Consider the following 57671-nt stretch of genomic DNA (forward strand, 5'->3'; position numbering starts at 1 on the left):
GGCCCAGCGGAAGACGTCGGCGACGAAGCCGTCGCCGAGCTTCTGCCGGAAGACCGTGTCACGCCGGGTGCCGTCCTCGTTGAAGATCTCGTTGACGACGTCCCAGGCGCGGATCTTTCCCTTGTACCGCTTGACTTCCGTGGTGATGTGGTCGCGCAGGACCCGGCGCAGCTCGTCGGCGGGCAGCGCCCCGACCCAGTCCGGGAGCTGGGAGTGCCAGACCAGCGTGTGGCCGCGGACGGTCTTGTGGTGGGTCCGCGCGTACTCGACGATCGCGTCCGCGCCGGACCAGTCGTACTGGCCGCGCACGGCTTCGACCGTGCCCCACTTCATCTCGTTCTCGGGCGTCACGTTGTCGAATTCGCGGGTGAGCACGGCCCGGTAATCGGTTTCCGAAGCGAGGTACGCCGCGGCCACCGCACTACCGACGTAACGGTTCGTGGTGTATTGCAGCGGCGTGTGCGCGGATGCCGCAGGGGCCTGCCACACCGCAATACCCAGAGTGGCCGCCACCGTCAGCAGGACCCGTTTCTTAGGAATTCTTCCCGGCATCTTCATCCTCCACGAGACAATGGTGTTCCGAAACTTTCCAACCGTTTCAATTCAGGTTTCGATGACCTAGAATCTCCGTCATGACAACGAAGTCTGACGAGCTCGAGCCGACCGAGACCCGGGTGACCATCGCCCGGATCGCCGCCGAGACCGGTGTCTCCGTCCCGACAGTTTCGAAAGTGCTGAACGGCCGTCCCGACGTCGCCGAAAGCACCCGCGCCCGCGTCGAAGCCGTCATCGGGAAATACGGGTACCGGCGGCGAGCCGACGAACGTTCCCGCCGTTCCCGGCTCCTGGAGCTGATGTTCCACGAACTCGAAAGCACCTGGGCTCTCGAAATCATCCGCGGTGTCGAGTGCGTCGCCCGCGAAAACGGAATGGCGGTGGTGCTCGCGGACTCTTCCGGCCGCCACACGCCCGGGCAGAGCTGGCTGGAGAGCGTCCTCGCCCGGCGGCCCGTCGGCATCGTTTCGGTGTGCTCGGACTTCACCGGCGGGCAGCTGGCGAAGCTGAGGGCCCGGGACATCCCGCTGGTGGTGGTCGACCCGGCCGGTGCGCCGGGACCGGAGACGCCCTCGATCGGAGCGACCAACTGGCAGGGCGGGCTGACGGCCACCCGGCACCTGATCGAGCTGGGCCACCGCCGGATCGCGATGATCGGCGGGCCGGAAGGGGTGCTGTGCAGCCGGGCCCGGATCGACGGGTACCGCACGGCACTGGAGACGGCCGGCCTGGCGTTCGACCCGGCGCTGGTGCGCCGCGGCGACTTCCACGTCCGGGCCGGTTACCGTGAACTGGCTTCACTGCTCACCCTCCCGGACCGGCCGACGGCGGTGTTCGCCGGCAGCGACCTGCAGGCACTCGGCGTGTACGAGGCGGCTCGTGACGCGGGTCTGCGCATCCCGGACGACCTCTCGGTGGTGGGCTTCGACGACCTGCCGATCGCCCGCTGGCTGACCCCGGAGCTGACCACGGTCCGCCAGCCCCTGCAGGAGATGGCGGCGGCCGGCGCCCGGCTGGCGATTTCGCTGGCCCGCGGCGTGGACCCGGAGAGCCACCGCCTGGAGCTGGCGACCAGCCTGGTGGTCCGGCACAGCACGGCGGCACCGGCCCACCGGGGCTACCGGGTGCTGACCGGCGGAGCGAGCTAGGACACGGAGCTGATCCACGGCCGGCGGGCGCGGCGCCGGCTGTCGTTCAGCCACCTCCGGGCGCCGGAATCGTCGGTGCCCGCCGGTAGAGTGGAAAACGGGGGGCGCCCCCGGCGGGCGGTGTCCCGTCGCCGCTCTCACCACGGCCACCGGGTGCTCTCCGGCGGTCCCAGGTAGCTCGCCTGCAGTCCCCCGGTGTCGACCACCAGCTTCTGCACGATCACCGCCGGGTCGACCATCCAGAACTTCAGCACGTGCGGGCCCGGTGCCCCGATCACGTGCCGCGTCGCCGTCAGGTTCACGTTGTCCGACGTCGTCCGCTCCCACTGGCGGTTCATGGCCGTGTCGTCCGCGCCTGTCGCCGTGGTGATGTTCACGACCTGCGGCTCGGCGTCGTCGAACGCCACGGCGTACCGCAGCCCGTCGCCCTGGAGCACGTTGCTGCGCGGGGACAGGAACGCCCACACCGTCACCGGCCCGGTGGTGAACAACGTCATCCGGTACTCCAGGCGCGGCCCCGTCCCCGGTGCGCGGCTCGCCGCCGTCACCGGGAACGGGGTCATCCCCGCGCCGGTCCGTCCGAGGTCCGGGATGCGCCGCCAGCCGACGTCCGCCGTGCCGACGTTGGCGCTGCAGTGCTCGGCCTCCATCGACACGTACCCGCCGGCCTCGATGAATCCCCGCCGCCACCGGGGCGGCAGCTGCGGGTTGCGCACGACGGCGTCCACCGCGACCGAACTCCCCGCGCCCGACACCGTGATCGGCACGGTCGTGGTGCCGGCAGGCACCCGCGCCCAGTCGATCCGCACGGTCATCCGCAGCTCCTCCTCCACGCGGCCGCCCCGCGGCTCGACGAGCACCCACGGCGCGCCCGTCGTCACGGTGCAGCGGAACGGCGTCCGGCCCCGGTTGAAGACGTCGACGTACTGCGGTGGTGCGCTCTGGTACGGGCTGAACTCCGGCAGCACCGGCCGTCCCGCGGTGCCCGGCCACGCGTCCGCCGAGCCGTCGACCGCGACCCCCAGCGACGCGGCGGCGGGCAGCTCGAGGCGTTTCACCGCCGGGAAGATGACGTCCGGCAGGGCGACGTTGTCCTTCTCCGGCTGCTGCCACGGCGCGTTCGGGCCGTAGCGCTCGACGTCGCCGTAGTCGATGTGCGGCTGGGTCTGGAAGCCCTTCCACTTCCCGCCGGCGATGCCGGTGTTGTACTTCTCCGCCAGCGCCAGGTCGTCGGCGAAGCGGGCCTCCGTCACGGCGGCCAATGCGTTCGCCGAAGCCCGGCCCTGCGCCGCGTACAGCAGGTTGGTGAACTCCGCGCGGCGCAGCGCGTACAGGTTCGCCGTCGCCTGGGTCGCGTACTGCACCAGCTCGTAGTAGGCGTCCTGAAAGGCTTTCGGCAGCCGCGCGCCGATCTTCAAGGCCCGCTGCGCGAGGTCGTGCCACTCGTCGGTGACCCGGTCGAGCTCCCGGTAGCCGACCAGGCTGAACGGCGTCATCCGGTCGTCGTAGGTGATGGTGCCGGCGGCGTCCACGGTGATCCGCCGGTTGAGCAGCTCAGGCTTGCGGCGGGACTGCAGCCGCCCGTAGTCGTGCAGCACCCCGGCGATCTCCGCGGCCAGGGCCGCGCCGAAGTTCTCCGCGGCGAACTGCTGCTCCCATGTGGACAGCCGCTCGGCCGGCAGCGCGGCGGGATCCCAGGCGTAGTCGAGGAAGAACTGCAGCGGCAGCTCGTTGCCCTTCATGTCCCCGACGTTGGCCACCCACAGCCGGTCGTTGCCGTAGGCGTACGCCTGGTGCAGCTGCTCCCACGTGTTCGCGAGCAGCGCGGTGTCGACCCACTTGTAGTTGCGGCCGCCGCCGACGTAGTCGAAGTGGTAGTAGAGCCCGTACCCACCCGGGTGCGGTGGCAGCGAGAGGTCGGGCATCTTGCGGATGTTGCCCCAGTTGTCGTCGGTGAACACGACGATGACGTCGTCCGGCGGGCGCAGGCCCTTGGCCCAGTACCGCTGGACTTCCTTGTAGAGCGTCCAGACCTGCGGGACGTCCGTCGAGAGCTCGCGCGCCAGGATCTCCCGCTCGGCGGCGATGATCTCCTGCATCAGCTCGATGCCGTCGCCGTCGGGCAGGCCGACGTCACCGTTGCCGCGCATGCCCAGCGTGACGACGCCTTCGAAGTCCTCGCGGGCCATCCGGCGGATCCCGTCGGTCCAGTAGGCCTTGATGGCCTCGCCGTTGCGGCGGAAGCTCCACTCCCCCGTGCCGCCGTACGGGTCGTGGCCCGGGGTGGTGATGGTCCCGGCCGCGTCGCGGACCGCGGGCACCGCGTGCCGGTTCCACTCCTCGATCCCGCGCATCATCGGCGCCTCGTGCGAGGTGCCCATGACGATGCCGTACTCCTTGGCCGTGGCGTGGTTGAGCGGGTCGTCCTCGGCGAACGCCCGCCCCCACACCGCCGGCCAGAGGTAGTTGGCCCGCAGCCGGAGCATGGTCTCGAAGACCTTGGCGAAGAAGAGGTGGTTGAAGCCGTTCGGGAACCCGGGCGCCTGACCGGGCCCGAAGAAGGCCGGGGCCCAGGTGCCGAGGGCGGGATTCTCGTCGTTGATGAAGAACCCGCGGTACTTGACGTGCGGGGTGCCAAGGCTGAACCGCCCGCCCGGCAGGTGCAGTTCCGCCTGCCGCCGCGGCGGCACGTCCGCCCACCAGTACCAGGGCGAGACGCCGATGCGCCGTGACACCTCGTAGACGCCGTAGATCGCCCCGCGCTGGTCGCTGCCGGTGAGCACCAGGCGGCCGTCGACGACCTGACTCAGCGACGTCTCCCACTTCCCGGCGATCCCGGTGACGTCGAGCTTCCCGGCCGCGACCAAGCCGTCGACCAGCGGGCTGTGGCCCAGGGTGCCGACCACGACGACCGGGCCCCGCGCCGGCACGACGTCGAACGACACCGCGGGCCGCACACCCGTGACGCGCTCGACGTCGGCCGCCAGGTCGGCTGCGACCCGCCGCACGCCGGGGAAATCACCCGAGCCGACCACGATCGTCGCGGCCTTTCCCCGCGACACCAACGGGAAACCGGTTCCCGCCTCGGCGAGGCCCGGCGCGGCTACGGAACCGGCCGCACCGGCCACGGCGAGTAGTTGCAGGAAGGTACGACGATGTACCTCGGACGGCACGGGAGACCTCCTGAGTCAGCCCTTCACGGATCCGGTCAGCCCGCCGACGATGCGCCGTTCGGCGAGCACGAAGAACGCGAGCGCCGGGATCGCCGACAAGGCCGTGAACGCGAGCACCCTGGCGGTGTCCTGGGAGAACTGGGACTGGAACATCGCGACGCCGAGCGGGAGCGTGAAGTGCCCGGAGTCGTTGAACACCAGCAGCGGCAGCAGGTAGGCGTTCCAGCTGGTCACGAAGGCCAGCACGGCGACCGTGGTCAGCGCGGGCGTCGACAGCGGCAGCAGGATGCGCCAGAAGAACCCGAGCCTGGTGGTGCCGTCGAGCACGGCCGCGTCCTCGATCTCGCCCGGGATCGCGTGCATGAACGGCCGCAGGATCACGATCGTCACCGGCAGCGAGAACGCCGCCTCGGGGATCGCCACGCCCCAGAAGCTCTCCAGCATGCCCAGCTGGCGCAGCCACAGGTACAGCGGCAGCGTCGCCACCGTCAGCGGGAACAGCAGGCCGATGGTGAACAGCGTGTACAACGCCTCGCGGCCCTTGAACTGGTATCGCGAGAGGGCGTACCCGGCCATCGACCCGAGCGCGACCGCGAGCGCGGTCGCGATGACCGCGATCAGCGCGCTGTTGCCCAGGAACGTCCAGAACGCGCTCGAGCCCAGGACCGAGGCGTAGTTGTCGGTCACCCACGGGCCCGGCAGCCCGGCCGGGTCGGAGTTGATCTGGGCGTTGGTGCGGAACCCGCCGAGCACGACGAACAGCAGCGGCACGACCGTCACGCCGACGACGACGATCGCCGCGAGGTAGCCCATCGACAGGCCGAACTTGCCGGAGCGCATCAGCCCACCATCCTGGTCAGGGCGCCCTGGGTGTCGCGGCGGAGCGCGAACCGCTGGTACAGCAGGGCGAACAGGAAGCAGATGACGAACAGGATCACCGCGACCGCGGAGCCGAACCCGAACTCGTAGCGCTTGAAGCCGTGGTCGATCAGGTAGGTCGCCATCGTCGTCGAGGCGTTCGCCGGACCGCCGGTGGTCATGATCCAGACGATGTCGAACAGCTGGAGCGAGCCGATCACCGACAGGAAGATCCAGATCCGGATGGTCGGGCCGAGCAGCGGCAGCACCACGTGCCGGGTCGTCTGCCACGCCGACGCGCCGTCGAGCGCCGCGGCTTCGCGCAGTTCGGCGGGCACGCCCTGCAGGCCGGCGAGCAGCAGGATGATGCCGAAGCCGATGTACTTCCAGGTGATCACCGCGAACAGCGTGTAGAGCACGATGCCGGGGTCGGCCAGCCACTGGTGGACGGCACCGCCCAGCCCCACGGCCTTGAGCACCTGGTCGGCGAACGCGCCCGGCTGCAGCATCAGCGACCAGATGACCGCGGTGATCGCCTCGGACAGCACGTAGGGGGCGAAGACCAGGGCGCGCAGGACGGCACGGCCCTTCAGCTTCCGGTTGAGCAGCATCGCCAGCCCGATCGACAGCGGCAGCTGCACCACGATGGACAACCCGGCGATGATCAGGTTGTGCACGATGGCGCTCTGGAACACCGTGCCGTTGAACGCGTCGGCGTAGTTGTCGAAGCCCACGAAGTCGTCGAGGGCGCCGAAGCCGTTCCACTTGAACAGGCTGTAGAACGCGGCGATCCCGATCGGCACCAGGACGAACCCGGCGAACACCAGCAGGGCCGGGCCGAGCAGCACGACCAGCTCCAGGCGTTTGCCGAGGCCGGAGCGTTTCGCCCGGGCGGGGACCGCCGGCGCGGGCGGCCGCGCCGCCGCCCGCGCCGGAGTCGTCGCCGTGGTCACTTGTTGCCCGCCGCGGCCTGGTTGACGGCGGTCACGATGCCTTCGGGGGTGCCCTGGCCGGCGAACAAGTTGGCCACCGCGTCGTTCAGCGCGGCGCCGACCGCCGTCGGGAACGCCCGGTCGAAGTACATCTGCACGTACGGCGCCTTCGTGCCGTAGTCGTTGACCTGCCGGAGCACGTCGGTCTTCAGCGACTTCGCGGCCACGGCGTTCACCGGCAGGCCGGTCCCCTTCGCGGCGAGCTCGGTCTGCACCGGCTCGCTGACCAGGTACTGCAGGAAGGCCGTGCAGGCCTTGGAAGCACGGGTGGTGCAGGCGAAACCGTCACCGCCGCCGAGCGCGGCCGCCGGGTCGCCCTGGCCGCCAGCCACGGTCGGGAACGGGAACCAGCCGATCTTCGAGTCCAGGTCCTTGTCCTCGGTCAGCGACGACATCGTGCCGGGCTCCCAGTCGCCCTGCAGTTCCATCGCGGCCTTACCGTTGGCGACGAGACCGGCGGAGCTGCCCGCCCCCTGCTGGGCGGGCGTGCCGGCGAACCCGGTCTGGAACGGCTGGGTGTCCAGGAAGTTCTTCAGGTCCTGGCCGGCCTTCGTCCAGCACGGGTCCTCGAGCTTGACCGCCTTCACCGACTGCTGGAGCACCGTGGTCGAGCATTCGCGGATGGCGAAGTAGTTGAAGTAGAAGGCATCCGGCCAGCGGTCCTTGCCGCCGACGGAGATCGGCGCGATGTTCTTGGCCTTCAGCGCGGTGACGGCGGCGTTCAGCTCGTCCATGGTCTTCGGCGGGGTGGTGATGCCCGCTTGCTGGAACAGGTCCTTGCGGTACCAGAAGCCGACGAAGTGCTGCGTGAACGGCACCCCGTACTGCTTGCCGTCGACCTGCCACTTCTCGCCGAACTTGCCGGTGGCCTGCTCGATCCACGACTTGGTGTCGCCGGTGATGTCGGCGACCTTGCCCGAGGTGATCTGCCCGGCCAGGTCGCCGGCGCCCCAGGACTGGTAGATGTCCGGCGGCTCGGCCGACTGCAGGGCGAGCGGCACCTTCGTGTTGAAGTCCTCGTTCTGCAGCGGCTGGGCCTTGATCGTGACCTCGGGGTGCGCCTTCTGGTAGTCGAGGACGACCTGCGCCCAGACCGACTTGATCGGATCGGTGGTGCCGTTGTGCCACCAGGTCAAGGTGACCGGGCCGCTCGGCTGCGCGGGGGTTTCGCCTCCACCACCGCTGCACGCGGCGAGCGCGAGCGGGACGACGGCCGCCAGCGCGGCGAGAACGGTCTTGCGGCGTTTCACAAACATCGTGGGTCCACTCCTGACGACTTCGGCCGAGTTGGACGGGGCGGCTTCCGCGCCCGGGTTGGCGAAGAGTCTGCTCCCGGGACAAATGCCGTGTCAATCGTTGTCGATAACGTTTTCTATGGCTAGTCTGAGCCGATGCAGCCCAGTTCCAGGGTGACCATCCGTGACGTCGCCGCCCGGGCCGGCGTCTCGGTGGCCACGGTTTCGAAGGTGATCAACGAGCGCTACGGCGTCTCCGCCGCGACGCTCGCCCGAGTCCGCGCCGTGATCGAAGAGCTCGGTTACGAAGCGAGCTTGGTGGCGCAGAGCCTGAGAAACCACCGGACGAACGTCATCGGCATCCTGGTCGCCGACCTGGAGCCGTTCTCGACGGAGCTGCTCAAGGGTGCGGCGGACGCCATCCGCGGCAGCGGTTTCGAACTCGTCGTCTACTCCGCGGGCGGGCGCACGGGAGACCCGTTGGGCTGGGAGAAGCGTTACCTGTCCCGGTTGAGCGGGACTCTGGTCGACGGCGCCGTGCTGGTCACCCCCACCGTTTCGCTGGACGTCGTCCCGGGCACGCCGGTCGTCGCCGTCGACCCGCACACCGGGCCGTCGCACCTGCCGACGATCGACTCCGACAACCTGCGCGGGGCGCAGCTGGCCACCGAGCACCTGCTCGACCTGGGGCACCGGCGGATCGCCTTCCTCGCCGGACGGCCGGACCTGCAGTCGGCCGAACTGCGGAAAACGGGGTACCTGCGCGCGTTGACGGCCGCCGGCATCACGCCCGACGAAGACCTGATCCGGATCGGCGCGTACGACCCGGAGATCTCCGCCGCCTCGGCGCACGCCCTGCTCACCGGCCCCGACCGGCCGACCGCGGTGTTCGCCGCGAACGACATCTCGGCCATCGCGACCGTGGACGCGGCCCGCGAGCTCGGGCTGGCCGTGCCCGACGACCTTTCCGTGGTGGGCTTCGACAACGTGCCCGAGTCGGCGCTCTGCAGCCCGCCACTGACCACAGTGGACCAGCCGATCCGCGAGATGGGGCACCGGGCCATCCGCATGCTCATCGCGCTGATCAACGGCGACGAGGTCGAGCGGACCCACGTCACGCTCGACACCGGCCTGGTGGTGCGGCGCTCGACGCGCGCCCTCCTCTGACCGTTCCCTCCTGCTCACTCCTTCACAGACGAAGGGCGGACCTGCCTTGACCACGCAGCCCACCACGGCCGGAGAGCCGTGGCGCGACCCCGCGGCCGACCCGGGCGAACGCGTCCGGGCCCTGATGGCCCGGATGACCCTGCGCGAAAAGCTCGCCCAGCTCTACGGGGTCTGGGTCGGCATCGACTCCGGCGGCGAAATGGCCCCGCACCAGCACGATTTCGTCGACGCGGCGGTCGACTTCGACGAACTGGTCCGGCACGGGATCGGGCAGCTGACCCGCGCGTTCGGCACCCGGCCGGTCGACCCGGTGATCGGGGCGCACAGCCTCGCCCGCACCCAGCGGCAGATCGTCGCCAGCGGCCGGTTCGGGATTCCCGCGGTGGTGCACGAAGAATGCCTGACCGGGCTGGCCGCGTGGCAAGCGACGATCTACCCGGCGCCGCTGTCGTGGGGCGCGACCTTCGACCCCGACCTGGTGCGCCAGATGGCGGCGAAGATCGGGCGGACCATGCGCGACCTCGGGGTGCACCAGGGTCTCGCGCCGGTCCTCGACGTGGCCCGCGACCTGCGCTGGGGGCGGGTCGAGGAAACCATCGGCGAAGACCCCTACCTGGTCGGGACGATCGGCAGCGCGTACGTGGCCGGCCTCGAATCGGCCGGCGTGGTCGCCACGCTCAAGCACTTCGTCGGGTACTCCGCCTCCCGCGCCGGGCGCAACCTCGCGCCGGTTTCGGCGGGCCCGCGCGAAATCGCCGACGTCCTGCTCCCGCCGTTCGAGCAGGCGCTGCGTGCCGGCGCCCGGTCGGTGATGAACGCCTACACCGACACCGACGGCCTGCCCTCCGCCGCCGACCCGGCCCTGCTGACCGATCTCCTGCGGGACACCTACGGGTTCGACGGCACCGTGGTCGCCGACTACTTCTCGGTGGCGTTCCTGCACCGCCTGCACGGGGTCGCGGGCGACCGCGCCGACGCCGCCGCGCAGGCGATCACCGCGGGCATCGACGTCGAGCTGCCGACCATGGACTGCTACGGCGAGCCACTGCTCGCCGCGGTGGAAGGGGGCGCGGTCGATGTCGCCGCCGTCGACCGCGCCCTCGAACGCGTGCTGCGCCAGAAGTGCGAGCTGGGCCTGCTCGACGCGGGGTGGGCCCCGGAGGTCCCCGACGAGATCGACCTCGACGACGCGGAGTCGCGGGCACTGGCCCGCGAGGTGGCCGAGCGTTCGATCGTGCTGCTGCACAACGACGGGACACTGCCGCTGGCCACGGGCACCCGGGTCGCGGTGGTGGGGCCGCGCGCGGACACCCCGGGCGCGATGCTCGGCTGCTACTCCTTCCCGCTGCACGTCGGCGTCCACCACCCCGACGTCCCGTTCGGCGTCTCGGTGCCGACCGTGCTGGAGGCGCTCGGCTCGGCCTACGACGTCACCTACGCGCTGGGCTGCCCGGTCACCGGCGGCGACGACGAGGGGATCGCGCAGGCCGTGGCCGCGTGCGAGGGCGCGTCGGTGTGCGTGGCCGTGCTGGGCGACCGGGCCGGGCTGTTCGGCGGCGGGACGTCCGGCGAAGGCTGCGACGCGGCCGACCTGCGGCTGCCGGGGCGCCAGGAGGAACTCCTGGACGCGCTGCTGGACACGGGCAAGCCGGTGGTGCTCGTCCTGCTCTCGGGGCGGCCGTACGAGCTGTCCCGGCAGCTCCCCCGGCTCGCCGCGGTGGTCTGCGGGTTCTACCCGGGCGAAGAAGGGGCCGGGGCGCTGGCCGACGTCCTCAGCGGCCGGATCGACCCGGCCGGGCGGCTGCCGGTGAGCTTCCCGGCGGCCGGGGCGAGCCAGCCGTCGACCTACCTGGCCGCGCCGCTCGGCCGGAGCAGCGAGGTGTCCACTGTGGATCCGTCGCCGTTGTTCCCGTTCGGGCACGGGCTGTCCTACACCCCGGCGACCTGGCTGGACGTCAGCGCGACGGGCTCGCTCTGGCCGACCGACGGCGTCTGCCGGGTGCGGGTGACGCTGCGCAACGACCACGAGCGCGAGACGTCCGAAGTCGTCCAGGTCTACCTGCACGACCCGGTGGCCGAGGTGGCGCGGCCGGAGCGCCAGCTCATCGCGGCCCGCCGGATCACCCTGCCGCCCGGCGAAACCTGCGTCCTGGAGATCGGCCTGCACGCCGACCTGACGTCCTACACCGGCCGCGCGCGGCAGCGCCAGGTCGACCCCGGTGACGTCGAGCTGCGGGTGGGCACCTCGAGCGAAGAGATCGTCGCGACCCTGCACTGCACGCTGACCGGGCCCCGCCGGATCGTCGGCGCGGACCGGGTCCTGACCCCGGAGTTCTCGTTGTGAGACGCCCCTTGGTGCTCGCCGTCCTGGCCGCGCTGACCGTGCTCTTCGTCGGCGCGTCCGCCCGTCCCGCGCCGTCGCACTGGGTGGCGACGTGGACGTCGATGCCGCAGCTGACCGAGCCGGGGAACCTGCCGCCGGCGCCGTTCACCGGCTCCGACCGGGTGCTCGACGACGCGACCCTGCGCGAAACGGCCCAGGTCACCGTCGGCGGCCCGCGGATCCGGCTGCGGTTCTCCAACGCCTTCGGCGGCTCGCCGCTGCCGCTGACGGCCGTGTCGGTGGCGCGTCCGGCGGCCGGCGCCGCCGGTGTCTCCGGGATCGTGCCGGGCAGCGTCCTCCCGGTGACCTTCCACGGCAAGCCGTCGACGACGGTCCCGCAGGGCGCGCAGGTGGTGTCGGACCCGCTGCCCTTCCCGGTGCGGTCGCTGGAGAACATCGCCGTGACGGCCTACCTCGCGCACGGCCAGGCAACGACGTCGATCACCTCGCACCCGGGCTCGCGGACGACGTCGTACCTGCTGGCGGGCAACCACGTGACGGACCTCGAGCTGCCGGGCGCGACCCCGGTCGACCACTGGTACTTCCTCAGCGGCGTCGAGGTGCTGTCCCCGGCCTCGGCGGTGGCGGTGATCGGCGACTCGATCTCCGACGGCCGCGGCTCGACCACGAACGGCAACGACCGCTGGCCCAACGTGCTCGCCGCGCGCCTGCCCGGGGTGTCCGTGGTGAACCAGGCGGCCGGCGGCAACCGCGTGCTGCAGGACGGCCTCGGCCCGAACGTGCTGGCCCGGCTGGACCGCGATCTGCTGGCCACCAGCGGGGTTTCGTGGGCCATCGTGTTCGAGGGCGTGAACGACATCGGCACCGCGGCCCCGGCCGACGCACTGGCCGTCGCCGACCAGCTGATCGACGCCTACGACCAGATCCTGGTCCGCGCCCACGCCCAGGACATCCGCGTGTACGGTGCCACGATCACGCCGTTCGGCGGCAACACCGGCTACGACGACCCGATGCGGGAGGAAGCACGTCAGCGGGTGAACGCGTGGATCCGCCAGCCGGGCCACTTCGACGCGCTGCTGGATTTCGACAAGGTGGCCCGTGATCCCGCTTCGCCGACCCGGCTGCTGCCGGCCTACGACACCGGGGACCACCTGCACCTCAACCCGGCGGGCTACCGGGCCCTCGGCTCGAGCGTTCCGGCCGTCCTTTTCCGGAACGACGGGTAGAAATCGTCAAGCGCCAAAAAGAAGACAATTCCCGGACGTGGTTTCCCCCGGCTGATCACCGACAGCCGACCTCGGTCTGACGCACGGTGATCAGCCGGATATCTGTTGGGACACAAGCGAGTCTCGAAGACAGGGGCCCAGTGACGCGCGTCACGGGTCGTCCCCTAACATGTCGCCGTCTCCAGTCCCCACAGGTAGTCGTCGCTCCCGGAAAGGGAAACCATGTCCGACGTCATCAACAGCATCTTCGGCCGCCCCAAGAACGAAAACACCGGCTCGGCCGGGTACGCCTACGGCACGGTCGAGCCGGCACCGGTGGTCGCCGAGGCGCCCGCCGAAAGCGCTCCCGGGACCGACGAGGCGGCCGTCGTCGAGGAGACGGAATCCGCACCGGAGGCCGAAGCCGCCGCGGAAACCGTGGAGGACCAGTCCGAAGCCGGCACCGACGATGCCGCCGAGGCGAGCGACGAGGAGGTCACCGGGGCCGACGAGGAGGCGGTCGCCGAGGACACCGAAGAGGACTCCGCCGAAGCGGACGTGGACTCCGCCGAGGAGGACTCCGCTGAGGACGACGTCGCTGACGACGACGTCGCCGAGGACGTTGCCGAGACCGACGCCGAGCCGGAAGCCGAAGCCGTTGCGGCGGAAGAGCCGGTCGCCGAAGCGGAGCCGGCGGCCGAGACCGCCTCGGTGACCGAGACCGAGCCGGCGGAAGCCGAAACCGTGGCAGCCGAGCCGGTTGCCGAGGCGGAGCCGGCGGCGGCCCGCCCCGCCGCGGGATCCCGCGGCAGCACCACGATCGCCGACGGGGTGGTCGGCAAGATCGTCGTGCGGATCGCCGCGCAGACCGCGGGCGTGCACAGCGTCGCCGAGGACGGCATCACGGTCGAGCTCGCCGACGAGGTCGCCTGGGTGACGATCCCGGTGGTGATCGAGTTCGGCCACGCGGTCAAGGCGCTGGGCGAGCAGATCCGCGTCGCGGTGATCGACGCCGTCGAGCAGTTCCTCGGCTTGGACGTCGAGGTCGTCGACGTGTACGTCACGGACATCCACTTCCCCGAAGCGGACTGACCCGCGCCGCCGTGCGCCGCGGCTTCTCAGCGGCGCACGGCGTACCGCAGGTGCAGCACGTCGCGGTCCGGCAGCTGCCGCAGCAGCTCGAACCCGGCGGGTCCGGTGCCCTCGAACAGTCGGCGTCCCTCGCCGAGCAGCACCGGGAGCAGGTGGATCTCCACCTCGTCCAGCCGGCCGGCCCGCAGCAGCGCCTGCGCGGCGCCCGCGCCGTGCACCATGACGACCCGGTCGCCCGCGGCCGCGCGGGCTTCTTCGGCGCACGCAACGACATCGGTGTAGTAGCGCGCGCTGCCCGGCGGCCGGTCGGCCGGGTCCACGTGGTGGGTCAGCACGTGGATCGGCACGCCGTCGTGGTGGTCGCCGCCCCAGCGGCCGGCCAGCTCGTAGGTCCGGCGGCCCGAGATCAGCGCGCCGGTCGCCAGCGCCTCGCGGTAGACCTGCCCGCTGGGGCCGTCGCCGTGGCGGTCGTCCAGCCAGTCGAAGAGCCGGCCGCCGCCGCGGCCCAGCTCCTGGCCCGGACGGTCGTCCGGGCCCGCGATGAAGCCGTCGAGCGACATGGACATGGAGAGGCGGATCATCGGGGACTCCTCGGGCCGGGTGCGCTTCACCCACGCGTCGAACGAACCCCGCCCGGATCGACCGCCCTCAGCCTGCTTTCGCCCGCGCGATCACCTCTTCCAGCCGCAGCGGGCTGGCCGGGTGGTGGGACAGGCACAGCGGCGTCGCCACCTGGCGGAAGCCGAACGCCTCCCCCGCCACGTAGAACTGCGCTCGTTCGAGCCGCGAGATGTCCGCGACCGGGCTGCCCTTCGCCCTGGCCAGTTCGTTGGCCGCGGCGATCTGGGCCGGGCTGTTGAGGCGGCCGAAGAACTGCGTCATCGCGTTGCCGACCACCTGGTTGTGCAGCCCCTTGGGCGCCTGCGTGGCGAACAGCAGGCCGAGGCCGTACTTGCGGGCCTGGGACGCGAGCACGATGGTGCTGCGCGTGCTGGCCGTGAGGCTCCCGGAGGACGCCAGCGTCTGGGCCTCGTCCATGACGAAGAGCGCGCCCAGCGGCCGGTCGCCGGCGGGGTGGCGTTTGATCCAGGCGAACAGTTCCATCTGCAGCTGGTTGACGAAGTTCTGCCGCTGTTCCTCGGCGGGCAGCCCGACGAAGCTGATCACGGAGACGCGCGCCCGCTTGCCGCCGGCCGGGGTGAGCAGCGTGCCGGGGTCGACGGGCTCTCCGCCGCCGGCGAAGAGCGGGTCGTTGACCATCGCGGCCTTGAGGACTTCGGCCAGGTCGGCGGCGATGCGCTTGGCGTCGTTGAGGTTGCTGACGTCCTCGGGCAGGTCGGACATCAGCTCGACGAGGTCGGGCAGGCTGCGTGACCCGGTCTTCGCGTGGTGGACGACGGCCTGCCGGAGCACGGCCAGCCCGATGTTCGCTTTCGCGGTGGCCCCGGTCAGCCGCACCTGAGGGGCGAGCGTCGCCACGGCGACCTCGACGGCGGCGGTGAATTCGTCGGTGTCGTCGAGAACGCCGGCGAAGTCGGGCAGGGGCCGGAAGGCGAGCGGCCGCCCGGTGGCCCGCCCGGGCGTCCAGACGACGACGTCGGTGCCGGCGAGGTACTGCCGGGCGAGTTCGGCATCGCCGTTCGTCCAGCCACCGGGCGGTTCGGGCCAGGTGTCCCCGAGCCGGGCGAGGTCGTTGTTGGGATCGAGGACGATGGCGGACACCCCGCGCAAGGCGCACTCCTCGACGATCCGCCGCAGCAGCACGGTCTTCCCGGACCCGGAACCGGCGAAGACGGCCGCGTGCTTGCGCAGCGCGGAGAGTTCGATCCGCACGGGCTCCCCCGACCCGACGACGGTCCCGAGCGTGATTTCCTCATCCCCCGGCGGCGGGTGGGTTTCCCCGCCGGCCTTCTCGTTGGCCGAGGGCTGTTCGGGCAGGACAGTGGACAACAGGTCCGACCGGCTGGCGGGCCGCCGGTCGATGAGCCACTCGTGCAGCTCGCGGCCGCCGTTGCCGAGCATCTTCTGCAGCGCCCAGAAGGTCCGCACGTCGGCGTCCGAGAGCCGGATCGTCCGGCCGCCCGCGGCCGTGAACTTCTCGACCTCTTCGCGCGTCTTGGCTCCGCGTCCCCAGGCGTCGCGCAGGATGACCAGGTGCCGGTTGTCCACGCCCTGCCGCTGGCCCGCCTCGGACCGGGCCTTCCGGAACCGGCTCAGCGCGGCCCGCGGGTCGCGGGCCGCGATTGCGCGGAAGACCCAGTGCTCCTGCAGGTCCGCTGCCTCGTCGAGGGTCCGGGTCAGCCAGGCGTGCACTTCGCTCAGGCCGGCCTGGCGCTCGCACGACCACTCCATGTCGTCGTCGCCGACCTCGGTGACCCAGCACCGCAGGGCCGCGGAGAGCAGCCCCGGCATCACCCGGTCCACGAGGGACTCGGCGAGCAGCTTCCCGGGGTCGACTTCGGCCTGCAGCTTCTCGAATTCGGCGTCGAGCTCGGCGAACCGGTCGTTCTCGACCGCGGTGCGCGCCGGAGCGACCGGCAGCGGAGCCTTCTCGTCGAAGGAAAGGAGTTCCTTGGCTTCGCCCGCCCGCAGGCACCCGTCGATGTGGGCGCCGATGCGCTTGAGCAGCTGCCGCGGGGTCCACTGCTCCCACGGTTCGGCGAACGCTTCCGGCGCAACCGGCCAGGTCGCGTGCGGCGGGCTGAAGTCCATGGCCTCGTAGGCCACCCCGAGCCGTTTCGCCACCAGCGCACGACCCACTTCGGCATCGGTGATCCGGCCGAGTGCGGTCGCCTCGCGAAAGCGGTCGGGAACGGTACCCGCCGCCTTCGTCTTGATCTGCGTCCAGGTGCTCGGCAGGCAGGCCAGCACGGTGAGGGTCTTGCGGGTGACCTCCCGCAGGCCCATGAGCCCGTCCGCGATCCGAGCCACGAGCAGGTCTTCCTCGGCGCTGTCCCCGATCTCCTGTGTTCGCTTCACCGACCGCGAAATCAGGGTGTCCAGCTGGTCCACGGCGATCACGACCGGGCCGGTGAGAGCGAGCAGCCGGGTGATCTCCCGGACGAGCGTCCGGGAAGGTTTCGGTCGCGAGTAGATGTTCCACTGGCGGGCTTCGGAGGTCAGCTCGGTATCACCGTCCAGGTAATCCTCACCGATGTACTTGTCCTTCCGGTCCCGGCTCGCGATCAGCACGAGAGCCCGGGCGGTGTCCCCGCATTCGTCGGCGACCATTTCGTCGAGCTTCGCCACCCCGTCGACGAAAGCCTCGACATCTTCGACGGTCAGCCCGCGGCCGTGCCGGATCCTCGCCTCGACCTCGGCATCGACCTGAGCCCGCAGGCACACCCGGAGCAAGAACCTCCTCAGCTGCGACTCACCCGAGTCATCCGGCCGCGCCAGACCCTGACGCAGCGCCTCGGCCGTGTTCTCCCAGAACGCCTCGGCCGCGGTGACGTCGTCGAGGAAGAAGTACCCCCGTGCGCGGTGCACCCGCCGCCGGACCAAACCCAGCAGGTGGGTCTTGCCGACACCCTTCAAGCCCTGCAGGACAAGGCCGACCGGGCTGGGTCCATCACTGGAGGTGGCGTCACGGATCCCGGTCTCGAGTGCGTGGAGCGCGTCGACGTGCAATCCGTCGACGTGGTAGGGCGAATCTTGCCAAACGTGGTCGGGGGTGTCCGCCCAATCGAAACTCAGGTTCGCCAGTGCCCTCATCTCATCCATGGCTATGCCTCGATCGAGAGCAGGTGGTTGTCTTCGCCACCGAGGCGGATCGCGGCCTCGTGGTCGGCGGCCGTGAGTGCCTTGCGGTTGTCCTCCGGGACGAGGTGGGCCTTCCCTGCCCGGCTCAGCTCCTTGAGCACGGCATCGACTTCCGCGGCCGGCGCGCCGAGCTTGGGCCGCAGGTCGACCAGCCCGACCCAGCCGCGTGGCTCCTTCACCAGTTCGCGGTACGCCGCCCGGATGCGCCCCTCCAGGTCGGCCGGCGGCGCCCCGTTCGCGCTCGGTGCCGGCCCGAAGACGTGGAACAGCCGCTTGTTCTCCCGCTGCAGGTACTCCGCCAAACCCCCGAGCACCACGTACAGCGCCGTCGCCAGAGGACTCTGGCCGCGCTGCGGTGGCGGGCCGCCCATCGTCAGCTCGTCTTCGCACCACGCCCAGCCGCTGTCGCTCAGCACGTGCACGTAACTCCGCCTCGGGCCAGTGCGCTCGCTGTCCACGTAGCCGAGCTTGTTCAGCCCGGTGCGCTCGGTGCCCGTGAGGGTGAAGCCGGCCACCTCCGCCAGCTCCTGGTTGGGCACCTCGCGGCCCAGCACCATCAGCGTGAACATCGCCGCGGTCTGTTTGTGTCCCAAGCGGTCGGTCATCCGAGGTCCTTCCGGTGGTTCGGCTACGTCGTGGTGCGGGCGAGGGCGTGCAGGAGCAGGTCGATCGCGCGGCGGGTCTCCCGGGGTGCCGGGGAGTGGTCGCCGGCGTCGGGGGTGCGGGGTTTGGCCGCCACCGTCAGGTCCACCGCCAGCTCGGCCGTGCGGGCGTCGTCGCCCGCTTCGACCGCTGCCTGCAGCTCGGCCAGCAGCTCCGCGACCAGGTCCCAGCGGGACGGGCGCAGCCGGGCGCCGCGGACCTGGGCGAGCAACGCGGTCAGGTCGGCGGCCGGGGCGGGTGACGGGGTGCCGCCCTTCAGCTGGGCGACCAGATCCTCGGCGACACCGGCCAGGCCGCGGGCGCCGACGCGCAGGTAGCGGAGGTTGCCGACGTAGCCAGGGAGCCCGGCCGCCTGGGTGCCCGCGGTCAGGATCGGGATCACCCGGCGGTCCTGGCCGAACGACCGCTGCAGGAACAGCTCGACCTCGGCCTGCTGCCAGCGGCTCACCTTGCCGTCGACGATCAGGCACAGGTGGCGTGCGTCGTCCTCGGCCCGCTCCAGCATCGACTGGTCGCCCGACAGCGACTTCACCGCCCGGACGCCCCGCTTCCCCAGTTCCGCGAGCAGCTCACCGGCGGGCTCGATGACCGACCGCGGGATGCTGACCCGCAGTTCGTGCTTGAACTTGCGGTGGCTCGCCCGCACCGCCGCCACGTAGGCGTCGCGGTTCTCCGCCAGCAGGTCCGTGCGGTCGAGGCGGTAGGCGATCACCGCCGCCACCGTCTCCAGCGCGAAGCCGATCTGGTCCGCGCTCGGCGTCTTCTCCGACAGCACCGGCAGCTGCTCGCCGAAGCTCCAGTACGACACGTACGGCAGCGTGAGGTGGCGGGACATCGTCTCCGGCGCGACGCGCTGGTCGAGCCACGGGCCGTACAGCCCGGCCGTCTCCGCGACGACGGTCTTGCGCCACTCCTCCGACCGGCCGTACTCCTCCCGGCTGTCGAACCTGGACAGCACCGGCAGGACGGTCAGCCGCGAACGGTCGTAGGGCAGCAGGTTCCGCGCGGCGTCCGCGCGCCCGGCGAGCTCCGTCGCCCCGCGGATGCTCTGCCGGTTCGCGGTGAACAGCACCACCAGGTGGTCCGGCAGGTGGGCGGTGCAGATGCCGCCGATGTCGGAGATCCCGGTGCGGCTGTCGATGAGCACGAAGTCGTAGTCGGTGGTCCACTGCTCGCGGCACTTCTCGAGGTATTCGCCGAACCCCTCGTCGTACAGGGCTTCCCAGTCGATCGACTGGACCTGCCCGACGTAGTCCTCGTCCTCGCGCCCGGCCGCGAGGAAGTCGAGCGCACCGCTGCGGCGCAGCCGCAGCGCGTGGGCGTCGGGGGCGAACCGGCCGGCCCGGAAGTCGTCGACGAGGTCGACGACGCCGCCGCGGGGCCGCTCCGGCAGCCGCGGCCGGAAGTAGTCGCCGAGGCCGGGCGCTTCCAGGTCCCAGTCGAGGCAGAGGACGCGGTGGCCCCACCGGGCGAGCAGCACGGCGATGTTGGCCAGGGTGAAGCTGCGGCCGACGCCGCCCTTGTAGGAGTAGAAGGTGAACACCGATCCCGGCATCGGTCAGAACCTCGGTATCCGCGCCGTCGCCGGCGGCTCGGGGTCCGGCGTGTGCACCGGCCAGTCCGGCCGCCAGTCCGGCGCTCGTTCGATGAGGTCTTCGAGCTCACCGGCGATCTGCTGGATCTGCTCGTTGAAGTCGAGGTACGCCGGCGCGGCCTGGAAGTGCTCGAACGGGTGGTTCCACTGCTGCAGGTCCCGCAGGCGCCGCTCGTGGGCCCACGGCGGGAAGTTCCGGGAGTCGCAGAAGATCACCGGGTAGATCAACGGCCGGGTGCGGGTGGTCAGCGCTTCCCGTTTCGCCATCGAATGCCACTCCGCGAGGCACCATTCGTCCCGGAAGTACTTCGGCGAGCACACCGGAACCAGCACCCGGGTGCGCAGCAGCGCGGTGCGGACCTCGCCTGCCCAGCTCGCGCCGGTGCGGACCTGGTCGTCGCAGAATATCCGGACGTCCCGGTAGAAGTTGCTGTCGAGCACTTCGGCCAGCCGGGGCCGGAAATGATTCTTCACCCACGCCGAAATGTCCCGGCCGGCGCGCTGGTAGCTGATGAACACGTCGTACTCGTACACGCGTGCCGTCGCTCCTTCACCGCTCCCCACCAGGCAACGGCCCATCCTAGGCCGGGCCCGCGCGCCGGGAGAAGGCTCCAAACCGGACAGAAAGATGCCAATACTTGGCCACCGGTGGACAAATTCGTCGCCTGCTCGGAAAAGCTTGACAAACGCGCTGGCTGCAGATAGACGACAGGCAGCATTGCGAATGGCCGATCGGCGAGATCGGTGATTCACCGACTCGACGCGAAGGGGCGCCAATGCCCGACCGTGCCGCGCCCCGGGTGTTCGTGACCTATTCGCACGACACGCCGGAGCACAAGAAACTCGTCGAACGGTTCGCCGCGTTCCTGCGCACCGGGATCGGCTTGGACGTCCACCTCGACGCCTGGTACGACAACGTGCGCCGGGACTGGTCGCTGTGGGCCACCGAGCAGCTCACCAAGGCGGACTTCATCGTCGTCGTCGCCTCCCCCGACTACAAGCGCCGCGCCGACGGCACCGCACTGCCCCACGAGGGCCGGGGCGCCCAGTTCGAGGCGGCGATCATCCGCGACAACCTCACCCGGGACCTGCGCCGCGAAACCGAGCGGGTGCTGCCGGTCGTCCTGCCGGGCCGCTCGATCGACGAGATCCCGGTCTTCCTCAACGCCCACTCGACGACGCGCTACCACGTCGACGAGTTCACCGAAGCCGGCGTGGCCGACCTCCTCGCCGCGATCACCGGGCAGGGCCAGTACCCGATGCCCCGCCGCGGCAGATGGCGCGGCGGGGCCCGCGAGGAGCAGCACGAGCCCGCGAGCGAGGTGCCGTGGCTGCACGCCAGCAAGGGGGTGAAACGCGAAGCCGCCGGCATCGATGGCGTGCGCTACGAGCAGAGCATCGTGCTGCGCCCGACGTCACCGCCGGCCCCCGGTCCGGGCTACGTCGAACTGGACCTCGGCGGCAACTACCGGCGGTTCACCACCGTCGCCGGCGTGCTCGACGACGCCGCGGACCCGTTCCAGGTGGGCCGGGTCCGCGTGGTGCTCGACGGCACCCCGCGCTCCGAACACGACGTCTCAGCGGGCAAACCCGCCGTCATCGACCTGGACGTCACCGGCGCGCGCGTACTGCGTGTGGAGATGTCCCGGCCCGGCACACCGGCATCTCCGCTGCGGTCCGGAGCGTGGGTCACCACCCCGCGGAACGGGCGACCGCCCGAACTGGCGCTGGGCGATCCGACCATGACCTAGCCCGGCAAGCCGCCAGGTCCACCGACCGCAACGCCGCCCACCGTTTCCCGGCCGCCGCCCCGGCTTCCGCGACCATGCCGACCAGCTTCAGCAGCGCCGGCCTCCGCGCACAACGCCGCCGCCGGGATCTCGATCATGAACTCACCAGACCCATCAGGCCGGGCCGAGCAGGGCGATCGACGCCCGCACCGCGACTTCCGTGACGTCGCCGGCCCGCCCGCCGTCCTCCACGGTTGTCGCGATCAGCTCGCGCAGTCCTCCCAGCAGCATGATCGACAGCTGGCGGGACGGCGGGCTGATCCCCGCCGCGCGCAGTGACGGTGTGTCCGTCAGGCGCTGGGTCATCGCGATGAACCCCTCCATCGCGTCGCGCTGCAGGTCGCGGGCCGCCGCGCCGAGTGCGGGGACGTCGCGGATCCAGCTCAGCGTGATCGCCGGCTCGGATTCCGCGCACGCGATCCACGCCTCGATCGCCTGGCGGACCTGGACCGCCCACGGTGCCTGCGGGTCCACCGCCTCGGAGATCTGGCGGATCATCGAGCGGTTCGCCTCCGCCAGGAGCGCGATCAGGCACTCCTCGCGGCTGGAGAAGTGCTCGTAGAACGTCCGGCGGGACGTGCGGGCGCGGCGGACGACGTCGGCCACCGTGGTGTCGCGGAAGCCCGTCTCGGTGATCGACTCGGCCAGCCCGTCCAGGAGGCGTTGCCGGTGCCGGCGGGTGTCGACGTCCACGGGAATCACGCTATACCCCTCCTCTTGAAACGGGATGGTACACCGGCGTACCGTACCGACGGTACGTTCGCGTACCACTTTTCCGGGAGGGTCGATGACGACCATGACAAGCCCCGCGACCCTGCCGCCGGGGCCCACCGCGCCACGGGCGGTCCAGGGCGCCTACGCGCTGACGCAGCCCCTGCGCGGCCTGCGGCGGCTCAAAGACCGCTACGGCGACGCCTTCACGGTGAACGTGCCGATCTTCGGCAACGCCGTGGTGATCAGCGGCCCCGCCGAGATCAAGCAGCTGTTCACCTCCGGGCCCGAGCTCGTCGACAACCTCGAGGTCAACCTCGGGCGTGTGCTGGGACCGCGCTCGATGTTCGCGCTGTCCGGCGAGGAGCACAAACGGCAGCGGAAGCTCCTGGTCCCGCCGTTCCATGGCCGCCGCCTCGCCGCCTACGAGCAGATCGTCGAAGAGGAAACCGTCCGCGAACTGGCGACCTGGCCCGAAGGCACCGCTTTCGCCACGCTGCCGTCGATGATGCGGATCACCCTTAACGCCATCCTCCGCGCCGTCTTCGGTGCCGAAGGGGCCGAGTTCGCCGAGCTGCGCGAGCTGCTCCCGCCGTTCGTCACCCTCGGCTCGCGGCTGGCCGTGCTGCCCATCACGAAGAAGGGCCGCGTCAACCCGTGGCGCCGCTTCGAACGGATGCGCCGCGAGTACGACGCCATCGTCGACCGGCTCATCGCCAAGGCCCGCGCCGGGGAGAAGGACGACGTCCTGTCGATGATGCTGCAGACCCGCTACGACGACGGGTCCGGGCTCAGCCGCGAGGAGATCTCCGACCAGCTGCTCACCCTGCTCACCGCCGGCCACGAAACCACGGCGACCACGCTGGCCTGGGCCGTCGAGCGCCTCCGCCGCCACCCCGCCCTGCTGGAAGAACTGCAGGCCGACGACGGCAAGCTCCTCGACGCCACCATCCTCGAGGTCCAGCGCACCCGCCCGGTCATCGACCTCACCGCCCGGCAGGTCAAGCAGGACGGCTTCCGGCTGGGCCGGTGGACGCTGCCGAAGGGGTACGCGGTGCTCGTCAGCATCGCGCTGATCCACGACGACGACCGCGTCTTCCCGCACGCGGCCGCCTTCGACCCGCACCGCTTCGCCGGCGCGCGCCCGGACCTCTACCAGTGGATCCCGTTCGGCGGCGGCACCCGCCGCTGCCTCGGCGCCGCCTTCGCGACCATGGAGATGAGCGTCGTGCTGCGGACCCTGCTGCGGGACTTCACGCTGGTTCCGACGAGCGAGCCCGGCGAACGCTGGCACTCGCGGGGCGTGGCCTACGCCCCGGCCAAGGGCGGCCGCGCGATCGTGCGCCGACGAAGCACCGGAGGAGATTCGTGACCGAACAGATCGCCGACGCCGGCCGGGGGATTTCCCTGGCTTACGAACGGATCGGGGACGACGGCGCCGAGCCGCTGGTGCTCGTCGCCGGGCTGGGCCAGCAGCTGCACAGCTGGCCGGACGCCTTCTGCGCGGAGCTCGCCGGCCGCGGGTACGAGGTGATCCGGTTCGACAACCGCGACGCCGGCCGCTCGACCCACCCGCGGTTCCGGCCGCCGAGCCTGCCCGGCATGCTCGCCGGCCGGTTCCCCGCGCAGCAGTACGACCTGACGGACATGGCCGCGGACACGGTCGGCCTGTTCGACGCCCTGGACATCGAGACGGCCCACATCGCCGGGGTTTCGATGGGCGGCATGATCTCGCAGACCACGGCGGCGCTGTACCCGGACCGGATCCGCACGCTGACGTCGATCATGTCCACGACCGGTTCGCGCCTGCTCGGCCGCCCGGCGTTCTCGACGCTGCGGATGATGGGCGCGAAACCGCCGAAGTCCCGCGAAGAGGCGGTGGAGAGCGCGGTCCGGATGTTCCGGCACATCGGCTCGCACGGCTTCCCGTTCGACGAGGCGTTCGTGCGCGAGCTGGCCGGCACCGGCTGGGACCGCGACCCGACGTCCGGCGGCGTGGGACGGCAGCTCGCCGCGATCATGAAGTCCGGCAACCGGACGCCGCTGCTGCGGAAGATCACCGCGCCCACGCTGGTGATCCACGGCGACCGCGACCGGATGGTCCACCCGACCGGCGGCGCCGCCACCGCGCGGGCCATCCGGGGCGCCCGGCTGGAAACCATCCGCGGCATGGGCCACGACCTGCCCGAAGGCGCCTGGCCCACGATCCTCGACCTGATGGACAAGCACGCGAGGAGCAGCGATGTCACGGCCCCGTAGCCTGAACGGACGGCCGGTGGTGATCACCGGTGCGGCGTCCGGCATCGGCCGGGCGCTGGCCACCCGGCTGTCCCGGTCCGGCTCGCCGGTCGCGCTGGCCGACGTCGACGAAGACGGCCTGAAGGCCACCGCGGCCGCGCTGTCCGGCCGGGTGCTGACCCGGGTCCTCGACGTCCGCGACGCCGAAGACCAGCTGCGGTTCGCCGCCGAGGTCCGCGAGTGGCTCCCGGCGCCGCTGGCCGCGGTGTTCAACAACGCCGGCGTCGCGGTCACCTCGTCGGTGCTCGACGCGGTGCCCGAGGACGACGACTGGCTGCACGAGATCAACTTCCGCGGCGTGGTGCACGGGACGCGGGCGTTCCTGCCGATCCTCGTCGACCAGGGCGAAGGCGCGATCGTGAACACCTCCAGCGTGTACGGCCTGCTCGGGGTGCCGTACCAGAGCGCGTACTGCGCCGCGAAGTTCGCCGTCCGCGGCTTCACCGAGTCGCTGCGGCACGAGCTGCAGGGCACCGGCGTCCGCGCGGTGACCGTCCACCCGGGCGGCATCACGACGAACATCGCGCGCAACGGCCGGGTGCGCCGCGACCCCACGGGACGGGGACGCACCCACGAGCAGATGGCCGCGCAGTTCGAGGCCATGACGATGACGTCGCCGGACAAGGCGGCGGCGATCATCCACGCGGGCGTCGACCGCGGGAAGGCCCGCATCCTGATCGGCCCGGACGCCTACCTGTTCGACGCGCTCGCCCGCATCACCCCCACCCACTACAACGCCGTGCTGACCCGCGTCCTGCAGCGCGCCCGGCGGACGGAGGCGGCCTGAGATGACCGATCACGTCGACGTGCTGATCGTCGGGGCCGGGTTGTCCGGCGTCGGCGCGGCCCACCACCTGCGGACGGCGTTCCCGCGCAAGACCTACGCGATCCTCGAAGCCCGCGAGGCGATCGGCGGTACCTGGGACCTGTTCCGCTACCCCGGCGTCCGGTCCGATTCGGACATGCAGACGCTGGGCTACCGGTTCCGGCCGTGGACCGACGCGAAGGCCATCGCCGACGGCCCGTCGATCCTGCGCTACGTCCGCGACACCGCGGCCGAGGCCGGCATCGACCGCCACATCCGGTTCGGGCACAAGGTCATCCGCGCCTACTGGTCCACAGAGGACGCACTGTGGACGGTCGAGGCCGAGCACCGCGGGAAGCCGGTCGAGTTCACCGCGAAGTTCCTGTACCTGTGCAGCGGCTACTACGACTACGCGGGCGGCCACACGCCGGAATTCCCCGGCATCGGGAACTTCCGCGGCACCGTCGTCCACCCGCAGCACTGGCCCGAGGACCTCGACTACGCCGGCAAGAAGGTCGTCGTCATCGGCAGCGGCGCGACCGCGGTGACCCTCGTGCCGGCGATGACCGACCGCGCCGCGCACGTGACCATGCTGCAGCGCTCCCCCACCTACATCCTGTCGCTGCCGTCGGAGGACGCACTGGCCAACCGGCTGCGCGGGCTGCTCGGCGCGCGGCTGGCGTACCCGATCGCGCGCTGGAAGAACGTCGCGGTGAGCACGCTGATCTACCAGCTCAGCCGGCGCCGCCCGGGTCTGGTGAAGGCCCTGATCCGCAAGGCCACGGCCAAGCAGCTGCCGCCCGGGTTCGCCGTCGACACCCACTTCAAGCCGCGGTACCAGCCGTGGGACCAGCGGCTGTGCCTGGTCCCGGACGGCGACCTGTTCCGCGCGCTGCGCCGGGGCGACGCCTCGATCGTCACCGACCGGATCGCGGAGTTCACCGAGCGGGGGATCCGGCTCGAATCCGGCGACGAGCTCGAAGCGGACGTCGTCGTCACCGCCACCGGGCTGCGGCTGCTGGCCTTCGGCGGCATCGAGCTGTCGGTGGACGGCAACCCGGTGAAGCTGCCGGAGACCATGGCCTACAAGGGCATGATGCTCAGCGGCGTGCCGAACTTCGCGTTCACGATCGGCTACACGAACGCGTCGTGGACGCTCAAGGCGGACCTGGTCGCCGAGTACGTCGTCCGGCTGCTGCGGCACCTCGACCGGCACGGCCACGACCAGGCCGTGCCGGTCAACGACGACCCGGCGGTCACCGAGCGGCCGCTGCTGGACTTCGACGCCGGGTACGTGCTGCGCTCGATCGACGAGTTCCCGAAGGCGGGCTCCCGGGCGCCGTGGCAGCTGGGCATGAGCTACGCCCACGACGTCGTCAAGCTCCGGCACGGCCGCATCGACGACGGCGCGCTGCGGTTCTCGCGGCGGCCCGCGGCGGGAGCGGGCAGACTGAGCGCATGACGCTCGGTACCTCGCCCGCCCGGAGCCGCTGACATGCACTCCGCCGGACTCGTGCTGCACCCCCGCCGCGACTCCGCGGCCGCCGTCCAGGCCGTACTCGGCTGGGCGGGCAACCGGAACATCGAGGTCCTCGGCATCGAGGACGAGATCGTCCGGCTCGACTGCGCCGCGAAGGGGGTGACGGCCGAGGAGCTCGGGCGCCGGGCCGACCTGCTGGTCAGCCTGGGCGGCGACGGCACGATGCTGCGCGCCATGCGGCTGGCCGACGGGCAGCGCGCGCCGGTGCTCGGGGTGAACCTCGGCAAGCTCGGCTTCCTGGCCGAGGTCGACGTCCCGGACCTGCCGGGCGCGCTCTCGGCCATCGACGACCACCAGTTCACCGTGGAGCCGCGGCTGGCGGTGGACGCGGTGCTGCAGGGGCGGAAGATCACCGCGTTCAACGACATCGCGGTGGTGCGGGTGCCCGGCGACGGCAGTGCGGTGGTCGCCGTCCGCGTCGGCGGCCAGCCGTTCGTGAGCTACTCGGCCGACGCGGTGGTGGTGGCGACGCCGACCGGCTCGACGGCGTACAGCTTCTCGGCGGGCGGCCCGATCACCAGCCCGTCGGTGGAGGCGCTGCTGGTGACGCCGGCGGCGCCGCACTCGGCGTACAGCCGGGGCGTGGTGCTCTCGGTGCACGACGAGGTGACGCTGGAGCTGCTGCCCACCAGCGGCAGGCTGGCGGTGGAGGTCGACGGCCAGGTCGAGGGGTACGTCTCCCCCGGCGAGCGGCTCGACCTGCGCGGCCGCCCGAGTGCGGCGCGGGTGGTCCGGCTCGGCATGACGACGTTCTACCAGCGGGCGCGGCGCAAGCTGCGGCTCACGGATTCGGCCGAAATCCCCCAGGACGGCGACCACTGAGGGTGCCGTGCGTCACACCGCGGGCGCGTCGGCAATGGTCACGGAAAGGTCACGGGTAGCGTGCGCGGCTGCGCCTGAACCAGCCGAACCGTCCCGGAGTGTCTCCCTACATGCTGTGTCCCGCACCCGCCCGTCCCCGTCTGCGCGCCCGCCTGCTCGTCCCCGGGGCGCTGGCCGCCTTCGCCGGCGCCGTCGTCCTGCTCGCCGTGCTGCACCTGGACCGCCGCCTGGCTCCCCTCGACCCGGTGAGCACGATGCTCAGCGACTACGCGCTGAGCCCGGGCCGCTGGATGTGGGACGGCGCGTTGCTGCTCACCAGCACGGGGTCGGCGGTGCTGCTGGTCGCGCTCTGCCGCCGTGGCCTGCTGGCGAACCCGGCGCTGGTGGCGGCGAAGGCACTGTGGTGCGTGAGCCTGCTGGCGGTGGCGGTGTTCGCGAAGGACCCGCAGGGTGGCGCGATCACCGCGACGGGCAAGATCCACCTGTACGCGTCGGCGGTGACGTGCCTGAGCCTGCCGGTGGTGGGCTGGGCCATGGGCCGCCGCCACCGCGACGACCCGCGCTGGGGCCGGTTCGCAACCTGGTCCCGCCGGCTGGCACTGGCGGCGATCCCGTTCTACCTGCCGTTCATCGTCCCGTTCGCGGTGAACGTGATCCTGGGCGGCCACCTGCCGACCGTGGCGACCGGCCTGGTCGAGCGGTTGATGATGGTGCTGGAGATCGCGTTGCTCGGCGTGCTGGGGTACTGGGCACACCGGGCGATGCACCCCGCGCGGCTGCCCTACGCGGGCGCCGGTTCGGTCGCTTCGCCGGCCTGACCGAGGCTTTCCAGGAACCGCGATCGCACGACCTCCGCGACGACCGCCTGCACGATGATGTCCCGCGACCGGATGGCGCAGCGGACCCCCTGCCGGAAGAACAGCACCCCGGCGACGCCGGCGGCCGCGGTGACCGCGACGGCGACCCAGGCACCGGCCCCGGATCCCCAGGCGAGGACGACGGCGAGCACCACCAACGGCGGCGTCACGTTGATCCGGAAGGTGGCCTCGGCGAGCGCGCGGTCGTAGCGGTTGTAGAGCTCCACGTTGGCCGCCTGCAGCCGGGTGGCCAGCTGCCGCTCTTCCCGCATGATGCCGGCAGGCAGGTACAGCAGCGGGTCCTGGGCCGAGTCGAACCGGTAGCCCTCGGCGGTGAAGTCGTGCAGGTCGCGCCGGGTCTGGTCGGACAGCGGGTAGATCCCGCTGTGGTGGAAGCGGCCCCGCCGGGCCACGTCCCGCAGGTGGTTGATCCACCGCGGACGGCCACCGTGCTCCCAGAGGTGCATCGGGTCGACCTCCAGGAACGCCCCGATAAGGTAGGCGGCGAAGGACACCACGACCAGCAGGCCGCCTTTACCCACGTAGGTGCCGAGGTCCCACAGGGTGGCGAAGACGTGCTGCGCGGGCCGGCTCCGGGGCAGGTGGCCGGCGAGCGCGAGCCACCCCACGAGCAGCCACGCGAACCCGCTGGCCACCGGGGTGCGCACCTCACGGACACCGGGCAGCAGTGAAGTCAGCACGCGGGGAAGTCGCGCGGACCCGGCCGTCCGCTACACCTCGTCGTCCGGCTGGTCGCGGGTGCGGTGCAGGAGCCAGTCGCGCGCGGTGTGGATCAGCGCGTACCGGACCACGCCCGCCCGGCCGTGGAGGGTGAACAGGATGCGCCTGGCCGTCCGGTCGTGCTCCTCCCACCAGCCCGTGTCGGCGATCTTCTTCGTCTCGTCCTCGTACGCGAGGTGGTCGAGGGCGTGATCGGGGACGGCGACCGCGAGCCGGTCGGTTCCGGTGTCCGGCGGGAGGCCACGCGGGACCGCCCAGGAGCGGAGCACGCCGTTCTCCTCCAGCCGCAGGTCGAAGTGGTGCCGCGGGCGGAAGTGCTCGTGCAGCACGAACGCCGGTCGCCGATCGGTCACGGCGTTCACCATGCCAGATCACCCGGCCGCGCGCGTCCGGCTAGGCTCGCGGGGGATTCCAGGGGAGGCCGGGGTGAACGTCGGCGGTGCGGTACTTCCGGTCGCCGCCGGGGTGGCGCTCATCGTGTTCGCCGTCCGGCTGGCGCGCGAGCCGCGGCGGCTCGGCAACGCCGTGTGGCTCGGCCTGGCGCTGCTGCTGACCGCGCTGTGGCTGCTGCGTGCCGCGCTGCACCTGGAGTGGCTGACCCCGGTGCTGCTGGGCCTGCTCGCCGTCGCCGCGATCCTCGTCGCCCTCGTGCTGCCCACCGCGCTGATCGCCAACGGCGTGCGGATGTGGCGGCGGGAAGGGCGCAGCGCCGGGAACCTGCTGTCGCTCGGGCTGGGCGCCGGGCTGGTCGCGCTGGAGGCGCTGGCGTTCGCGCCACTCGGCCGGTGGGGCTCGGCGCTGGTGGCCATGGCGGCCGTGCTGGCCGGCTACTTCGGCTTCCTGTTCCTGTCGCTGCTGGTCTATTCGGTGGTGTACAGCCGGATCGGCCGCCGCGGCGGGTTCGACGCGATCATCGTGCTCGGCTGCGGCCTCGACGGCGAGCGTGTCCCGCCGCTGCTCGCCGGGCGGCTCGAACGCGCGCTCCGGCTCCACGCCCGGGAGGCGACGCCGCCGGTGCTGGTCGTCTCCGGCGGCCGGGGCCCGGGCGAGACGGTCAGCGAAGCCGAAGCCATGCACGCGTACCTGCGCGACCGCGGCGTCCCGGACGAGCAGATCCGGCGCGAGGACCAGGCCCGCACGACGGAAGAGAATCTCCGCCTTTCCGCGGCACTCCTCCCCGCCGCGGCCCGCCGGGTGGTCGCGGTGACCAGCAATTACCACGTGTTCCGGACGGCGGTCGAATGCCGGCGGCTCGGCCTGCCGTTCCAGGCGACCGGCTCGCCGACGGCCCGCTACTTCCTGCCGAGCGCGCTGCTGCGCGAGTTCGCGGCGCTGATCCTGCACTACCGCCGGACGACGATCGCGGCGTGCGTGCTGATCATCGGCACCGGCCTCGCGCTGGCGATCTCGGCCTGACGCACCCCGGCTAGCCCGCCCGCAGGATCGAGCAGGCGCGGGCCACGCCGTCCTCCGCTCGCAGCCGCGCGCCGACGTACTGCGCGCCGCGCCGGAACAGCGGGTTCTCCGTCAGCTCCCGCAGCCGCGCGGTCAGCGTCGCGACGTCGATGTCCTGGAGCGGCAGGGGTTTCGGGCCGGCGCTCAGCCGCGACACCCGGTCGCCCCAGTAGGGCTGGTCGGAGAAGACGGGGCAGACGAGCGACGGCACCCCGGCCCGCAGCCCGGCGGCGGTGGTCCCGGCCCCACCGTGGTGGACGACGGCGGCGGTGCGCGGGAACAGCCACTCGTGCGGGACGTCCCGGACGACCAGCAGGTCATCGTCGTCGTCGGCGCCGCCGCCGACCAGGCCGCGCAGCCCGGTCCGGCGCAACGCGGTGCGGACGACGGCGGCGGTGCGTTCCGCGTCGGCGGGCTGCATGCTGCCGAAGCCGACGTACACCGGCGGCGGCCCGGCGGCGAGGAAGTCGCGCAGCCGCGGGTCCGGGTCAGGGCTCGCGGTGTCGAGGAACCAGTAGCCGGTGACGTGCACGCGGGCGGGCCAGTCGGGCGGCCGCGGCACGACGGCGCCGGAGAAGCCGCACAGCACCGGTGACCGGCGGCGCGGTCCGCGGGCGCCGGCCGGGGGCAGGCCGAGCGTTTCGGTGCGCCAGCGGTCGACGTCCGGGCGGAGGACGTGCCAGGAGAGCGCGTCGACGGCGGCGAAGCTGAGGTGCCGTCCCCAGGGCCCGAGCCGGGCGGCCCGCGGCAGGAGGGGGTGCGGGAAGGCGCGGGTGGGGACGCTGGGCTGGTAGTGCAGTTCGACGTCGGGGACGCCGAGGTGGGCGCCCAGGTGCGCGCCGAGGAAGCCGAGCGAGGGGGCGAGCACGAGATCGGCCCCGGCGGCACCGGCGTGGACGTCGGCGAGCAGCCGGTCGAGCACGGGCCGCAGGACGGCCCGCAGCCCGGAGAGGAACCGCCGTCCCCCGGTCCACGCCTGTCCCGCACCCGACCCGAGGACGGCGGCGGGATCGGCGGAGAGGGGCGCGAAGCCGAGGCCGTGGGTTTCGACGAGCGCGCGGAAGTTCGGAGCGGCGAGAACCCGCACGAGGTCACCGCCGGCGGCCAGCCCCCGCCCGAGGGCGACACAGGGTTGGACGTCCCCCCGCGAACCCGGGGCGACGATGACGACGAGGCGGCTCATCGTTTCGCCTCACAGCGGGGATGGCCGGTCGATCCCGGCGGCGCGAGGGCTCGCCGCGCGGCCCGACCGCCGGTTCGCCGCCGCACGGCGACTGGACAAGCCAACTCCCCCGCCGCACCAAGTCCGCCCGCGACCCGCGCGCGCCCGACAGCGCACAGCGAGACTCCCGAGCCCGAAACACACCAGCCGACCGGCGCCCTCATCGCTTCGCCGCCGTCAGGTGGTACCTCACCCGGAACGGCAGGCTCGCCAGCACCGCCGCCAGCCTTGCGTCGGCGCCCACCAGGTATCTCGGCGCCGGGCGGCGGGCCGTCAAGGCCCGGACCACCGTCTCCGCCGCCCGGCGCGGCGGCACTCCCGTTCTCGCCGAGCGGGCCGCGCTGCGCTCGGCCGCCGCCAGTTGGTCGCCGTACCTCTCCAGCGCCGCCGGGGACAAGGCCGCCCGGACCTGCGAGGCCGCCTCGTGGGCGCGGGGCCAGATCGGGGTGGCCACCGCTCCCGGCTCGACCAGGACCACGCGGATCCGCTCCGGGGCCAGCTCCGCGCGCAAGCTGTCGGTCAACCCCACCAGCGCGAACTTCGACGTGTGGTACGGCCCGACCATCGGCCCCGCGATCCGGCCGCCGATCGAGCCGATCGTCACCACGCGGGCCGATTCCGCGCGCCGGAGCGCCGGCAGCATCGCCCGCGTCACCAGCAGCTGGCCCGTCACGTTCACCTCCAGCTGCTCCCGGAACGCCGCCGGCGGCACGTGCTCCAGCGGCCCCGGCCGCGCGAGACCGGCGTTGTTCACCAGGCCCCGCAACGGTCCCGCCGCCGCGACGCGTTCTCCGCACCGCGCGATCGACTCCGCGTCGCGCAGGTCCATCCGCAGTACCGTCACCGCGTCGCCGTACGCGCGCACGAGTTCCGCTTCGTCCGCGTCGGTGCGCACGCTCGCCCACACGTGGGCGCCCCGCCGGACCAGCTCCGCCACGCAGGCGCGGCCGATGCCGCCCGCCGCGCCCGTGACCACATAGGACGGTTTCACGACGCCAGCACCTGCAGCATCCGCGGCCACGTCCGGTGCAGCTGCTCCTGCCAGTACGCCCACTGGTGCGTGCCCGGCCCGTAGAGATCGACCGTCACCGGGACGCCGAGCTCACGCAGGCGACCGGCCATGGCCGTGGTCTGGGCGCCGCACAGGAACTCCAGGAGCATCGCGCCGGGCAGCACGTCGATCGGGAGTTTGGCGTCGAGCGGGCCCGGCAGCCCGTTGCCCGCCGACAGGTACAGCTCGGTGCCGCGCAGGCGATCGGCGTTCACCAGCGGGTCGTGCGCCTCCCAGCGCGCGGCCTCGCGACGCCGGTCGCCCCAGAGCGCCTCGGGGTCGAGGTGGGCCGACGCGACGATCGCATCGGTCAGCAGTTCGCCGGTCGCGCCGGCCGGGTTCAGGTTGCCGCTGAAGGAGGCCGCGTAGCGGAAGACGCCCGGGCGCCGCGCGGCGAGTTCGAACGCGCCGTACCCGCCGAGGGACAGCCCGGCGACCGCGCGGCGGCCGTCCCCGCGGTAGCCGCGGTCGATCAGCTGCGGGAGCTCGACGGCGGTGAAGGTCTCCCACTGGTTGAGCGCGATGTCCTTGCCGTAGTTCCACCAGTCGCTGAAGAAGCCGGCGGAGCCGGAGCCGGGCATGACGACCAGGACGCCGGCGTCGTCGGCGAGCCGCCGGATGTCGGTGTTCGCGCTCCAGCCGCGGTAGTCCTGCAGCCGGGTCTCGCCGGCCAGCAGGTAGACCGCGGGCCAGCGCCGTCCGGTCCAGTTCTCCGGCAGGATCAGCCGGACCATCGCGTACGCCCCGACGCCGGTCGAGCGCACGGTCAGGTCGAGCACCCGCGCGTCACCGTCCACAGTGGTCTGGGCGACGACGTGCGAGCCGTCGTCGGCCCGGGCGTCCGGGACGCCGTCCGCGGCCAGGGCGGGTGTGCCGGGCAGTGCGCACACCGCGGCCGCCAGGGCGGTGAACCACCTCACAAAAGGGCGCATGCGTTTCCTTTCCCGGTCGTCGAGGGTCCGGCCAAGCTAAAGGAATCGCGCGCCGGAGCGCAATTGTCCTGTCCAGGATGTGAGCGGACAATGTGAATGGCAGGCAAACAAACTCCCCCGCCGGGGTGAGTCGTCGGTCGCGCAGCGTGACCAATCTCGGACGCCCGTGCCACAACCAGGCACCGAACTCACCAGTAACCTGCAATCGCGCAGCTCACGCGCTGTACATGGAGATGTTTACGCCGTCTTGAGGTGCTTCCGGTAACCGATTTCCCGGCGTAGCCTTCGCCGTGCCGCCGGGATCGGCCGTCGCTCGACGCTCCCGGCGAAGGGTTCCAGCGCAGGGGCCGCACCTCTCCCGAGAATACTCCCGGAAGGCTTCTCCATGGCTGCCCGAATTCGCTTTCCCCCGGCCGTACTCCTGATCACAGCGGCCGCCGTGGTCACCATTTCCCCGGCAAAACCGGCCACGGCGGTCCCGGTTCCCGCACCGCCCGCGGTCCCCCCGGCCGTGCTGCTGCCCGCCGAGGCCGTCCCCGCACCGCCCGCCGCGCGTGACGTGTTCGACGTCGCCACCGCGGTGTCCACTTCGGACCGCAGCGACGACGGGCCGTGCGCCGACGTCGTCCACGGCCGCTTGCTGCGTCCCGGCGCGGTCACCGGCCAGGGCTTCCAGACGGCGGTCCCGGGCGGGCAGCTTTCCGAGCTCGTCGCCCGGACCCCGCACCCACCCGACCTCGCCGCCTGGGCCGCCCAGGCGCGCCGCTGCACCCGCGTCACCGTCGACGACCAGGACCTGCCAACGGAATCGACGACCACCCTCGGCACCGGACCCGCTGTTCCCGGCGCGCAAACCCTGTCCTACGAGCAAGTCCTCACCCTGCCCGGCCGGCCGGCCGGGCTGCCCGGACTGCGCCTGCGCACCGTCGCCATCGCCGCCGGCGGCGTGCTGGTCCTGCTCCGCGACGCCGGAGCGACCGACCTCGACCTCGACGCCCTCGCCGTCGCCGCGTGGCAGCACGCGGCACCGCGGCTGGGCCGCTAGCAAGGAGAACCCCCATGTCCCAGGACACCTTCCCGGCGGTGGGCGGCGACACCCTGACCGCGTGCCTGCACCACTGGGCGAGCGCCACCCCCGACGCCCCCGCCCTCACCTTCGCCGACTTCACCGCCGACCCCGCGGGACGACGGCGCACGCTGACCTGGCGGCAGCTGGCCGACCGCGTCGGCGCGGTCGCCGGCGCGCTGCCGGTGTCGCCGGGCGACCGGGTCGCGGTGCTCTGCCCGCAGGGCCCGGACTACGTCGTCGGGTTCCTCGCCGCGATCACTGCGGGCGCGATCGCGGTGCCGCTGTTCGACCCGGGACTGCCGGGCCACGCCGGACGGCTCGCCGCGGTCCTCGCCGACTGCGCACCGTCGGCCGTGGTCACCACCGCGGCCGCCCGGCCGGGCGTCGAAGCGTTCGCCGGCCTCGACGTCGCCGTCGTCGCGGCCGACCGGCCGGAACCGGTCCGGACGTGGCCGGCCCCCGCCGCCGCTCCCGGCGACGTCGCGTACCTGCAGTACACGTCCGGTTCGACCCGCAGCCCGGCCGGCGTGGTGCTGACCCACGCGAACGTGCTCGCCAACGTCGCCCAGGCCGTCCGCGGCCTCGGCCTCGACCCGGCCGCGGCGACCACCGTCTCGTGGCTGCCGCTGTTCCACGACATGGGGCTGGTCCTCGGCCTGCTCACGCCGCTGGCGTTCGGCCTGCGGTCGGTGCTGATGGACCCGCTGGCCTTCATCGAACGTCCGGTCCGCTGGCTGGAACTGCTCGGCGACCACGCGGGCAGCTGGAGCGCGGCCCCCAACTTCGCCTTCCACTACTGCGCGAGCCGGATCCGCGAGGCCGACCGCGCCCGCCTGCGGCTCGGCCGTATCACCGCGATCGTGAACGGCGCGGAGCCGATCAACCCGGACGTCCTCGACCGGTTCCACACCGCCTTCGCCACCGCCGGGTACCGGCCGGAGATGACCCGCCCGGCGTACGGGCTGGCCGAGGCCACGGTGTTCGTCACCACCGGGCCGGCCGCCGCCCCGCGCGTCGCCACCTTCGACCGCGACGCCCTCTCCACCGGCACCGCGCGCCCGGCCGCGGACGGCGTCCGGCTCGTCGCCTGCGGCGTCCCGGCCGGGCAGCTGGTCGCCCTCGTCGACCCGGAGCGCGCGGTCGTGCTGCCCGACGGCTCGGTCGGCGAGATCTGGGTGCACGGGCCCAACGTCGGCACCGGGTACTGGCAGAAACCCCTGGAAAGCACCGAAACCTTCGGCGCCCGGCTGGCCGGCGGCCTGCCCGAGGGGCCGTGGCTGCGGACCGGCGACCTCGGCGTCCGCCACGACGGCGAGCTCTACATCGCGGGCCGGATCAAGGACCTGATCATCGTCGACGGCCGCAACCACTACCCGCAGGACGTCGAAGCCACCGCCGCGTCGGCCGACGCCGCGATCCGCCCCGGCAGCGTCGCCGCCTTCGCCGTCACGGGCACCGACACCGAGGCCGTCGTCGTGGTCGCCGAGCACCGCGGCCACGCGGATCTGGCCGAACCCGCCGAGCGCGCGCTGACCGCGGCGATCCGGCGGCTGATCTCCGACGCGCACGGTCTCGCGCTGCGGGACGTACTCCTCGTGCCGCCGGGGCGGGTCCCGCGCACCTCCAGCGGCAAGATCGCGCGCGCCGCCTGCCGCGACCGCTACCTCGCCGGCGACTACGGAAAGGCACTGGCCCGATGAGCGAGCCGACGACCGACACCCTGCGCCGCTGGCTCCTCGACACCGTCGCCGAGCACACCGGCGTCACCGCCGAGCCGGACCGGCCGCTCGGCGACTACGGCCTGTCCTCCCGCCAGGCCGTGGGCATCGCCGCCGACCTCGAGGACCGGCTCGGCCGGTCGCTGCCGGCCACGCTGCTGTGGGAAAGCCCGACGATCGACCACCTCGTCCGCAGCCTCACCGGCGGCGCCGAGCCCGAGCTCCGGCCGAGCACCGACCGCCGCCGCACCGACCCGGTCGCCGTCGTCGGCCTGGGCTGCCGGTTCCCCGGCGCGGACGGGCCCGGCGCGTTCTGGGACCTGCTGAGCAGCGGCCGGGACGCCGTCCGCACCGCACCGCCGGGACGGTGGGCCGCCGACGCGGCACCGGTGCTCGGCGGGTTCCTCGACGACGTCGCCGGGTTCGACGCCGAGCACTTCGGCATCACGCCCCGCGAAGCGGCCACCATGGACCCGCAGCAGCGCATGCTCCTCGAGGTCACCTGGGCCGCGCTGGAGCACGCCGGCATCGCGCCGACGTCCCTGCGCGGCAGCCGCACCGGCGTGTTCACCGGGATCTCGACCCACGACTACGGCCACCTCACGATGACCGGCGGCCGGCCGGACCTGTGGACGGCCACCGGCGCGGCGGGCAGCATCGCGGCCAACCGGCTGTCCTACGTCTACGACCTGCGCGGCCCGAGCATGGCGGTCGACACGGCGTGCTCGTCTTCGCTGGTCGCGGTGCACCACGCGGTGCGCGCGCTGCGCGACGGCGACGCCGACCTGGCGCTGGCGGCCGGGGTCAACCTCATGCTGCTGCCGGGCCCGACGGCGGCGTTCGCGGCGACGGGCCTGCTCGCCGCCGACGGCCGGTGCAAGACGTTCTCGGCGGCCGCCGACGGCATCGCACGTGCCGAAGGCTGCGGCGTCGTGGTCCTCAAGCGGCTCGCGGACGCCGAATGCGACGGCGACCGGGTGCTCGCGGTGATCCGCGCCTCGGCGGTCAACTCCGACGGCCGCTCGAACGGCCTGGCGGCCCCGAACCCCGCGGCGCAGCAGGCGATGCTGCGGGACGCCTACCGCGGCGTCGATCCGTCCACTGTGGATTACGTGGAGGCGCACGGGACCGGGACGCTGCTGGGCGACCCGATCGAAGCCGGCGCGCTGGGTGCGGTGCTCGGGACGGGCCGGCCGCCGGCCGCGCCGTTGCTGGTCGGCTCGGTGAAGACGAACATCGCCCACGCTGAGGCGGCCGCGGGGATCGCCGGGCTGATCAAGGTCGTGCTGGCGCTGCAGCACGGGACGCTGCCGCCGCAGTTGCACTTCGACGCGCCGAACCCGCACATCCCGTTCGGCTCGCTCGGGCTGAAGGTGGTCACCGAGCCGACGCCGTGGCCACGGCGCGCCGGCCGCGCGACGGCCGGGGTGTCGGCGTTCGGCTTCGGCGGGACGAACGCGCACGTGGTGCTGGAGGAAGCGGCGCCGAGCCCGGACCGGCTCCCGGCGGCCCGGTCCGGCGATGGACTGCTCGGCCGCAGCCAGGGCACCGCCTCGCAGAACCCGGACAGTGACCGGCCCGCCGGCGGCGGAGTCCGGATCGGGTTGCTGTCCGCCCGGACCCGCGACCGGCTCGTCGAGCGGGCCGCGCAACTGGCCGCGTGGCTCGACTCCCCCGCCGGCCGGTCGAGTCCGCTCGCCGACGTCACCCACACCCTCTTCCGCCGCGACAACGCCGGCCCGCACCGCGCGGCGTTCGTCGCCGCCGACCACCGGGAGCTCGTGGCGCTGCTGCGGGCCGTCGACACGGACCTGCCGCCCGCCGGGGCGTTCACCGGTTCCGCCGTCGGCGGGGAAGGGCCCGTTTTCGTCTTCTCCGGCCACGGGTCGCAGTGGGCCGGGATGGGCCGTCGGCTGCTGGCCGTGGAGCCCGCGTTCGCCGCGCAGGTCGACAAGCTCGGCGATCCCTTCACCGAGCACGCCGGCCGGTCGCTGCGCTCGCTGCTCACCGGGACCGATCCCCGGTCGCTGGCGGAAACGCAGCTGGCGATCTTCGGGACGCAGGTTGCCCTGGCCGCGCGGTGGGAGGCGCTCGGCGTGCGGCCCGCCGCCGTCCTCGGGCACTCGCTGGGATCCGCGGCCGCCGCGGTCGTCGGCGGCGTGCTGACCGCCGATGAGGCCGTGCACCTGGTCGCCACCCGGGCGCGCCTGCTCGGCACGGTCCGGCCGGGCGGGGCGATGGCCGCGGTGGAGCTGACACCCGACGAGCTCGCGGCGCACCCCGGAGTCGAGCTCGCCGTGGACGCCGCACCGGGCCAGGTCACGGTCGCCGGCGACGAGGAGGTGCTCGACCGGCTGGTCACCTCGCTGGAGGCCGCGGGCCGCAGCGCCCGGCGGCTGCCGGTGGGCGTGGCCGGGCATTCGGTGGGGGTCGAGCCCGTCCTCGGCGCCCTGCGCGGCGCGCTGGCCGAGCTGGGCGGCCGCCGGCCGCTGGTGCCCTGGTACGACACGGTGCTGGACGACCCGCGCGAGCTCCCGGACTTCGACGCGGGCTACTGGGCCGCGCACCTGCGCCGCCCGGTCCGGTTCCGCCAGGCGGTCACGGCGGCGGCCGCGGACGGCCACCGGCTGTTCATCGAGGTGTCCCCGCACCCGATCCTGCGCGGCTCCCTGACCCGCACCCTCGCGGCGGCGGGGATCGCGGACGCGGTCGTGACGGGAACCCTGCGCCGCGGCCAGGACGAGATCCGCACGTTCGCCGCCGCGGCGGCGACGGTGTACTGCGCGGGAACCCGCATAACGCTGGCCACCCCGGACGACGACGCCCGGCTCACGGACGTCCCGCCGATGCCCTGGCGCCACGAGCGGCACTGGTACACGGACACCGCCGACCCGGGCGGCGGGTCGGCGGCGGTCGCGGGGTCTGCGGTCCGGAGAACGCAACGCTCGGCGGCGCCATCCGCCAGGCCCGGGGCGGCCACGGCAGCACTGGCGGCCCTCTCGGCCGCCGCCACCTCGACCACCGGGGCCGGGAGCGAAGCACTCCCGACCGCGGCCGCGCCGGAAGCCAACCCGAGCCACCTCGCCGACCACACCGGCAACAGCCGGCTCACCGCCATCGTCGCCGCCGTCATGGGCCTCACCCCCGACCGGCTCGACCCCCACGTCCCGCTCGTCGAACTCGGGCTCGACTCGCTCATGGCCAACCGCATCCGCGAAGCCGTCCGGCGGGAGCTCGGCGCCGACCCCGATCCCGCCGCCGTGCTGCGCGGCGCCACCCTCGCCGAGCTCAACCGGGACCTCGCTCCCCGCGGCGACGAACCCCCGGCGCGCGGCCGGGCCTGGGACGCCGCCGACCGCCTCGTCCTCCGGCTCTGGCGGCGGCACACCGGCACCGACGCCGGCCCGCACACCCGCCTGTCCGGCACCGCCGAACCCCACCACCTCGCGCGGCTCCTCGCCGACGGCCTCACCGCCGAGCTCGACACCCCCGTCGACCCGGCCGACCTGCTCCGGCACGACACCCTCGCCGCCGTCGCCGACGTGGCGCGGGCCGTGCTGGACACGCGCGACGAACGCGGGCCGGTGCACCTGCTCAAACCCGGCGACGCCGGCACCGCCCCGCTGCTGCTGTTCCACCCCGGCGGCAGCACCTGCACCGTCTACCGCCCGCTGCTGGACCGGCTCCCGGCCGGCGTCCCCTGCCTCGGCTTCGAACGCGTGCCCGGCGCCGGCATCGAAGACCGCGTCGAACGGCTCCTCCCGCTGGTCCGGGCGCGCCTGCCGCACGGGCCCTACCGCCTGGCCGGCTGGTCCTTCGGCGGTGCCCTCGCCTACGGCCTCGCCGCGCGGCTCGCCGAAGAAGGCGAAGCCGTCGAGCTCGTCGCGCTGCTCGACACCATGCTGCCGCTGCCGGAACCGGACCTCGACCCGCGCGCGTCGTCGGCCCGGCGGTTCCTGCGCTTCACCGGCTACGTCGAAGGCACCTACGGCCGGACCGTCCGGCTCGGTCACGACGAACTCGCGGCCCTGCCCGAGGAAGCGCAGATCGAGCTGACCATGCGACGGGTCGCCGAAGCCGGCCTGCTGAGCCCCGGCGTGCTCCGGCACCAGCGTCAATCCTTTTTGGACACCCTGGCCGCCGAACGCGGGACACCGCGGCCCTACGACGGCCGCGTGGTCCTGTACCGGGCGACCGAACCGTACGCCGCCGGGCTCGCGATGGAACCCCGCTACTCCCGCACCGACCTCGCGGCCGGGTGGGTGGACCTGTGCCCGCGGCTGGAGATCGTGCCGGTCCCCGCGCACCACCTGTCGATCGTCGACCCGCCCCACGTCGACGCCGTCGCGCGGCACCTTGCGGACCTGCTGTGGCCGTGACCGTCCGGACCTGGCCGCTGCTCACCGTGCTCGGCGCCGGCCTGTTCCTGGTCGCCGTGGACGCGACCGTGCTGCACGTCGCGCTGCCCGACCTGGTCCGGCAGCTGCGGCCGAGCGCGGCCGCCCAGGTCTGGATCGTGGCGATCTACCCGCTCACGGCGGCGCCGCTGCTGCTGCCGTGCGGCACGCTCGGCGACCGGTTCGGACGGCGGCGCGTGCTCGTGACCGGCTACGCGGTGTTCGGGGCGGCGTCGCTCGCCTGCGCGCTCGCCCCGAACGTCCCGGCCCTGCTCGCCGCCCGCGCGGTGCTCGGCGTCGGCGGCGCCCTGATCATGCCGGTGACGATGTCGCTGCTGCGGGAGCTGTTCCCCGACCGGCGAGCCCGCCGCACGGCGATCGCGGTGTGCAGCGGGATCGCCGGAACCGGTTCGGTGTTCGGGCCGGTCCTCGGCGGGGTGCTCGTGGAAGCGTGGGGCTGGCGGGCGACGTTCCTGGTCAACCCGCCGGTCATCCTCGCCGCGGTCGTGGCGGCGCTGCGCCGGCTGCCGAGGAGCCCGCCAGGACGCCGGCCGTGGGACGCGCTCAGCGCGCTGCTCGCGGCCGGTGGCGTGCTCGGGATCGCCGCTGCCATCGGGCCGTCGGGGGGCGGCTTCGCGGCGGGGGCGGCGGGGTGCGTGCTCCTCGGCCTCTTCGTGCGCCGCCAGCGGCGGGCCGAATCGCCCCTGCTCGACCTGGCGCTGTTCCGGCGGCCCGGGGTACCGGCCGCGGCCGGCGGCGTGCTGCTGGTGATGAGCACGCTGGTCGGGCTCGGCCTGCTGCTCGCCCAGTACCTGCAGGTGGTGCTCGGCCTCTCCCCGACCGCCGCGGCGGCCCGGCTGCTGCTCGTGCTCGGCGCGTCGGCGGCGGGCAGCGTGGTCGCCCCGGCCTTGCTGGAACGGTTCGGCAACGCCCGCGTCCGCACGGCCGGATTCGCGCTGGCGGCGGCGTCCCTCGCCGTCCCGGCCGCGGGCGGGCTGGCGTCGCCGTGGTGGCTCGGCGGCGCGCTCGCCGGGTCGGGGCTGGGCATGGCCCTCGCGCTGACGTCGAGCACCGACACGCTCCTGACGGCCACCCCGGCCGACCGCGCGGGTGGCGCGGCCGCCGTCGAGAAGACCGGCTACGAGCTCGGCGCGGGCCTGGGCACGACCGCGTTCGGCTCGCTCGCGGCCGCCGTCTACACCGCCCGCCTGGTGGTGCCGTCCACCGTGCCGGACGCGGCGGCACGGCTGGCTTCGGCCGGGCCCGCGCAGGCCGAAGCCGCAGCCGACGGCCTGGCGGCGGGTGTCGAGCTGCTCTCGGCCGCTCGCGCGGCGTGCACGGCGAGCGTCGAGGTGGCGGCGGCCGTCGCGTGCGGGCTTTTCGTGGCCGCGGCGGCGCTTTCCGCTTTGAAACGACCCGCCGTATAGGTCGTTATACGATCAGAACTGCTCGCGCTGCGCCTCTTGGGCCACGACCTCGGCACGGTCCGCCAGGCGGCCGAGGCCGCTGAGGGGCTGCCGCATCCGGTGGTTGCCGCGCAGGCGCTCGGCGTTGCGGTCGAGGAACGCCCAGTACCCCGCGGTGAACGGGCACGCATCGGGCCCCGTCCGCTTCTTCGGGTCGAAGACGCAGCCGCCGCAGTGGTCACTCATCCGGTTGACGTAGGCGCCCCCGGCGGCGTACGGCTTGGTCGCGACGAGCCCGCCGTCGGCGTACTGGCTCATGCCGATCACGTTGGCCGGCATCACCCACGGGAAGCCGTCGACGAAGGCCGTGGCGAACCAGCGGGTGAGCGCGGCCGGGTCGTACCCGCGCTGCAGCCCGTGGTTGCCGAGCACCATGAGGCGTTCGATGTGGTGGGCGTAACCGCGGTCGCGGACCCCGGCCAGCGCGGTGCGCAGGCAGGCGGCCTCGACCGCGTCGGCGTCCAGCGTCCGCCACCAGCCGGGCAGTTCGCGGTGGGCCCGCAGCGCGTTGCGGCGCAGGTAGTCCGGCCCCTGGTGCCAGTAGAGGTGCCACACCCATTCCCGCCAGCCGAGCACCTGCCGGACGAACCCTTCGACGCTGTTCAGCGGCGCCTCCCCCGCCCGGTACCGGTCTTCGGCGCGGCGCACGACGTCACGCGGGTCGAGCAGCCCGAGGTTCAGCGGCACCGAAAGGAGTGCGTGTGCCATCGCCCAGTCGTGGGTGAGCATCGCGTCCTGGTGCGGGCCGAAGGAGGGCAGCCGGTGGTCGAGGAAGCGCCGCAGCGCCCGGTTCGCCTCGTCGTACCCGACGGCGAACTGCCGTGGCCCGTCGACGCCGACGGGGTGGATCCGCCCGGCCTGCTCGGCCGCGTCGAGTTCGGCGCGGACCCGGTCGTCGATCTCGTTCTCCCGCGGGTGCCAGGGAGCGGGGACGCCGAGCCGCGTGGTCTTCGGCGGCGGCTGCCGGTTGTCGTGGTCGTAGTTCCAGTGCCCGCCTTCGGGTTCGCCGTCGGCTTCGAGGAGGACGCCGAACTTCCGGCGCTGGTCGCGGTAGAAGTCCTCCATGACGAACCGCTTGCGCCCGGCCGCCCAGGTGGCGAAGTCCACTTTGGACAGCACGAAACCGGGCGTGGGCAGGATTTCCGTGACGAGGCCTTCGTCCCGCAGCCGCCGGACGAAGGCATCGGCCGCGTGCGAGCTCGGCTCGTGCACCACGACCCGCCGCCCGAACCGGCGCAGGCCGGTGCGGTAGTCGGGCGCGTCGATCAGCGTGACGCGGTCACCGAGGTCGGCTTCGAGCCGGTACAGGGCGGCCTGGACCAGGTGCAGCTTCTGCCGGTGAAAGGGTTTCGCGGCGAAGGCCGCGGCCGACCGGATCAGCAGCACGTCGCGTTCGCGGTGCTCGGGCGTGCTGTGGAAGTGCGGCCCGAGCTGGTCGGCGAACAGCCACAGCGCGGGCTCGTCTCGCATGCGCGGAACGCTAACCCGCTTCCGGCGACTCCGCAGCGTAAGCACGGAGGACCTCCGTGGCGTCGCCGAGGAACCGCGCCACCACCTCGGCGTGTCCCGGTGCCAAGCCGTCCGTCAACCGGGTGATGGCGTCGACCAGCGGGGCCAGCGCCGCCCGGACCTCGGCCCGCGCCGCCTCGCTCACGACCAGGGTGACCCGCCGTCCGTCGCGCGGGTGCGGGTCCCGGCGGACGTGCCCGGCGGCTTCCAGGCGGTCGACCAGCACCGTCGCCGATGCCGAGCGGATCTTCAGCGCGTGCGCGAGGTCGACCGTGCCCATCGGGGTGCCCGTCGCCAGGTGCTGCAGTGCCTGGACGTCGGTCGCACCCAGGCCGAGGCGGCGGGCCAACGCGATCTGGACGTCGTGGGCCTGCGCGAGCAGCTCGCGCAAGGCGAGGTTCACGCGGAGCGCGACGGGACTGTCTTCCACCGGGTCATTTTAAGTTAGCTAGACAATCTAGCTAGTTTTGCTACCGTGGAGCCCGTGGACGTCCGAGCGATGAACGCCGAAATGACCGCCAAGCTGATCGACGCCCCCGCCGAAGCGCCCCCGGAAGGCGGGTACGCGCTGCGCGTCGTCGAGACGCGCGGGCGCCGGACCGGTGAGCCGCGGCGGGTGCCGCTCGCCGTGGTGGCGCGCGGGGGCCGGCACTACCTCGTCTCCCCCGTCCGTGACCGGGACTGGGTCGAGAACCTCCTGGCCACGCCGGAGTGCGCGCTGCTGTCCGACGGCCGCCGCGAGGACCGGCGGGCCGACGAGATCGGCGGCGAGGAAGCCGCCGCGGTGGTCGCCGCCTACCTGGCCGCGATGTCGGTGCCGTGGGCGATCCGGGCCTTCCCGGTTCCCCAGGACGCGACACCTGAGCAGATCCTCGAGCACCTGCCCGGCATGGCCGTGTTCCGGCTGACCACGGACACGCCGTGAGCGTCGCGATCGCCGGTGGCGGGCCCGGCGGGCTGCTGCTCGGCTACCTCCTGGCCCGCGCCGGGATCGACGTCACGGTGCTGGAGTCGCGGGCGGACTTCGACCGCGACTTCCGCGGCGACTCGCTGCACCCCTACACCCTCGAACTGCTCGACCGCCTGGGCCTGGCCCGTGACCTGCTCGAACTCGACCACTTCAAGGCGCGCTCGTTCCGCTTCCACACCCCGGACGGCGTCTACCGCGCCGCCGACTACGACCGCCTCCGGACGCCGTTCGGCTACGTCGCCCTGATGCCCCAGGTGCGGTTCCTCGACTTCCTCGCCGAGCGGGCCGGCGAGCTGCCGACGTTCACCCTGCGGACCGGCGCCAAGGTGACCGGGCTGCTCGAAGACGGCGACGGCACGGTGACCGGCGTCCGCCACCGCGGCGGCGAGCTCGCCGCGGACGTCGTCGTCGGGGCCGACGGCCGGTTCTCCACGGTCCGGCGCCTGGCCGGGCTCGACGCGCGGCCACTCGGCGCGACCACCGACCTGCTCTGGTTCCGGCTGCCCCGCACCCCCGGCGACCCGCCGGACGCGGACCTCGACCTCTACTTCGGCCGTGACGCCTACGTCGGCGTCCTCGGCGGCGTCCGCGACTGGCAGGTCGGCTACAGCATCGAGAAGGGCGCGTACCCGGCGTTGCGCGAACGCGGGGTCGAGCCGATCCGCGCCTTCGTGCGCGAGCGCGTGCCGTGGCTGGCCGACCGGGCCCACCTGCTCACGGACTTCTCGCAGACCACGCTGCTGTCGGTCGACATCTCGCGGGTGGACCGCTGGTCCCGGCCGGGCCTGCTGCTGCTCGGCGACGCCGCGCACGTCATCTCCCCGGTCGGCGGCAACGGCATCCTGATGGCGGTCCAGGACGCCGTCGCCGCGGCGAACCGGCTGATCCCCGCTTTCCGCCGCGGCGGCGTCACGCCCGCCGACCTGGCGGGCGTCCAGGCCGACCGGATCCGCGCGATCGAGCGCGTGCAGGCCGACCAGGTGCGGGTCGAGCGGCGGGCGGCCGCCGCTCGGGCGCGAGGCCGCGGGGCCGCGCCGCCGAAGCTGCTCAAGTACCTGTTCGCGGTGCCGGCCGTGCGCGCCCGCGGCGCCCGCGCCAACGCCTACGGGCCGTTCCCGCCTCAGCTCGACGTGTCCCTCTTGTCGTCGTAGGAGGTCCAGCCGCCCTGGCCTTCGGCCGCTTCGACGTCGGCGTCGGCGCTCGCGGCGTGCGTCATGGCCGCGACCGTCCGCTCGAGGCCCTGCTGGACCTCGCCGCCGTCGGCTTCGCGGACGCTGTGCAGCGTCACGGTGATCTCGGAGGACGCCGGGCCGTCCTCGCGGATGCGCAGTTCGCCGTGGTAGTCGTCGGGGCCCTCCGCGCCCCACTGCAGCGACCGGGTCGCGGCGTCGGTGTGCAGCCACGCCTCGCTCGCGACGCGGTTGCCGTGCACCTCGGCCTCGACGTGCACGGTGTCGCCGCCCTGCGGCTCGGCGACCTTCATCTCCGGGAAGTACCGGGGCAGGTTCTCCGGGTGGCTCAGGAAGGCGAACAGCTCGTCGGCGGGGATGTCGGCGGTCGCGGTGTGGCGGTACTCGGTCATCGTGGCAGTCCTCCTCGGCGGTCCGGATCGTGCCCGGATACCCCGAATGCAGTGCATTAAAAGGGTTCGGGCGGGGAACCCCGGAAGCATGACGGCCACCGAACCCGAGACCCGGGCGCCCCGGCGGGGTCCCGCCCCCGTGCAGGGCATGGGCATGCTGATCGGCCTGTTGTTCCTCGTCCTCGCCGCGCTGGAGCTGATGGCCGGGGTCCCGGGCGGCAGCGGGCCGCGCGTGCTGTTCGGCGTGCTGGCCGTGTCCGGGGTGTGGACGCTGGTGCACCTGCTGACCGGCGCCGCCGCGGTGTTCTGCACCCGCTCCTCGCGCTGGGCCGCGCGGTTCCTGGTCGCCGCCGGTGTCTGCTACGTCGTGGTCGGCTTCGCCGGGCTGCTCCCGCTGCCGCGGGCGGTCTCCGACGTGCTGCCGATGAACACCGCCGGCATCTGCCTCGACCTGGCCATCGGCACGGCCATGCTCATCCTGGGCGCGGGCTGGCTCCGGCGCGGGCCGGCCCGACCACGCTGACGAGGTCGTCCTCCCGCCGCGGGAACCGCGCCAGCACCGCGGTGAGCAGCACCACGAGTCCGAAAAGGACATAGCCGTTGCCGGTGAGCTGCTCGACGAAGGTCCAGTTCCGTTCCACCTCCCCGCCCCGCGGCCACCACCACTGCGGCCCCGCGACGAAGAGCACCACGCCCGTCCCGGCCAGGAGGGCGAATCCGCGCCGCCGCGTCCGGCGGGCCAGTTCCGCCCAGCCGAGCAGGACGACCACGGCCCACACCCAGTGGTGGGTCCACGAGATCGGCGAGACCAGCAGCCCGCCGACGGCGTTCAGGCCGAGCGCGACCGCCGGCTCCCCCGCGTTCAGCGCGCGCCGCACCCCCCACACGGTCAGCACGAGCACCACCGCCACCAGCGGCAGCCACCACGCCGTCCGCGCCGGGACCGGCACCCCGGCCCTGGCCAGCAGCCCGAGCAGCGACTGGTCGCCGGCGTAGGTCGGCTCGCCCACGCGGCCGGTGTCCCAGAGCGCGCTCGTCCAGTACCGCACCGAGTCCGCACCGGCGAGCAGGAAGCCCACCGCCGTCGCGGCCAGGAACGTCACCACGGCGGTCACCGCGGCCCGCGTGTCGCGGCGCAGGAGCAGGTACAGCAGGAACACCGCCGGGGTCAGCTTGATCGCCGCGGCGAGCCCGATCAGCAGGCCACGCGGCAGGCGGGGGTGGTCCACCAGGACGTCCAGCACCACCAACGCCAGCAGCAGGAGATCGATCTGCCCGGCGTACAGCGTGCGCAGCACCGGCTCCAAGACCTCCGCGGCCAGGAGCAGCAGCACCACGCGCGGCCAGTCGCACCGCACGCCGAACGCGCGCAGCACCGCCACCAGGACCAAGACCAGCACCCCGAGCGTGAGCAGGGTGAGCGCGAGGCAGGCGGCCCAGTACGGCAGCACGGCCAGCGGGGTCAGCAGGATCGCCGCGAACGGCGGGTAGGTGAAGAGCAGGAACTGGCCGTCGCCGGTCGGCGGCAGCGTGCCGTAGAGGGCCTGGCCGTGCAGCACGGCCGTCGAGCCGAGCCGGTAGACGTCCAGGTCGACGCGGTAGGCCGGGAACCGCCAGCGGCCGCCGTTGTACGACACGAGCAGCGCCACCAGCACGAGCAGCTGAGCGCCGAGCAGCACGTACCCGGTTACCGGTCTGGCCCGCACCCCTGCTCCCCCTCCGGTCATCCTGGCATTCTGTCGGGTCCCGGCCCGGGCACCATCCGGGAAACCCCCGATCCGGCCCCGGGAAAACCGGTTGCCGCCCGTGCCACCCTGAGCCCATGGGGACACCGCAGGGCTTCGCCTACCGCGACGAGCGCGGCACCGTGACCATCACCCACCACGGCCGTCCGGCGGGCACCCTGCGCGGGGCCGCGGCCGCGCGGTTCCTGGCCGCGGTGGCGCGGGGTGACGACCAGCAGCTGCTGATGGCCCGGGTGACCGGCAACTACAAGCACGGCAACGAGCGCCGGGCCCGGCAGCACCCCCGCAACCGCTGACGTCCCGGCCGTTCGGCGCCCCCCGCCGCCGTCCGCCGCGGGGATCTTGAGGCGGGTGGCCGGCGTTGGGCATGCTGGCGCCGTGACCTACGACGTTCAGACCATTCGAGCGCAGTTCCCGGCCCTCGACGGCGGCGCCGCCCACTTCGACGGACCGGGCGGCTCGCAGGTCCCCCGCGTGGTCGGGGACGCGGTGGCCGGGACGCTGTGCGCGGCGATCGCCAACCGCGGCGTCGTCACCGCCGCCGAGCGCCGGGCGAGCGAGGTCGTCGCCGAAGCCCGGCTCGCCGTCGCCGACCTGCTCGCCGCCGACCCGGCGGGTGTCGTCTTCGGCCGCAGCATGACGCAGCTGACGTACGACTTCTCCCGGACGCTGGCCCAGAAGTGGGGCCCCGGCGACGAGGTGGTGGTGACCCGCCTCGACCACGACGCCAACATCCGGCCCTGGGTCCAGGCCGCGGCCGCGGCCGGCGCGACCGTCCGCTGGCTCGACTTCGACCCGGCCACCGGCGAGCTCGCCCCGGTCGCCGGGCTGCTGTCGGAGCGCACCCGGCTGGTCGCGGTGACGGCGGCGTCGAACCTGCTCGGCACCCGCCCGGACATCCCGGCGATCGCGGCCGAGGTGCACCGGGCGGGCGCGCTGCTGTACGTCGACGGCGTCCACCTGACCCCGCACGCCCTGGTCGACCTCACGGAGCTCGGGGCCGATTTCTACGCGTGCTCGCCGTACAAGTTCCTCGGGCCGCACCTGGGCGTGGTGGCGGCGGCGCCGTCGCTGCTCGAGACGCTGCACCCGGACAAGCTGCTGCCGTCGACCAACGCGGTCCCGGAGCGGTTCGAGCTCGGCACGCTGCCGTACGAGCTGCTGGCGGGCACGACGGCGGCGATCGGCTTCCTCGCCGGGCTCGTGCCGGGGGCCGGGGCCCGCCGGTCGCGGCTGGCGGCGTCGATGGCGGAGCTGGAGGCGCACGAAGACGCGCTGCTGACGCGGCTCGACGGGGGCTTGGCCGCGCTGCCGGGAGTCACGCGGCACGGGGCGCCGGGGCGGCGGCGGACTCCGACGGTGCTGTTCTCCGTCGACGGTGTTCCGTCGCAGGCGGTGTACGAGCACCTCGGCGCGCTGGGCGTGAACGCGCCGGCGGGCAGTTTCTACGCGCTGGAGTGTTCGCGGCACCTGGGGCTGGGCGACACCGGGGCGGTCCGGGCGGGCATCGCCCCGTACACGACCGAGGACGACGTGGACCGGCTGCTGGCCGGGGTGGCGTCCCTCCCCCGCGGCTGACCGGGTGGCGGGCCGGCAGGATCACCTCGGACCGCGGACGGGAGACGACGGCGTGACGCACGGCCGGCTCCCTTCGTTCGACGCGGCAGGCGAGTTCCGGGGAAGAGTGGTGACGACCGCCTCCGCCGCCAACGCAATTTCCGCGTGCGCAAAGGGTCGACACGCGTGATCGGAGAGTCGACACGCGTGGTCAGGAGGTCGACACGCCGGCCGGCCCCGGGCGCTGCCGTGTCGTCCCCGCAATCACGCGTGTCGGCCCGGCAATCACGCGTGTCGGGGCCTCAGGTGGGTGGTGGGGCCACGACGCGGAGCTGGAGCATGGCCGCGAACCTCGCCTCCGGGTCCGTCATGTCGAAGCCGCCCACCTCGGCGAGGCGGCGGAGGCGGTAGCGGAACGTGTTGGGGTGGACGTGGACCGCGGCCGAGGCGGCGATGACGTCACCGAAGGCGTCGAGCCAGGCTCGGAGGGTCTCGACGAGGTGGGCCTGGTGCTGGGCGTCGTAGGCGAGCAGGCGGGCCACCACGCCGGTCGGGCGGTCCCCTCGCGCGGCGACCAGGTCCTGCAGCTCCAGCAGCAGGGCCTCGACGTGGACGTCGGCCAGCAGCGCGACCCGGCGGCCGGCGCCGCTGCCCGCGCGCAGCACGCGCAACGCCCGGTCCGCGCTGCCGCGGGCTTCCGGCAGGTCGGCCGCGCTGCGCGCCACCGGGCCGATGCCGACCACCGCCCGGACGCGGTCGCCGACCCGGTCCAGGAAGTCGCGGGCGATCCGGAGGGCGCGCTGCTCGGCGTCGGTGTCCCGGGTCACCGGCACCAGGCCGTACGCCGTGTCGCCCACGAGCGCCGCCGCGCACCGGGGGTGGACCGCGCTCAGGTGCATCGCCAGCCCGTCGCTGAGCCGCTGCCGGTCGGCGGCGAGCTCCGCGTCGGCCGCGCCGGTCCCGACCACCGCGAGCGCCAGCACGACGACCGGCTGGTCGGCCAGGCCGAGCCGGCTCAGCGCCTCGCGCGCGGCGGCCCCGCCTTCGAGCGCGGTGCTCAGCAGGTCCGCGCGCAGCCGCCGCTCGACGTCGGCGCCGGCCCGGATGCGCAGCAGGTGCAACGCCACCAGGCTGGCCGCGTCGCGCAGGGCCCGCGTCCGGTCCGGCGTGAGCGGCTGGGTCACCGCGGCCCAGATCGAGCCGAGGATCTCGTCACCCGCCCGGACCGCGACGGCGACCCGCGGCACCATGAACCCGTCGGGGCTTTCCGGCGGGCGGTCGACGTACACCGGCTGGTCGCTGCGGTACAGCTCGGTGAACACCCCGCGCTCGGCCAGCATCCGGGCGAACCGCTCGGGCACCTGACGGCCCAGGATGGTCTCGACGCGCGACGGGTCGGCTTCGTCCTGCCGTCCGGAGAACGCGAGCACGCGCGAGCGCCGGTCTTCGATGGTGACGGGCGCGTCGATCAGCGCGGCGATCGCGTTGGCCACCGCGAACAGGTCGCCCGACGGCAGCCCGGCGAGGGTCTCCGGCTGCGCGTCGCCGACGTCGCCCTCGGCCAGCAGCGACCGCAGCATCGCGGCGAGCTGCGCCCAGGACGCGCCCCGGGCCAGCCCCAGCACCGCGACACCGGTCTCCTCGACGGCGGCGGCGATGGCCGGGGTCACCGTGACCGGGGCGCGCAGGACGAGCCCGGCGGCGTCGTGGCGGGCCAGCGTCCGCAGCTGCCGGACGATCTCGTCCGGTTCGGCGAGGCCGACGCCCAGTACCAGGGCGTTCTGCGGCAGCGCGGGTTCGTCCAGCGGATCGTGGATGGCGACGCCACCGATGCCGCCCTGGCGTTCGCCGTCGCCGAGCACGAGGTCCAGCAGCGTGCCGCCCAGGTCGTCGAGGACGCGGCCGAGGCCGGCGCGCGGGCGCAGGTTCACGGAAACGAGCACCTCCCGAAGCTAGGCGGGACGTGACCAGCGTAGTTCGTCGCGGCCGACGAATTCAGCTCCCGCGTTGGTCGCGGGCGACGAATTCCCGCTAGATCAGCTTCGCGGCCACGTTGTACGCCTCCACCAGCAGTTTCGCGTGGGGCACCCGCCGCCGCGGCTCGACGCGGACCGTACGGCTTTCGCCCGGCAGCAGCCAGAAGTAGTTGTCGCCGTAGCGGGTCGGCAGCACCCGGTCGGTGCCGTTCTTCTCCCGCAGCGACAACCGGATCATCGCCGCCACCGTCCGCCCGTCGTTGCGGACCGTCGCGGTGTAGGCGTCGCCGTCGGGACGCAGCGACGTCGTCAGGCGCGCGCCCGGGAGCTGGTTGAGGGCCCGCATCGCCGTGTCCGTCCGGTACCGCCAGTACGTGTTCTCCGACAGGACCGTGCCACGGCCGTCCGTCAAGGTCAGCCGGAGCAGGTGCAGGTCCGGCAGGCCGCCGGCGAACGGGACCGTGAACGCGGCCGCGGCCGCATCCGGGGCGACGTCGAGCTGCTGCTGCACCGGCGCGCCGAGTGACGCGCCTTCCAGCGAGAACAGGCGCGCGGTCGCGGTCACGCCGGTCAGCGCGCCCGGCGTGTGGTTGACCACCCGCACCTGCCACGTCGTCAGGTCGGCCTGGACGTGCCGGGCCTCGCAGCCCTTGCGCGCACCGTAGTAGCTGCCGTTGACGTCGAGGTCGTAGTCGTAGGTCTGCCACACCGTGCTGTGCCACGCCGGGTGCGACATCCACAGCAGCACGCCGGTGGCGTCGGACCACAGTTTCGCGTTCCACGCCTCGAAGATCGCGCGCATGCTCTCGTAGTTGACGAACTGCGCCTTGCGGCAGAACTCGGCCAGGCTCGTCGACGGCGCCAGCCGGGCGTCGATCGCCGCCAGGTAGCTCTGCGGGGACTGGTTGCCGTTGGTGGACCAGTCGTGCAGGAACCACGGTGCCCCGATCGGCCAGCCGGGGTCACCGGCGCCGACCAGGTTGCGCATGCTTTCGACGACCGAGACCGTCGGCAGGCCGATCTCGCTCCAGAACCCGTACTTGCCGCCGGTCGCCTCGCCGGTGAAGTACCGCTTCGGGTCCTGCCAGTAGTAGGGACCGTCGCCGGTGATCACGCCACCCGCCGAGTTGCCCTGGTAGAGCAGGTCGGTGTTGGAGTGGACGATCTCGCGCAGCGCGTTGTCGATCACCGCCGGCGGGGTGCCCTCGTTGCAGCCGAACCAGACGGTCGCGCAGGCGTGGTGGCGGTAGCGCAGCACGGTGTCCTGCGCCTGGGCCAGGAAGACGTCGTGGTTGGCCGGGTCGGTCGACCAGCCGTCCCAGAACTCGTTCCACAGCAGGATGCCGTACTTGTCGCAGGCGTCGAACAGCTCCGGCCGGTACGACGAGCCGACCCAGTTGCGGATCAGCGTGAAGTTCATGTCCCGGTGCATCGCGACGACGGCGTCGGCGCGCTCGGCCGGCATCCGGCGCAGCAGCTCGTCCCAGCCCCAGCTGCCGCCGCGGGCGAAGATCTTGACGCCGTTCACCAGGAACGTGAGCGGCTTCGGGCTGTTGTCGACCGACGCGGCGTCGGTCCAGGTGTCGCCGTCCTGCGACACCTGGATCTTGAACGTCGCCGCGTAGGCGGTCTCCCAGGTCAGCACGACGCGGTCGAACGCCGTCGGGGCGCCGAGGTCGACCTGCAGCCACTGGTTGTCGCTGTACTCGGAAGTCCAGCGCGTGTTCGGGTCGCCGTCGAAGGCTCGCTCGGGCGGGTTGCCGTCGGCCACCGACTGCGACGCCGACGGTTTGCCCTGGGCCAGGTCGGGGCCGGAGCCGTTCAGCACGGCCATCGTCCAGAGCGAGAAGCCCCAGCTGGTGGCGCGCCGGAGCCCTTGCATGCGGACGAACCGGGCGTTCTGCGGCCCGAGCTCGACGGTCTGGGTGGCCCGGCTGTCGGCGATGACGATCGGCAGGTCGTAGCGGTAGCCGATCTCGCGCAGGCCGATCCGGACCGTCCGGCGGTCGCTCGTGGCCGCGCCGATCGCCGCGGTCAGCGTCAGGTCGTACAGGTCCGGGTCGCCGTAGCCGTTGGGCCACCACAGCTTCGCGTTCTCGACCCGCTGCTGGGGGAACCCGACGTCGGTGGTCTGCCCGGCCGGGACGGTGACCGTGCTCGACACGTTCACCGGGCCGAACGCGGCGGTGACCTTGACGCGCTGGGCGGTGGGGGCCGCGTTGCGGACCGGGACGGTCAGCGTCACCAAGGCGGTCTTCCCGTCCGGCACCTTCGTGTCGACGCGGACGTCGCCGAGCACGGCGGCGCCGGTGGAGCGCAGGCGGACGTGGTCCCAGAGACCGGACGCGCGGTCGCGCACCGCGGGCATCCAGTCCCAGCCGGAGACGGCGAGGTAGGTCGGCGAGTTGTCGAACATCGTGCCGCCCGCGTCGACCCAGGAACTGCCGTTCGCCCCCTTGTCGCCGGGGCTGCCGGGCCGCGGCATGGGTGAGATCTTCACGGCCAGTACCTGGTCCCCGGTGCGGCGGAGCGCGGCGGTGACGTCGTGGACGCCGCGGCCGAACGGGTGGCTCTGCGTGGCGATCTCGGCCCCGTTGAGCCAGATCCGCGCCTCGTGGTTGACGCCGTCGAACTCCAGCCAGACGTGCCGCCCCGGCGAGGTGTCCAGGCCGCGCGGGAGCGCGAAGCGGCGGCGGTACCACCACGCGTGGCGGGAGAGCGCTTCCGGGACGTGCAGGTTGTTCATCCCGGACACCGGGTCGGGCAGCTGTCCCTGCTCGACGAGCGAGGCCAGCACGGTGCCGGGGACGGTCGCCGGGAGCCAGCCGCGGGTGTCCACAGTGGTCCCCGAGAGGGCCGTGCCGTCGCCGGTGGGCGCCCAGTCGTCCATGGTGAGCACCCAGCCGGATTCGAGCGGCACGGTGCCGTCGGCCGCCACGGCGAGTGCGGGCGGGTCGTCGTGCGGGCGCACCGGGAAGCTGGTCCAGCCGCGGACGGCGGGGCGGGCTTCCCGGCTGGTGCCGAAGACCTGGAAGCCGTTGAGGCCCAGCGGGTTGCCCGTCGAGCGGCGGCTCGCGGTGAAGCGGACCCAGCGCGCCGTGACGGCCACCGGGATGGTGACGACACCGCCGGTGCCGGCGTCGGTGTGGTGCACCGTGCGCCAGGCCTTGCCGTCGCCGGAGACGTCGAGGTCGAACGCCGTCGCGTAGCTGGACTGGACCTCGAAGCCGCTGGTGCGGGAGCGGGAGGCGCCGGCGTCGAAGGCCGGGTCGCCGGGCCGGGCTTCGAAGGTCAGCAGGACCGATTCGATGGCGCAAGAAGCCTGCAGGTCCACGACGATCCACTGGCCGTCGCCCTGGGCGGCCCGCCAGCCGGAGCCGCGGACGCCGACCTCGGCGAGCCCGTCGACGGCGAACTCGGCCGGGGTGGCGGCGTAGTCGGTCGAGGAGACCTGGACCGGCCGGAACAGGGCGAGATCGCTCCGGCGGCTCTCGGGCGCGGCCGGCGCGGCCGCCGCCGTCCCGGGCAGGACGGCCGCGAGGCCGAACCCGGCGAGCAGCCCGGTCCCCGCGGTCAGGACGTGCCGCCGGGACACCGCGGCCACCTCCGCGCGCTCGTTCTCCTCCGCCATGCGGACTCCGTTCTTCGGGCGGCAACCGGGACCTGGCGCGGCGGGGCGCCGTGGGGGTGACAACGTTGCCAGGAAGCTTCCGCCGCGACCGGCGACAGGGTCAAGAAGACAAGGAGGACAAGAATTCGGAAGATTGACATCGATGTCTCACCGTGCTCCGGTGAGCGGCGCACCCTAGAATTGCAACGCAGTTGCAGCGATTCGGGAGGCGAACATGGTGCAGGTCGAGCGGACGGTCACGGTGGGCACACCGATCGGGGCGGTGGCGGAGTACCTGGCCGACTTCGCGCACACGGAGGACTGGGACCCGGGCACGATCTCGTGCACCCGCACCGATCCGGGGCCGATCACGGTGGGCGCCCAGTGGCACAACGTGTCGGAGTTCCGCGGCCGGAAGACGGAACTGGACTACCGGCTGACCCGCCGCGAGCCGGGGAAGGTGACGTTCGTCGGCGAGAACAAGACGGCCACCTCGACCGACGACTTCACGCTCTCGGCCGGCCCGGACGGCACGACGGTCCGCTACCGCGCGACGATCGAGTTCCACGGCCTGGCGAAGCTGGCCGGCCCGCTGCTGAAGCGCGAGTTCGAGCGGCTGGGCGACGAGGTGGTGCCGGAGCTGAAGCGGGTGCTGGGCGAGCTGAACTGAGCCTCAGGCCTGGGCGTGCGCCACGGCCAGCTCCATCGCCGACGCCAGGTCGTTCACCCACCGGAAGCCCCGGTCCCCCAGGTGCGCCCAGCCCGGTCCGGCCGTGCCGACCTCGCGGCCCAGTGCCCGGATCCGCGCCGCCAGCAGGTCGTCGGCCGTGGTCGGCGCCATCGACCACAGCACCACCAGCACCGGGTCGAGGCGGGCGGCCAGGTCCGCGACCGTCTCCGCCGGGACCAGCTGGCCCAGGTACGCCACCGGGACCGCCGCCTCGGCCAGGGTGGCCCGCAGCGCCTCGATCGGCAGCGAGTGCCGCTCCGCCGGGCAGCACGCCAGCAGCACCGGGCGGCCCGGGACGGCCTCCGGGAACCGGCGGCTGAAGCGCTCGAAGGCCAGCGAGATCTCCGACGTCAGCGCCCACTCCGACGCGAAGCACGTGTCACCGCGCTGCCAGCGGTCGCCAAGACCGCGCAGAACCGGCGCCAGCACGTCGGTCCAGGCCGCCGCCGGGCCCAGGGTGCCCAGTGTCTCGTCCAGCAGGCCGGCCACGGAGGCGTACCGCAGCTCTTCGGCGGCGTCGGTGAGCTCGCGGGCGCGCCGCGACGCCGGCACCTCGAGCCCGGCCGAGGCGCGGTCGAAGGCCGCCTCGGCGGCCTCCCGCACCGGCATCCCGCGCGCGACGAGCCGCTGCATGTGCTGCAGGCGGCGCACGTCGGCGTCGGAGTAGCGGCGGTGGCGGCCGGCACCGGCGGGCGGGCCGATCCCGTACCGCGCGCTCCAGCTGCGCAGTGTCACCGGCGACACCCCGAGCAGCTCCGCCACCTTGCCGGGCGCCCAGGCACCGGCGACGGACGGCGTGTCCTTGTCGGGTTCCACCTTGCCCCTTCGCCTCGCGGACGCGAATTGTCGAAGTCTAGCGAGGAGAGGCGGCCGCACGGGCGCGGACACGGGGCCGCGGCGGGGACGCGGCGGCCGGGCGATGGCCTGCCGCGTCCCCTCCGGCGCCGCCCGGCGCCGGTGATCCGGCCCGCGTCAGCCGGATCCGGCCGGCCGCGCGGCGTGGCAACCGCCGCGGCCGGCGACGGGCGCGGAACCCGTACCCGGATGACGTTATACCGCTGCGCAACGGTTGTGCATCGGATTCGCTCGGATGTCGCAGCCGCGGTGTGGATGATCTTGCGCCGTGGCGGGTACCCCGCGGGTGGGCGCCCGAGGAGGAGAGAACCGATGACCGACCACCCGACCGTCGGCCCGGCCGTCACGACGGACGACGGGGTCGTGACCGTCCGCTGCGCGGGCGAACTGGACCTGCACCACGCACAAGCCCTGCGGGACTCCCTGCTGGGCCCCATCCGCGCCGGCGCCCGCGGCGTCATCGCGGACCTCACCG

General features: G+C 73.2%; 47 protein-coding genes (2 of these 47 cut by a window edge). 24 read left to right on the plus strand and 23 right to left on the minus strand.

What is annotated here, in order from left to right:
* On the minus strand, positions 1–513 hold the 5' portion of the coding sequence (locus ABZX11_RS23725) for an endo-1,4-beta-xylanase (RefSeq protein WP_354916486.1). The gene continues 465 nt to the left of window position 1, outside the view; 513 of the gene's 978 nt are visible here — the first part of the coding sequence; its start codon is at positions 511–513; its stop codon lies beyond the left edge, outside the window.
* Between the two features lie 119 nt (positions 514–632).
* On the opposite strand from ABZX11_RS23725, the gene ABZX11_RS23730 reads away from it, so the two are divergent.
* A complete protein-coding gene (locus ABZX11_RS23730) occupies positions 633–1703 on the plus strand; it encodes a LacI family DNA-binding transcriptional regulator (protein WP_176169781.1) in 1071 nt (356 codons plus the stop codon).
* Between the two features lie 137 nt (positions 1704–1840).
* On the opposite strand, the gene ABZX11_RS23735 is transcribed toward ABZX11_RS23730, so the two are convergent.
* Genes ABZX11_RS23735 through ABZX11_RS23750 form a run of 4 tightly spaced genes read right to left on the minus strand, consistent with a single transcriptional unit; the run spans position 1841 to position 7982 of the window.
* Positions 1841–4876 carry a glycosyl hydrolase 115 family protein gene (locus ABZX11_RS23735; protein WP_354916341.1) on the minus strand — a complete coding sequence of 1012 codons (3036 nt, stop codon included), beginning with the start codon at positions 4874–4876 and terminating at the stop codon, positions 1841–1843.
* A 15-nt stretch (positions 4877–4891) separates the two neighbouring features.
* A complete protein-coding gene (locus ABZX11_RS23740) occupies positions 4892–5716 on the minus strand; it encodes a carbohydrate ABC transporter permease (RefSeq protein WP_176169782.1) in 825 nt (274 codons plus the stop codon).
* A complete protein-coding gene (locus tag ABZX11_RS23745) occupies positions 5716–6687 on the minus strand; it encodes a sugar ABC transporter permease (protein ID WP_176169783.1) in 972 nt (323 codons plus the stop codon). Before ABZX11_RS23745 ends, ABZX11_RS23740 begins: the two co-directional genes overlap by 1 nt.
* A complete protein-coding gene (locus ABZX11_RS23750) occupies positions 6684–7982 on the minus strand; it encodes an extracellular solute-binding protein (protein WP_354916345.1) in 1299 nt (432 codons plus the stop codon). Before ABZX11_RS23750 ends, ABZX11_RS23745 begins: the two co-directional genes overlap by 4 nt.
* Before the next feature lie 135 nt (positions 7983–8117).
* Between ABZX11_RS23750 and ABZX11_RS23755 the strand changes: the two genes are divergently transcribed.
* The 4 genes from ABZX11_RS23755 to ABZX11_RS23770 all read left to right on the plus strand — a co-directional run bounded on the left by ABZX11_RS23755 (position 8118) and on the right by ABZX11_RS23770 (position 13769).
* The gene (locus ABZX11_RS23755) at positions 8118–9128 is read left to right on the plus strand and encodes a LacI family DNA-binding transcriptional regulator (RefSeq protein WP_254896636.1); all 1011 of its coding nucleotides are present in this window, start codon (positions 8118–8120) and stop codon (positions 9126–9128) included.
* 46 nt (positions 9129–9174) lie between these two features.
* Positions 9175–11472 carry a glycoside hydrolase family 3 N-terminal domain-containing protein gene (locus ABZX11_RS23760; protein WP_354916348.1) on the plus strand — a complete coding sequence of 766 codons (2298 nt, stop codon included), beginning with the start codon at positions 9175–9177 and terminating at the stop codon, positions 11470–11472.
* Entirely contained in the window at positions 11469–12698 is a 1230-nt protein-coding gene (locus tag ABZX11_RS23765) for an SGNH/GDSL hydrolase family protein (RefSeq protein ID WP_354916351.1), read from the plus strand. Before ABZX11_RS23760 ends, ABZX11_RS23765 begins: the two co-directional genes overlap by 4 nt.
* Positions 12699–12920: 222 nt before the next feature.
* Entirely contained in the window at positions 12921–13769 is an 849-nt protein-coding gene (locus ABZX11_RS23770; RefSeq protein WP_354916354.1) for an Asp23/Gls24 family envelope stress response protein, read from the plus strand.
* 26 nt (positions 13770–13795) lie between these two features.
* On the opposite strand, the gene ABZX11_RS23775 is transcribed toward ABZX11_RS23770, so the two are convergent.
* The 5 genes from ABZX11_RS23775 to ABZX11_RS23795 all read right to left on the minus strand — a co-directional run bounded on the left by ABZX11_RS23775 (position 13796) and on the right by ABZX11_RS23795 (position 20322).
* Positions 13796–14350, minus strand: coding sequence for a dihydrofolate reductase family protein (locus ABZX11_RS23775; RefSeq protein WP_354916357.1), 555 nt, complete (start codon positions 14348–14350; stop codon positions 13796–13798).
* 67 nt (positions 14351–14417) lie between these two features.
* Complete coding sequence (locus ABZX11_RS23780) at positions 14418–17492, minus strand: DUF87 domain-containing protein (protein ID WP_354916360.1); 3075 nt, start codon at positions 17490–17492, stop codon at positions 14418–14420.
* Between the two features lie 2 nt (positions 17493–17494).
* Entirely contained in the window at positions 17495–18136 is a 642-nt protein-coding gene (locus tag ABZX11_RS23785) for a hypothetical protein (protein WP_354916363.1), read from the minus strand.
* Positions 18137–18159: 23 nt separating this feature from the next.
* Entirely contained in the window at positions 18160–19749 is a 1590-nt protein-coding gene (locus ABZX11_RS23790) for a CATRA system-associated protein (protein ID WP_354916366.1), read from the minus strand.
* A 3-nt stretch (positions 19750–19752) separates the two neighbouring features.
* Positions 19753–20322 (minus strand): toll/interleukin-1 receptor domain-containing protein, encoded by a 570-nt coding sequence (locus tag ABZX11_RS23795; RefSeq protein WP_176169788.1) that lies wholly within the window; start codon positions 20320–20322, stop codon positions 19753–19755.
* 242 nt (positions 20323–20564) lie between these two features.
* Here ABZX11_RS23795 and ABZX11_RS23800 point away from each other — a divergent pair, with 242 nt between their 5' ends.
* Positions 20565–21539 carry an SEFIR domain-containing protein gene (locus ABZX11_RS23800; protein ID WP_176169789.1) on the plus strand — a complete coding sequence of 325 codons (975 nt, stop codon included), beginning with the start codon at positions 20565–20567 and terminating at the stop codon, positions 21537–21539.
* A gap of 153 nt (positions 21540–21692) precedes the next feature.
* Here the strand turns inward: ABZX11_RS23800 and ABZX11_RS23805 are convergent, their stop codons facing one another.
* Positions 21693–22280, minus strand: a complete 588-nt coding sequence (locus ABZX11_RS23805) for a helix-turn-helix domain-containing protein (protein WP_354916370.1) — start codon at positions 22278–22280, stop codon at positions 21693–21695.
* An 85-nt stretch (positions 22281–22365) separates the two neighbouring features.
* On the opposite strand from ABZX11_RS23805, the gene ABZX11_RS23810 reads away from it, so the two are divergent.
* The 6 genes from ABZX11_RS23810 to ABZX11_RS23835 all read left to right on the plus strand — a co-directional run bounded on the left by ABZX11_RS23810 (position 22366) and on the right by ABZX11_RS23835 (position 28572).
* A complete protein-coding gene (locus tag ABZX11_RS23810) occupies positions 22366–23661 on the plus strand; it encodes a cytochrome P450 (protein ID WP_354916373.1) in 1296 nt (431 codons plus the stop codon).
* Positions 23658–24548, plus strand: coding sequence for an alpha/beta hydrolase (locus ABZX11_RS23815; RefSeq protein ID WP_354916376.1), 891 nt, complete (start codon positions 23658–23660; stop codon positions 24546–24548). The genes ABZX11_RS23810 and ABZX11_RS23815 overlap by 4 nt, the downstream gene beginning before the upstream one ends.
* Positions 24532–25374: an SDR family NAD(P)-dependent oxidoreductase gene (locus tag ABZX11_RS23820; protein ID WP_354916379.1), complete on the plus strand. Its 843-nt coding sequence runs from the start codon at positions 24532–24534 to the stop codon at positions 25372–25374. The genes ABZX11_RS23815 and ABZX11_RS23820 overlap by 17 nt, the downstream gene beginning before the upstream one ends.
* A gap of 1 nt (position 25375) precedes the next feature.
* The gene (locus tag ABZX11_RS23825) at positions 25376–26854 is read left to right on the plus strand and encodes an NAD(P)/FAD-dependent oxidoreductase (protein WP_354916381.1); all 1479 of its coding nucleotides are present in this window, start codon (positions 25376–25378) and stop codon (positions 26852–26854) included.
* 33 nt (positions 26855–26887) lie between these two features.
* Entirely contained in the window at positions 26888–27754 is an 867-nt protein-coding gene (locus tag ABZX11_RS23830) for an NAD(+)/NADH kinase (protein WP_176169795.1), read from the plus strand.
* A gap of 98 nt (positions 27755–27852) precedes the next feature.
* Positions 27853–28572, plus strand: a complete 720-nt coding sequence (locus tag ABZX11_RS23835) for a DUF998 domain-containing protein (protein WP_354916384.1) — start codon at positions 27853–27855, stop codon at positions 28570–28572.
* Here ABZX11_RS23835 and ABZX11_RS23840 read toward each other — a convergent pair.
* The gene (locus ABZX11_RS23840; RefSeq protein WP_354916387.1) at positions 28536–29312 is read right to left on the minus strand and encodes a hypothetical protein; all 777 of its coding nucleotides are present in this window, start codon (positions 29310–29312) and stop codon (positions 28536–28538) included. The genes ABZX11_RS23835 and ABZX11_RS23840 overlap by 37 nt on opposite strands.
* 30 nt (positions 29313–29342) lie before the next feature.
* Positions 29343–29705, minus strand: a complete 363-nt coding sequence (locus tag ABZX11_RS23845; RefSeq protein ID WP_354916390.1) for a DNA polymerase ligase N-terminal domain-containing protein — start codon at positions 29703–29705, stop codon at positions 29343–29345.
* A gap of 73 nt (positions 29706–29778) precedes the next feature.
* Between ABZX11_RS23845 and ABZX11_RS23850 the strand changes: the two genes are divergently transcribed.
* Complete coding sequence (locus ABZX11_RS23850) at positions 29779–30768, plus strand: YdcF family protein (RefSeq protein ID WP_354916393.1); 990 nt, start codon at positions 29779–29781, stop codon at positions 30766–30768.
* 10 nt (positions 30769–30778) lie between these two features.
* Here ABZX11_RS23850 and ABZX11_RS23855 read toward each other — a convergent pair whose 3' ends face one another.
* The 3 genes from ABZX11_RS23855 to ABZX11_RS23865 all read right to left on the minus strand — a co-directional run bounded on the left by ABZX11_RS23855 (position 30779) and on the right by ABZX11_RS23865 (position 34012).
* Positions 30779–31990, minus strand: a complete 1212-nt coding sequence (locus ABZX11_RS23855; RefSeq protein ID WP_354916396.1) for a glycosyltransferase — start codon at positions 31988–31990, stop codon at positions 30779–30781.
* 199 nt (positions 31991–32189) lie between these two features.
* Positions 32190–33020 (minus strand): SDR family NAD(P)-dependent oxidoreductase, encoded by an 831-nt coding sequence (locus ABZX11_RS23860; RefSeq protein ID WP_354916399.1) that lies wholly within the window; start codon positions 33018–33020, stop codon positions 32190–32192.
* Positions 33017–34012 carry an alpha/beta hydrolase family protein gene (locus ABZX11_RS23865; protein ID WP_254896647.1) on the minus strand — a complete coding sequence of 332 codons (996 nt, stop codon included), beginning with the start codon at positions 34010–34012 and terminating at the stop codon, positions 33017–33019. Before ABZX11_RS23865 ends, ABZX11_RS23860 begins: the two co-directional genes overlap by 4 nt.
* A gap of 439 nt (positions 34013–34451) precedes the next feature.
* Between ABZX11_RS23865 and ABZX11_RS23870 the strand changes: the two genes are divergently transcribed.
* From ABZX11_RS23870 to ABZX11_RS23885, 4 genes are read left to right on the plus strand one after another with little or no spacing between them, the layout of a single operon-like run.
* Positions 34452–35057: a hypothetical protein gene (locus tag ABZX11_RS23870; protein ID WP_354916403.1), complete on the plus strand. Its 606-nt coding sequence runs from the start codon at positions 34452–34454 to the stop codon at positions 35055–35057.
* Between the two features lie 14 nt (positions 35058–35071).
* Entirely contained in the window at positions 35072–36781 is a 1710-nt protein-coding gene (locus ABZX11_RS23875) for a fatty acyl-AMP ligase (RefSeq protein ID WP_354916406.1), read from the plus strand.
* Entirely contained in the window at positions 36778–41178 is a 4401-nt protein-coding gene (locus tag ABZX11_RS23880) for a type I polyketide synthase (protein WP_354916409.1), read from the plus strand. Before ABZX11_RS23875 ends, ABZX11_RS23880 begins: the two co-directional genes overlap by 4 nt.
* A complete protein-coding gene (locus ABZX11_RS23885) occupies positions 41169–42623 on the plus strand; it encodes an MFS transporter (RefSeq protein ID WP_354916412.1) in 1455 nt (484 codons plus the stop codon). Before ABZX11_RS23880 ends, ABZX11_RS23885 begins: the two co-directional genes overlap by 10 nt.
* Positions 42624–42635: 12 nt before the next feature.
* Here the strand turns inward: ABZX11_RS23885 and ABZX11_RS23890 are convergent, their stop codons facing one another.
* Both ABZX11_RS23890 and ABZX11_RS23895 read right to left on the minus strand, forming a co-directional pair.
* Positions 42636–44132, minus strand: a complete 1497-nt coding sequence (locus tag ABZX11_RS23890; protein WP_354916415.1) for a cryptochrome/photolyase family protein — start codon at positions 44130–44132, stop codon at positions 42636–42638.
* Between the two features lie 10 nt (positions 44133–44142).
* A complete protein-coding gene (locus ABZX11_RS23895; RefSeq protein ID WP_176169800.1) occupies positions 44143–44601 on the minus strand; it encodes a MarR family transcriptional regulator in 459 nt (152 codons plus the stop codon).
* A 54-nt stretch (positions 44602–44655) separates the two neighbouring features.
* Here ABZX11_RS23895 and ABZX11_RS23900 point away from each other — a divergent pair, with 54 nt between their 5' ends.
* Both ABZX11_RS23900 and ABZX11_RS23905 read left to right on the plus strand, forming a co-directional pair.
* A complete protein-coding gene (locus ABZX11_RS23900) occupies positions 44656–45096 on the plus strand; it encodes a nitroreductase family deazaflavin-dependent oxidoreductase (RefSeq protein WP_354916419.1) in 441 nt (146 codons plus the stop codon).
* Positions 45093–46292 carry an FAD-dependent oxidoreductase gene (locus ABZX11_RS23905; protein WP_354916422.1) on the plus strand — a complete coding sequence of 400 codons (1200 nt, stop codon included), beginning with the start codon at positions 45093–45095 and terminating at the stop codon, positions 46290–46292. The genes ABZX11_RS23900 and ABZX11_RS23905 overlap by 4 nt, the downstream gene beginning before the upstream one ends.
* Here the strand turns inward: ABZX11_RS23905 and ABZX11_RS23910 are convergent.
* Positions 46262–46723, minus strand: coding sequence for an SRPBCC family protein (locus ABZX11_RS23910; protein WP_176169802.1), 462 nt, complete (start codon positions 46721–46723; stop codon positions 46262–46264). The two genes, ABZX11_RS23905 and ABZX11_RS23910, sit on opposite strands and share 31 nt — an antisense overlap.
* An 88-nt stretch (positions 46724–46811) precedes the next feature.
* Between ABZX11_RS23910 and ABZX11_RS23915 the strand changes: the two genes are divergently transcribed.
* Positions 46812–47246: a DUF4383 domain-containing protein gene (locus ABZX11_RS23915; RefSeq protein WP_354916425.1), complete on the plus strand. Its 435-nt coding sequence runs from the start codon at positions 46812–46814 to the stop codon at positions 47244–47246.
* On the opposite strand, the gene ABZX11_RS23920 is transcribed toward ABZX11_RS23915, so the two are convergent.
* Positions 47197–48429 carry a glycosyltransferase 87 family protein gene (locus tag ABZX11_RS23920; protein ID WP_354916428.1) on the minus strand — a complete coding sequence of 411 codons (1233 nt, stop codon included), beginning with the start codon at positions 48427–48429 and terminating at the stop codon, positions 47197–47199. The two genes, ABZX11_RS23915 and ABZX11_RS23920, sit on opposite strands and share 50 nt — an antisense overlap.
* Positions 48430–48545: 116 nt before the next feature.
* Here ABZX11_RS23920 and ABZX11_RS23925 point away from each other — a divergent pair, with 116 nt between their 5' ends.
* A complete protein-coding gene (locus tag ABZX11_RS23925; protein WP_176169803.1) occupies positions 48546–48764 on the plus strand; it encodes a hypothetical protein in 219 nt (72 codons plus the stop codon).
* 82 nt (positions 48765–48846) lie between these two features.
* Positions 48847–50046, plus strand: a complete 1200-nt coding sequence (locus ABZX11_RS23930) for a cysteine desulfurase-like protein (RefSeq protein ID WP_354916432.1) — start codon at positions 48847–48849, stop codon at positions 50044–50046.
* Positions 50047–50327: 281 nt separating this feature from the next.
* On the opposite strand, the gene ABZX11_RS23935 is transcribed toward ABZX11_RS23930, so the two are convergent.
* Together ABZX11_RS23935 and ABZX11_RS23940 are read right to left on the minus strand one after the other, a co-directional pair.
* Positions 50328–51968, minus strand: a complete 1641-nt coding sequence (locus tag ABZX11_RS23935) for a helix-turn-helix domain-containing protein (protein ID WP_254896655.1) — start codon at positions 51966–51968, stop codon at positions 50328–50330.
* 88 nt (positions 51969–52056) lie between these two features.
* A complete protein-coding gene (locus ABZX11_RS23940) occupies positions 52057–55632 on the minus strand; it encodes a discoidin domain-containing protein (RefSeq protein WP_354916436.1) in 3576 nt (1191 codons plus the stop codon).
* A 214-nt stretch (positions 55633–55846) separates the two neighbouring features.
* Here ABZX11_RS23940 and ABZX11_RS23945 point away from each other — a divergent pair, with 214 nt between their 5' ends.
* On the plus strand, positions 55847–56281 hold the full coding sequence (locus tag ABZX11_RS23945; RefSeq protein WP_176169805.1) for an SRPBCC family protein: 435 nt from the start codon (positions 55847–55849) through the stop codon (positions 56279–56281).
* A gap of 3 nt (positions 56282–56284) precedes the next feature.
* On the opposite strand, the gene ABZX11_RS23950 is transcribed toward ABZX11_RS23945, so the two are convergent.
* The gene (locus ABZX11_RS23950; protein WP_354916440.1) at positions 56285–57157 is read right to left on the minus strand and encodes a MerR family transcriptional regulator; all 873 of its coding nucleotides are present in this window, start codon (positions 57155–57157) and stop codon (positions 56285–56287) included.
* A gap of 351 nt (positions 57158–57508) precedes the next feature.
* On the opposite strand from ABZX11_RS23950, the gene ABZX11_RS23955 reads away from it, so the two are divergent.
* A protein-coding gene (locus ABZX11_RS23955) for an STAS domain-containing protein (RefSeq protein WP_176169806.1) crosses the window boundary here: on the plus strand, positions 57509–57671 show its start. Its footprint extends 230 nt past the window's final position; the window shows 163 of its 393 coding nt (coding positions 1–163); the start codon lies at positions 57509–57511; its stop codon lies off the right edge, out of view.

Origin of the sequence: Amycolatopsis sp. NPDC004169 (genome assembly GCF_040610315.1) — a bacterium.
Classification (GTDB): domain Bacteria; phylum Actinomycetota; class Actinomycetes; order Mycobacteriales; family Pseudonocardiaceae; genus Amycolatopsis.

Bases quoted from the DNA above. Each gene is read 5' to 3' on its own strand.
- ABZX11_RS23810 (WP_354916373.1), top strand. From the start codon at position 22,366: ATGACGACCATGACAAGCCCCGCGACCCTGCCGCCGGGGCCCACCGCG.
- ABZX11_RS23785 (WP_354916363.1), bottom strand. From the start codon at position 18,136: ATGACCGACCGCTTGGGACACAAACAGACCGCGGCGATGTTCACGCTG.
- ABZX11_RS23890 (WP_354916415.1), bottom strand. From the start codon at position 44,132: ATGCGAGACGAGCCCGCGCTGTGGCTGTTCGCCGACCAGCTCGGGCCG.
- ABZX11_RS23880 (WP_354916409.1), top strand. From the start codon at position 36,778: ATGAGCGAGCCGACGACCGACACCCTGCGCCGCTGGCTCCTCGACACC.
- ABZX11_RS23730 (WP_176169781.1), top strand. From the start codon at position 633: ATGACAACGAAGTCTGACGAGCTCGAGCCGACCGAGACCCGGGTGACC.
- ABZX11_RS23820 (WP_354916379.1), top strand. From the start codon at position 24,532: ATGTCACGGCCCCGTAGCCTGAACGGACGGCCGGTGGTGATCACCGGT.
- ABZX11_RS23915 (WP_354916425.1), top strand. From the start codon at position 46,812: ATGACGGCCACCGAACCCGAGACCCGGGCGCCCCGGCGGGGTCCCGCC.
- ABZX11_RS23925 (WP_176169803.1), top strand. From the start codon at position 48,546: ATGGGGACACCGCAGGGCTTCGCCTACCGCGACGAGCGCGGCACCGTG.
- ABZX11_RS23830 (WP_176169795.1), top strand. From the start codon at position 26,888: ATGCACTCCGCCGGACTCGTGCTGCACCCCCGCCGCGACTCCGCGGCC.
- ABZX11_RS23825 (WP_354916381.1), top strand. From the start codon at position 25,376: ATGACCGATCACGTCGACGTGCTGATCGTCGGGGCCGGGTTGTCCGGC.
- ABZX11_RS23865 (WP_254896647.1), bottom strand. From the start codon at position 34,012: ATGCGCCCTTTTGTGAGGTGGTTCACCGCCCTGGCGGCCGCGGTGTGC.
- ABZX11_RS23800 (WP_176169789.1), top strand. From the start codon at position 20,565: ATGCCCGACCGTGCCGCGCCCCGGGTGTTCGTGACCTATTCGCACGAC.
- ABZX11_RS23780 (WP_354916360.1), bottom strand. From the start codon at position 17,492: ATGGATGAGATGAGGGCACTGGCGAACCTGAGTTTCGATTGGGCGGAC.
- ABZX11_RS23750 (WP_354916345.1), bottom strand. From the start codon at position 7,982: ATGTTTGTGAAACGCCGCAAGACCGTTCTCGCCGCGCTGGCGGCCGTC.
- ABZX11_RS23755 (WP_254896636.1), top strand. From the start codon at position 8,118: ATGCAGCCCAGTTCCAGGGTGACCATCCGTGACGTCGCCGCCCGGGCC.
- ABZX11_RS23940 (WP_354916436.1), bottom strand. From the start codon at position 55,632: ATGGCGGAGGAGAACGAGCGCGCGGAGGTGGCCGCGGTGTCCCGGCGG.
- ABZX11_RS23790 (WP_354916366.1), bottom strand. From the start codon at position 19,749: ATGCCGGGATCGGTGTTCACCTTCTACTCCTACAAGGGCGGCGTCGGC.
- ABZX11_RS23910 (WP_176169802.1), bottom strand. From the start codon at position 46,723: ATGACCGAGTACCGCCACACCGCGACCGCCGACATCCCCGCCGACGAG.
- ABZX11_RS23775 (WP_354916357.1), bottom strand. From the start codon at position 14,350: ATGATCCGCCTCTCCATGTCCATGTCGCTCGACGGCTTCATCGCGGGC.
- ABZX11_RS23875 (WP_354916406.1), top strand. From the start codon at position 35,072: ATGTCCCAGGACACCTTCCCGGCGGTGGGCGGCGACACCCTGACCGCG.
- ABZX11_RS23740 (WP_176169782.1), bottom strand. From the start codon at position 5,716: ATGCGCTCCGGCAAGTTCGGCCTGTCGATGGGCTACCTCGCGGCGATC.
- ABZX11_RS23945 (WP_176169805.1), top strand. From the start codon at position 55,847: ATGGTGCAGGTCGAGCGGACGGTCACGGTGGGCACACCGATCGGGGCG.
- ABZX11_RS23770 (WP_354916354.1), top strand. From the start codon at position 12,921: ATGTCCGACGTCATCAACAGCATCTTCGGCCGCCCCAAGAACGAAAAC.
- ABZX11_RS23855 (WP_354916396.1), bottom strand. From the start codon at position 31,990: ATGAGCCGCCTCGTCGTCATCGTCGCCCCGGGTTCGCGGGGGGACGTC.